This is a genomic window from Pseudidiomarina aestuarii (assembly GCF_003987355.1).
Classification (GTDB): Bacteria; Pseudomonadota; Gammaproteobacteria; order Enterobacterales; family Alteromonadaceae; genus Pseudidiomarina; species Pseudidiomarina aestuarii.
The window spans coordinates 57672-113435 of the sequence record NZ_PIPR01000002.1 but is presented as its reverse complement, the minus strand read 5'-3'; the positions used below and the strand labels follow the sequence as shown (position 1 = coordinate 113435).

60 protein-coding genes (2 of these 60 running past the window's edge) are annotated in these 55764 nt (G+C 49.3%); 31 read left to right on the top strand and 29 right to left on the bottom strand.

The features are described 5' to 3' along the window. Positions 1–441 carry the 5' portion of a guanylate kinase gene (gmk, locus tag CWE22_RS09385; protein ID WP_169931170.1) on the bottom strand. Its footprint begins 207 nt before the window's first position, so the window shows 441 of its 648 coding nt (coding positions 1–441); its start codon is at positions 439–441; the stop codon falls past the left edge of the window. Between the two features lie 78 nt (positions 442–519). On the opposite strand from gmk, the gene CWE22_RS09380 reads away from it, so the two are divergent. The 5 genes from CWE22_RS09380 (at position 520) to CWE22_RS09360 (ending at position 6831) form a co-directional block, all read left to right on the top strand. Then, positions 520–1113, top strand: a complete 594-nt coding sequence (locus CWE22_RS09380) for a LemA family protein (protein WP_169931169.1) — start codon at positions 520–522, stop codon at positions 1111–1113. 27 nt (positions 1114–1140) lie between these two features. Further along, positions 1141–2790, top strand: a complete 1650-nt coding sequence (locus CWE22_RS09375; RefSeq protein WP_169931168.1) for a M48 family metallopeptidase — start codon at positions 1141–1143, stop codon at positions 2788–2790. An 88-nt stretch (positions 2791–2878) separates the two neighbouring features. After that, on the top strand, positions 2879–3997 hold the full coding sequence (locus CWE22_RS09370) for an NADH:flavin oxidoreductase (protein ID WP_169931167.1): 1119 nt from the start codon (positions 2879–2881) through the stop codon (positions 3995–3997). Positions 3998–4009: 12 nt separating this feature from the next. Beyond that, positions 4010–5353 carry a DASH family cryptochrome gene (locus tag CWE22_RS09365; RefSeq protein WP_169931166.1) on the top strand — a complete coding sequence of 448 codons (1344 nt, stop codon included), beginning with the start codon at positions 4010–4012 and terminating at the stop codon, positions 5351–5353. 8 nt (positions 5354–5361) lie between these two features. Beyond that, the gene (locus CWE22_RS09360; protein WP_169931165.1) at positions 5362–6831 is read left to right on the top strand and encodes an FAD-binding domain-containing protein; all 1470 of its coding nucleotides are present in this window, start codon (positions 5362–5364) and stop codon (positions 6829–6831) included. A 6-nt stretch (positions 6832–6837) separates the two neighbouring features. Here the strand turns inward: CWE22_RS09360 and CWE22_RS09355 are convergent, their stop codons facing one another. The 4 genes from CWE22_RS09355 to CWE22_RS09340 all read right to left on the bottom strand — a co-directional run bounded on the left by CWE22_RS09355 (position 6838) and on the right by CWE22_RS09340 (position 11242). After that, positions 6838–7827, bottom strand: a complete 990-nt coding sequence (locus tag CWE22_RS09355) for an alpha/beta hydrolase (RefSeq protein WP_169931164.1) — start codon at positions 7825–7827, stop codon at positions 6838–6840. 62 nt (positions 7828–7889) lie between these two features. Then, on the bottom strand, positions 7890–9170 hold the full coding sequence (locus tag CWE22_RS09350) for an O-acetylhomoserine aminocarboxypropyltransferase/cysteine synthase family protein (protein WP_169931163.1): 1281 nt from the start codon (positions 9168–9170) through the stop codon (positions 7890–7892). Positions 9171–9245: 75 nt separating this feature from the next. After that, complete coding sequence (locus tag CWE22_RS09345) at positions 9246–10322, bottom strand: hypothetical protein (RefSeq protein WP_169931162.1); 1077 nt, start codon at positions 10320–10322, stop codon at positions 9246–9248. After that, positions 10319–11242: an alpha/beta fold hydrolase gene (locus CWE22_RS09340; RefSeq protein WP_169931161.1), complete on the bottom strand. Its 924-nt coding sequence runs from the start codon at positions 11240–11242 to the stop codon at positions 10319–10321. Before CWE22_RS09340 ends, CWE22_RS09345 begins: the two co-directional genes overlap by 4 nt. A 185-nt stretch (positions 11243–11427) precedes the next feature. On the opposite strand from CWE22_RS09340, the gene CWE22_RS09335 reads away from it, so the two are divergent. Then, on the top strand, positions 11428–12825 hold the full coding sequence (locus tag CWE22_RS09335) for an amidohydrolase family protein (RefSeq protein ID WP_169931160.1): 1398 nt from the start codon (positions 11428–11430) through the stop codon (positions 12823–12825). Between the two features lie 2 nt (positions 12826–12827). Here CWE22_RS09335 and CWE22_RS09330 read toward each other — a convergent pair whose 3' ends face one another. Continuing rightward, complete coding sequence (locus CWE22_RS09330; protein ID WP_169931159.1) at positions 12828–14888, bottom strand: sensor domain-containing diguanylate cyclase; 2061 nt, start codon at positions 14886–14888, stop codon at positions 12828–12830. Positions 14889–14973: 85 nt separating this feature from the next. On the opposite strand from CWE22_RS09330, the gene CWE22_RS09325 reads away from it, so the two are divergent. The 4 genes from CWE22_RS09325 to CWE22_RS09310 are packed head-to-tail and all read left to right on the top strand — an operon-like array spanning position 14974 to position 18798. Beyond that, on the top strand, positions 14974–15459 hold the full coding sequence (locus CWE22_RS09325; RefSeq protein ID WP_169931158.1) for a YajQ family cyclic di-GMP-binding protein: 486 nt from the start codon (positions 14974–14976) through the stop codon (positions 15457–15459). A gap of 39 nt (positions 15460–15498) precedes the next feature. Beyond that, entirely contained in the window at positions 15499–16797 is a 1299-nt protein-coding gene (locus CWE22_RS09320; protein ID WP_169931157.1) for a sensor domain-containing diguanylate cyclase, read from the top strand. Next, a complete protein-coding gene (locus CWE22_RS09315; RefSeq protein WP_169931156.1) occupies positions 16797–17471 on the top strand; it encodes a class I SAM-dependent methyltransferase in 675 nt (224 codons plus the stop codon). Before CWE22_RS09320 ends, CWE22_RS09315 begins: the two co-directional genes overlap by 1 nt. A gap of 37 nt (positions 17472–17508) precedes the next feature. Then, positions 17509–18798 (top strand): anti-phage deoxyguanosine triphosphatase, encoded by a 1290-nt coding sequence (locus CWE22_RS09310; protein WP_169931155.1) that lies wholly within the window; start codon positions 17509–17511, stop codon positions 18796–18798. A gap of 19 nt (positions 18799–18817) precedes the next feature. Here the strand turns inward: CWE22_RS09310 and CWE22_RS09305 are convergent, their stop codons facing one another. From CWE22_RS09305 to CWE22_RS09295, 3 genes are read right to left on the bottom strand one after another with little or no spacing between them, the layout of a single operon-like run. Further along, positions 18818–19330, bottom strand: coding sequence for a DUF1543 domain-containing protein (locus CWE22_RS09305; protein ID WP_169931154.1), 513 nt, complete (start codon positions 19328–19330; stop codon positions 18818–18820). A 3-nt stretch (positions 19331–19333) separates the two neighbouring features. Further along, positions 19334–20602 carry an APC family permease gene (locus tag CWE22_RS09300; RefSeq protein WP_244596041.1) on the bottom strand — a complete coding sequence of 423 codons (1269 nt, stop codon included), beginning with the start codon at positions 20600–20602 and terminating at the stop codon, positions 19334–19336. Continuing rightward, positions 20599–21528, bottom strand: coding sequence for a LysR family transcriptional regulator (locus CWE22_RS09295; RefSeq protein WP_169931153.1), 930 nt, complete (start codon positions 21526–21528; stop codon positions 20599–20601). Before CWE22_RS09295 ends, CWE22_RS09300 begins: the two co-directional genes overlap by 4 nt. Positions 21529–21647: 119 nt before the next feature. On the opposite strand from CWE22_RS09295, the gene CWE22_RS09290 reads away from it, so the two are divergent. Next, positions 21648–22586, top strand: coding sequence for a sodium-dependent bicarbonate transport family permease (locus CWE22_RS09290; protein ID WP_169931152.1), 939 nt, complete (start codon positions 21648–21650; stop codon positions 22584–22586). A 6-nt stretch (positions 22587–22592) separates the two neighbouring features. On the opposite strand, the gene CWE22_RS09285 is transcribed toward CWE22_RS09290, so the two are convergent. After that, positions 22593–23015, bottom strand: coding sequence for an organic hydroperoxide resistance protein (locus tag CWE22_RS09285; RefSeq protein WP_169931151.1), 423 nt, complete (start codon positions 23013–23015; stop codon positions 22593–22595). A 164-nt stretch (positions 23016–23179) separates the two neighbouring features. Between CWE22_RS09285 and CWE22_RS09280 the strand changes: the two genes are divergently transcribed. From CWE22_RS09280 to CWE22_RS09270, 3 genes are all read left to right on the top strand, one after another. After that, a complete protein-coding gene (locus tag CWE22_RS09280; RefSeq protein ID WP_169931150.1) occupies positions 23180–23644 on the top strand; it encodes a MarR family winged helix-turn-helix transcriptional regulator in 465 nt (154 codons plus the stop codon). Between the two features lie 62 nt (positions 23645–23706). Then, the gene (locus CWE22_RS09275) at positions 23707–25119 is read left to right on the top strand and encodes a sensor histidine kinase (RefSeq protein ID WP_169931149.1); all 1413 of its coding nucleotides are present in this window, start codon (positions 23707–23709) and stop codon (positions 25117–25119) included. After that, the gene (locus CWE22_RS09270; protein WP_169931148.1) at positions 25116–25790 is read left to right on the top strand and encodes a response regulator transcription factor; all 675 of its coding nucleotides are present in this window, start codon (positions 25116–25118) and stop codon (positions 25788–25790) included. The genes CWE22_RS09275 and CWE22_RS09270 overlap by 4 nt, the downstream gene beginning before the upstream one ends. A 145-nt stretch (positions 25791–25935) precedes the next feature. On the opposite strand, the gene CWE22_RS09265 is transcribed toward CWE22_RS09270, so the two are convergent. Then, positions 25936–26424, bottom strand: a complete 489-nt coding sequence (locus tag CWE22_RS09265; RefSeq protein WP_169931147.1) for a TspO/MBR family protein — start codon at positions 26422–26424, stop codon at positions 25936–25938. Between the two features lie 119 nt (positions 26425–26543). On the opposite strand from CWE22_RS09265, the gene CWE22_RS09260 reads away from it, so the two are divergent. Then, a complete protein-coding gene (locus CWE22_RS09260) occupies positions 26544–27005 on the top strand; it encodes an EVE domain-containing protein (protein ID WP_169931146.1) in 462 nt (153 codons plus the stop codon). Here the strand turns inward: CWE22_RS09260 and CWE22_RS09255 are convergent. Further along, on the bottom strand, positions 26992–28119 hold the full coding sequence (locus CWE22_RS09255; protein ID WP_169931145.1) for an alanine racemase: 1128 nt from the start codon (positions 28117–28119) through the stop codon (positions 26992–26994). The two genes, CWE22_RS09260 and CWE22_RS09255, sit on opposite strands and share 14 nt — an antisense overlap. 146 nt (positions 28120–28265) lie before the next feature. On the opposite strand from CWE22_RS09255, the gene CWE22_RS09250 reads away from it, so the two are divergent. Continuing rightward, positions 28266–28505: a helix-turn-helix domain-containing protein gene (locus CWE22_RS09250; RefSeq protein WP_169931144.1), complete on the top strand. Its 240-nt coding sequence runs from the start codon at positions 28266–28268 to the stop codon at positions 28503–28505. On the opposite strand, the gene CWE22_RS09245 is transcribed toward CWE22_RS09250, so the two are convergent. Further along, positions 28495–29058 carry a DUF924 family protein gene (locus CWE22_RS09245; protein WP_244596040.1) on the bottom strand — a complete coding sequence of 188 codons (564 nt, stop codon included), beginning with the start codon at positions 29056–29058 and terminating at the stop codon, positions 28495–28497. The genes CWE22_RS09250 and CWE22_RS09245 overlap by 11 nt on opposite strands. Positions 29059–29133: 75 nt before the next feature. Here CWE22_RS09245 and CWE22_RS09240 point away from each other — a divergent pair, with 75 nt between their 5' ends. Beyond that, a complete protein-coding gene (locus tag CWE22_RS09240; protein WP_169931143.1) occupies positions 29134–29610 on the top strand; it encodes a nuclear transport factor 2 family protein in 477 nt (158 codons plus the stop codon). A 3-nt stretch (positions 29611–29613) separates the two neighbouring features. On the opposite strand, the gene CWE22_RS09235 is transcribed toward CWE22_RS09240, so the two are convergent. From CWE22_RS09235 to CWE22_RS09210, 6 genes are all read right to left on the bottom strand, one after another. Then, the gene (locus CWE22_RS09235; protein ID WP_244596039.1) at positions 29614–31080 is read right to left on the bottom strand and encodes a flavin-containing monooxygenase; all 1467 of its coding nucleotides are present in this window, start codon (positions 31078–31080) and stop codon (positions 29614–29616) included. A gap of 48 nt (positions 31081–31128) precedes the next feature. Beyond that, a complete protein-coding gene (locus tag CWE22_RS09230; RefSeq protein ID WP_169931142.1) occupies positions 31129–32256 on the bottom strand; it encodes a PepSY-associated TM helix domain-containing protein in 1128 nt (375 codons plus the stop codon). A gap of 12 nt (positions 32257–32268) precedes the next feature. Then, positions 32269–34413, bottom strand: coding sequence for a TonB-dependent siderophore receptor (locus CWE22_RS09225; protein ID WP_244596038.1), 2145 nt, complete (start codon positions 34411–34413; stop codon positions 32269–32271). A gap of 150 nt (positions 34414–34563) precedes the next feature. Beyond that, positions 34564–35193 (bottom strand): YiaD family glycine zipper/OmpA-like lipoprotein, encoded by a 630-nt coding sequence (locus CWE22_RS09220; protein ID WP_169931141.1) that lies wholly within the window; start codon positions 35191–35193, stop codon positions 34564–34566. 127 nt (positions 35194–35320) lie between these two features. Further along, complete coding sequence (locus CWE22_RS09215) at positions 35321–36109, bottom strand: DODA-type extradiol aromatic ring-opening family dioxygenase (RefSeq protein WP_169931140.1); 789 nt, start codon at positions 36107–36109, stop codon at positions 35321–35323. A 2-nt stretch (positions 36110–36111) separates the two neighbouring features. Next, positions 36112–36552 (bottom strand): DoxX family protein, encoded by a 441-nt coding sequence (locus CWE22_RS09210; RefSeq protein WP_169931139.1) that lies wholly within the window; start codon positions 36550–36552, stop codon positions 36112–36114. 151 nt (positions 36553–36703) lie between these two features. Here CWE22_RS09210 and CWE22_RS09205 point away from each other — a divergent pair, with 151 nt between their 5' ends. Then, on the top strand, positions 36704–37594 hold the full coding sequence (locus CWE22_RS09205; protein ID WP_338052912.1) for a LysR family transcriptional regulator: 891 nt from the start codon (positions 36704–36706) through the stop codon (positions 37592–37594). Next, positions 37591–38349 carry an SDR family oxidoreductase gene (locus tag CWE22_RS09200; protein WP_169931138.1) on the top strand — a complete coding sequence of 253 codons (759 nt, stop codon included), beginning with the start codon at positions 37591–37593 and terminating at the stop codon, positions 38347–38349. The genes CWE22_RS09205 and CWE22_RS09200 overlap by 4 nt, the downstream gene beginning before the upstream one ends. Here the strand turns inward: CWE22_RS09200 and murI are convergent. Then, positions 38346–39092 (bottom strand): glutamate racemase, encoded by a 747-nt coding sequence (gene murI / locus CWE22_RS09195; RefSeq protein WP_169931137.1) that lies wholly within the window; start codon positions 39090–39092, stop codon positions 38346–38348. The genes CWE22_RS09200 and murI overlap by 4 nt on opposite strands. Positions 39093–39181: 89 nt before the next feature. On the opposite strand from murI, the gene upp reads away from it, so the two are divergent. Further along, a complete protein-coding gene (gene upp / locus CWE22_RS09190; RefSeq protein ID WP_169931136.1) occupies positions 39182–39811 on the top strand; it encodes a uracil phosphoribosyltransferase in 630 nt (209 codons plus the stop codon). Positions 39812–39817: 6 nt separating this feature from the next. Here the strand turns inward: upp and CWE22_RS09185 are convergent, their stop codons facing one another. Beyond that, a complete protein-coding gene (locus CWE22_RS09185) occupies positions 39818–40657 on the bottom strand; it encodes a delta-class carbonic anhydrase (protein ID WP_169931135.1) in 840 nt (279 codons plus the stop codon). A gap of 142 nt (positions 40658–40799) precedes the next feature. On the opposite strand from CWE22_RS09185, the gene CWE22_RS09180 reads away from it, so the two are divergent. Next, a complete protein-coding gene (locus CWE22_RS09180; RefSeq protein WP_169931134.1) occupies positions 40800–41495 on the top strand; it encodes an aspartate/glutamate racemase family protein in 696 nt (231 codons plus the stop codon). Between the two features lie 123 nt (positions 41496–41618). Beyond that, complete coding sequence (locus tag CWE22_RS09175; RefSeq protein ID WP_169931133.1) at positions 41619–42104, top strand: DUF2165 family protein; 486 nt, start codon at positions 41619–41621, stop codon at positions 42102–42104. A 13-nt stretch (positions 42105–42117) separates the two neighbouring features. On the opposite strand, the gene CWE22_RS09170 is transcribed toward CWE22_RS09175, so the two are convergent. The 3 genes from CWE22_RS09170 to CWE22_RS12165 are packed head-to-tail and all read right to left on the bottom strand — an operon-like array spanning position 42118 to position 44201. After that, positions 42118–42339 (bottom strand): DUF1653 domain-containing protein, encoded by a 222-nt coding sequence (locus tag CWE22_RS09170; protein WP_211618690.1) that lies wholly within the window; start codon positions 42337–42339, stop codon positions 42118–42120. Further along, positions 42333–43148 (bottom strand): type I methionyl aminopeptidase, encoded by an 816-nt coding sequence (map, locus tag CWE22_RS09165; protein ID WP_169931132.1) that lies wholly within the window; start codon positions 43146–43148, stop codon positions 42333–42335. Before map ends, CWE22_RS09170 begins: the two co-directional genes overlap by 7 nt. 60 nt (positions 43149–43208) lie before the next feature. Beyond that, positions 43209–44201 (bottom strand): M23 family metallopeptidase, encoded by a 993-nt coding sequence (locus CWE22_RS12165; protein WP_211618684.1) that lies wholly within the window; start codon positions 44199–44201, stop codon positions 43209–43211. Between the two features lie 174 nt (positions 44202–44375). On the opposite strand from CWE22_RS12165, the gene CWE22_RS09155 reads away from it, so the two are divergent. After that, a complete protein-coding gene (locus CWE22_RS09155) occupies positions 44376–45110 on the top strand; it encodes a helix-turn-helix domain-containing protein (RefSeq protein WP_169931131.1) in 735 nt (244 codons plus the stop codon). Here CWE22_RS09155 and CWE22_RS09150 read toward each other — a convergent pair. Then, positions 45107–45313 carry a helix-turn-helix domain-containing protein gene (locus CWE22_RS09150; RefSeq protein WP_169931130.1) on the bottom strand — a complete coding sequence of 69 codons (207 nt, stop codon included), beginning with the start codon at positions 45311–45313 and terminating at the stop codon, positions 45107–45109. The genes CWE22_RS09155 and CWE22_RS09150 overlap by 4 nt on opposite strands. Positions 45314–45334: 21 nt before the next feature. Beyond that, positions 45335–45940, bottom strand: coding sequence for a hypothetical protein (locus CWE22_RS09145; protein ID WP_169931129.1), 606 nt, complete (start codon positions 45938–45940; stop codon positions 45335–45337). Between the two features lie 261 nt (positions 45941–46201). Here CWE22_RS09145 and CWE22_RS09140 point away from each other — a divergent pair, with 261 nt between their 5' ends. Further along, entirely contained in the window at positions 46202–46621 is a 420-nt protein-coding gene (locus CWE22_RS09140) for a secondary thiamine-phosphate synthase enzyme YjbQ (protein ID WP_169931352.1), read from the top strand. Positions 46622–46656: 35 nt separating this feature from the next. On the opposite strand, the gene CWE22_RS09135 is transcribed toward CWE22_RS09140, so the two are convergent. After that, the gene (locus CWE22_RS09135) at positions 46657–47499 is read right to left on the bottom strand and encodes a restriction endonuclease (protein WP_169931351.1); all 843 of its coding nucleotides are present in this window, start codon (positions 47497–47499) and stop codon (positions 46657–46659) included. A gap of 125 nt (positions 47500–47624) precedes the next feature. On the opposite strand from CWE22_RS09135, the gene CWE22_RS09130 reads away from it, so the two are divergent. From CWE22_RS09130 to CWE22_RS09110, 5 genes are all read left to right on the top strand, one after another. Next, on the top strand, positions 47625–47822 hold the full coding sequence (locus tag CWE22_RS09130; RefSeq protein ID WP_169931128.1) for a glycine zipper domain-containing protein: 198 nt from the start codon (positions 47625–47627) through the stop codon (positions 47820–47822). Positions 47823–47965: 143 nt separating this feature from the next. Continuing rightward, positions 47966–48544 (top strand): helix-turn-helix domain-containing protein, encoded by a 579-nt coding sequence (locus CWE22_RS09125; protein WP_169931127.1) that lies wholly within the window; start codon positions 47966–47968, stop codon positions 48542–48544. Positions 48545–48572: 28 nt separating this feature from the next. Continuing rightward, complete coding sequence (locus CWE22_RS09120; protein WP_169931126.1) at positions 48573–49697, top strand: serine hydrolase domain-containing protein; 1125 nt, start codon at positions 48573–48575, stop codon at positions 49695–49697. An 11-nt stretch (positions 49698–49708) separates the two neighbouring features. Then, positions 49709–49885 (top strand): hypothetical protein, encoded by a 177-nt coding sequence (locus CWE22_RS09115; RefSeq protein ID WP_169931125.1) that lies wholly within the window; start codon positions 49709–49711, stop codon positions 49883–49885. A gap of 22 nt (positions 49886–49907) precedes the next feature. After that, entirely contained in the window at positions 49908–50537 is a 630-nt protein-coding gene (locus tag CWE22_RS09110; protein ID WP_169931124.1) for a hypothetical protein, read from the top strand. Between the two features lie 40 nt (positions 50538–50577). On the opposite strand, the gene CWE22_RS09105 is transcribed toward CWE22_RS09110, so the two are convergent. Next, positions 50578–51717: a DUF819 family protein gene (locus tag CWE22_RS09105; RefSeq protein ID WP_169931123.1), complete on the bottom strand. Its 1140-nt coding sequence runs from the start codon at positions 51715–51717 to the stop codon at positions 50578–50580. Between the two features lie 8 nt (positions 51718–51725). Further along, positions 51726–52889 carry a mandelate racemase/muconate lactonizing enzyme family protein gene (locus CWE22_RS09100; protein WP_169931122.1) on the bottom strand — a complete coding sequence of 388 codons (1164 nt, stop codon included), beginning with the start codon at positions 52887–52889 and terminating at the stop codon, positions 51726–51728. Positions 52890–53039: 150 nt separating this feature from the next. Between CWE22_RS09100 and CWE22_RS09095 the strand changes: the two genes are divergently transcribed. Both CWE22_RS09095 and CWE22_RS09090 read left to right on the top strand, forming a co-directional pair. Further along, complete coding sequence (locus CWE22_RS09095) at positions 53040–55301, top strand: TonB-dependent receptor (protein WP_169931121.1); 2262 nt, start codon at positions 53040–53042, stop codon at positions 55299–55301. A 16-nt stretch (positions 55302–55317) separates the two neighbouring features. Then, positions 55318–55764 carry the beginning of an N-acetyltransferase DgcN family protein gene (locus CWE22_RS09090; RefSeq protein WP_169931120.1) on the top strand. It continues 606 nt past the right edge of the window, so 447 of the gene's 1053 nt are visible here — the first part of the coding sequence; it begins with the start codon at positions 55318–55320; its stop codon lies off the right edge, out of view.

Genomic DNA, 55764 nt, shown 5'->3' with positions numbered 1-55764 from the left:
ATCCTGACCTCGTGTGCGTAAACGCTGTTCTAATTCGGCCAGACTTGGCGGCACAATAAAAATTGACTGTGCTGCCGGATAAGCGTCACGTACTTGTCGCGCGCCCTGCCAATCGATATCGAGAAATACATCGATGCCCTGCTGCAAAGTCTCTTCGATGACGGTCCGCGACGTTCCATAGTAGTTATCGAAGACCTTCGCCCACTCATAAAATTCATGGTTGTCGATTTTAGCTTGAAAGCGTTCAACGGAGAGAAAATGATAATGCACACCGTCCTGCTCGCCGGGTCGTGGCGCGCGGGTCGTGCAGGACACCGAGACTTGCATGGAGCCATCATTGTGGCGTTCCAGCAAAGCACGGATTAAACTGGATTTACCGGCGCCGCTTGGAGCGGCTACGATAAACAAATTTCCTGGGGCAGTGGCGGTCGGTGCTGTCATTAAATATTACAATTATGTCGCTTGCTAATGACGTTAAAGCATAGCATGGTGAGTGTCTGAGACAGAAGGAGTTTTGTGATGGGTACTGGCTGGATTATTTTAATCGTTGTCGTTGTGTTGCTGGTCTATTTAATCGGCATTTACAACAAATTGGTTCGTTTACGTAATCAATTCGAAAACGCTTTTGCACAAATTGAAGTGCAATTAAAACGTCGCTATGACTTGATTCCCAACTTAGTCGAAACCGCAAAAGCTTATTTAAAGCATGAACGCGAGACGCTTGAGTCAGTAATCGCGGCTCGTAATCAAGCTGCAGCAGCCTTGCCGAAAGCGGCGAAAAACCCTAGTGATGGTGCGGCGATGGCTCAATTGGGTGGCGCTGAAGGCGCGTTAGGATCAGCTTTAGGTCGCTTAAATGTGGTGATGGAAGCTTATCCTGATTTGAAAGCTAACCAAAACATGATGCAGGTTTCTGAAGAACTGACCAGCACTGAAAACCGTGTCGCATTTGCTCGGCAAGCGTTTAACGACGCAGTCATGACCTATAACACCTATCGGCAATCATTCCCGCCGGTCGCGGTTGCGAGTTTCTTTGGTCACAGTAAGGATGCTAGCTTGCTGGAATTTGCCGATAGCGCTGAAATTCAAGCAGCTCCGAAAGTACAGTTTTAGTTCTGAAGCAACTGCATAAGAGCCATTATGGTTAACTTCTTTGAACACCAACAACAAGCGCGCCGTAACACGCTATTGTTGGTGTTTTTGTTCGTCCTCGCGTTTTTCCTCATCATCGGCCTTGTCGTTGCTCTTGCCGCAGTGACTATGGGCGGACTAACGCAAACTCCCGGTACCACCGAGTATGTTGTGCAGTGGAAACCACTCGGTATTATCGCCGCGGCTGTCGGTGGAGCCATATTGCTCATCATGATGGCGAAGTGGGTCACCTTGAAACCAGGCGGCCATGTGGTGGCCGAGCAGCTCGGCGGTGTTCGGATTGCACCTGACTCCCAAGATCCGGTTCATCGGCGTGTCCTCAATGTAGTCGAAGAAATGGCGATCGCAGCCAATATGCCAGTGCCGGCCGTTTATATTCTTCCCAACGAAGCTGGAATCAATGCTTTCGCAGCGGGTTACGAGACCAAAGACGCCGCTATCGGACTCACACAGGGCTCTATCGAAACCTTTTCGCGGGAAGAACTGCAGGCAGTCGTAGCGCACGAATTTAGTCATATTCTCAATGGCGATATGCGCCTCAATATTCGCCTGATTGCTGCACTTGCCGGTATTCTGGCGCTCGCCCATTTTGGGCGGATAATGTTACATTCAGCTCGCTTCCGAACACGTGGTCGCAATAACAACAATATTCTGCCGCTGGTGGGTATCGCACTGATGATTATTGGCGGTGTGGGTGTGTTCTTTGGCAACATCATCAAAGCGGCCGTCAGTCGTCAACGCGAATATTTGGCTGATGCTGCGGCGGTTCAATTCACACGCAACCCAGAAGGTTTAGCGGGTGCACTGCAACAAATCGGCGCGCGCCAGCATGGTAGTCGTGTCCAGCATCAAAATGCTGACGAAGTGGCGCACTTATTTTTCGGACAGGCATTGTCGAAGTGGTTTAGCTTGATGGCCACACACCCACCACTCGATAAACGAATCAAGCGAATTCAACCGCGCTGGAATGGCCATTATCCAGAGCCACGGCAAGCTTTTGTCGAGAGCAAAGCAGAACAAGTAGCAAAGCAGCCCAAACCATCTGCACTAGACCATTTAGCTCTATTAGCCCTCCCGGCATTAATGTTAGAGAGGGTCCGTTCACCGCAGCATGCACCAGAACTGGTACGGTCATTAATTTCTAATTCGATGGATCCCGCTCAAAGCGATTTGGTGAACGAACTTGCCGCATTGGGTCCAGCTCAACAATTAGCACTGATTGAGTTAGCTGTCCCTGCGTTGCGGCTTGCACCAGAGTCCAAAAGAATTGCATTAATTCACGACTTACAGTTGCTCGAACACAGTACCGACCTATTCCATTGGTGTCTGTATCAACTATTAGCTCGGCAACTCCTTCCCAAAGGCGCCTTCAAAGAAACTCTCGAAAACAAGCTAGCGTTGGATACGACCTGTTCGGCATTACAACAGGCCGAAGCGGGAGACTCCATTGATTATGCGCAGCTCAGTGCCGCAATCACCACTATCAAACGTTGGTCTCCGCAGCAAAAGCAACGCGTTGTCGAGCATTGGACTGCCATTTGTACCCACGACGAAGTAATTTCGACCACCGAAAAGAAATTAGTCGCGACTTTGTGCGCATGCATTGAATCTCCGCTACCAGACACCATGTTTGAATAGTCCTTTTATCTTCGCAACGAGTTATCGCTATAGAGATCTATAGCGATACTCCGTGCGTATTAATCTCAAATATTACGTAGGAGTTTTTATGGCCAACTCGATTCCGAGCGAGCTAGCACCTTTGTTTCAGCCGTTTCAATGCAAAAGCTTACAGTTACGCAATCGCGTTGCGATGGCGCCAATGACGCGCAGCTTCTCGCCTGGCAATATCCCCAACCCGAAGAATGTTGCTTACTATCAGCGCCGTGCTGAAGGCCAAATCGGCCTCATTATTACTGAGGGAACCGAAATCATGCATGAAGGCGCCAGTGGCTACCCGAATGTTCCTCACATCTACGGTGACGAAGCGATGGCCGGTTGGCGACAAGTGGTTGAAGCCGTGCATGCGGCGGGTGGGCAAATCATCCCACAATTGTGGCATGTCGGCTCGGTGCGTAAGCCGGAGTCAGCCGATGCTGCACCTGCCTATAGCCCATCCGGTTTGTTCGCACCGGGCAAAGCGAATGGCAAAGCGATGACGAAAGCTGACATTGATGCCGTCATTCACGGTTTTGCAGAGTCTGCGCGATTAGCCAAAGAAGTTGGTTTTGACGGCGTCGAAATTCATGGTGCGCATGGCTATCTCATTGACCAATTTCTATGGGCGGGCACGAATGAACGGACCGATGAGTACGGTGGTTCGTTCGAGAATCGCGCACGGTTTGCGGTTGAGGTCGTGCGCGCTGTCCGTGCAGCGGTCGGCGAAGATTTCGCGATTGTGTTCCGATTCTCGCAATGGAAACAACAAGATTACACTGCACGTCTGTGTGAAACACCCGCTGAACTAGAGCAGCTACTCAAGTGGCTGGCAGATGCAGGCGTGGATATTTTCCATGCTTCGCAACGCCGCTTCTGGGAACCAGAATTTGAAGGCTCTGACCTGAACTTGGCCGGCTGGACTCAAAAACTTAGTGGCAAACCAGCAATCTCCGTTGGTAGCGTTGGACTCACTGAGGACTTTATCAGTGGCACCTTCGCTTCTGACAAGCCCGCTGTTGAAAAATCAGGCATTGAAGAACTCACGAAACGAATGAGTGCTGGTGAATTTGACCTCATCGCCGTCGGACGTGCATTGCTCCAAGATCCAAATTGGTTGCTGAAAATGCGTGATGGCCGCGATGACGAAATTGAAGCATTCAGCAAAAAATCATTGACCGAACTGGTCTAAGGTACCCCTAACATGCGACACCGCGTTGGTCTTATTTGGTTTCAAAACGACTTACGAGTTGATGACCACCGCGTGTTGTCGCAAGCGGCATCAGAATGTGACCAACTGATCTGCTGGTTTCCGGTCAACCCGCAATGGTTTATCCCCAACCGTTACGGGATGCGAAGCATGGGTTCAGCACGGTGGCTATTTTTACATGAATCCTTACGGCAGCTCGACTTGGCATTACGTCAACGCGGCAATCGCCTTCTCATTACGTACGAGCCACCGCTGCAAGCATTAGCAGAATTGATCAGCCGTGGCCACGTTGATGTGGTGTATCGTTCGCGTCATGCTGGCTACTATGAAAATCGATATTGGCAACTCGCACAACAACGGTATCCCTATTTAACGTTCATTGAGGATGATACCCATACCTTGTTCGACCAAGCCCAGCTGCCATTCCAACTGAAACAGCTCCCTGAGTCCTTCTCGAAATTCCGTCGCTTAGTTGAGCGGCCCGATCTGCGCGTGGCAATACGCCCGCCTTTAGACGCTCCAAAGCAACTACCGACGGCGCCGTTACGAGCGAGCGATTGGCGTTACTATGATGGGAAACCTTTAGCACCATTGCTGCCCGTTGAGCAGCCCCTTGTGCAAGGTGGGTGCGAAGCGGCTCTAAGCCACGTCAGCACCTATTTTAGACATCGTCATGCCAGTACCTACAAAGAAACGCGTAACGCACTGGACGACTGGACTTCTTCTACCAAGTTTTCGCCATGGCTAGCGAATGGCTCGCTGTCGGTACGCAGACTTAATCAGCGTTTACACACCTATGAACGCGAGCATGGAGCCAACGACAGCACTTACTGGATTTACTTCGAGTTGCTCTGGCGCGAATACTTCCAATGGTATGCACATACTCACAAACAACAGTTATATCGCTTTCAAGGTATTAAAGCGCAGCGTCCAACCACCAGTTTCTATGGCGGACGCCTGCAAAAATGGTGTCAGGGCAACACCCCTTATCCCATTGTTAATGCATGTATGAAGCAGCTCAATGCCACTGGTTATATGTCGAACCGCGGACGGCAACTGGTCGCGAGTTGCTTTGTACATGAACTACAGCTCGATTGGCGTTACGGCGCGGCCTACTTTGAGCAGCAATTGGTGGACTACGATGTCGGCGCTAATTGGGGTAACTGGCAATATCTCGCCGGCGTTGGTGCAGACCCGCGTGGCCATCGCCAATTTGATTTGGCCAAGCAAACCCGCCAATACGATCCAGATGGCAGCTTTATTGAGCGCTGGCAGGGTACTGTGAGTGACGGACCGCTCGACCATATTGATGCTGCCGACTGGCCGATTAAAGACTAGGATTTCAAGTGAGTGTTGCGGTAGTTTGGCTGAAACGTGATTTACGCCTAACCGATCATGAACCTCTGCGACGTGCTATTGCCTCTGAGCGCCCCCTCATTCTGTTTTACTGCGTTGAACCAGACGTTGTCAAAGCGCCTCACTATGATGTCCGTCATTGGCGCTTTGTCTGGCAATGCTTGGATGATATGGCCGCTGAGCTTAAAGCCTACCAACTGCCCATCTACCGCCTCCATGGCAACGTCCATCAATTACTCCAAGCATTGAATGACACAGTCGGCATTGATGCCCTGTACAGCCATCAGGAAATTGGTTTGGAGGTCACCTACGCCCGCGATCGTGCGGTGAAAAGCTGGTGTCAGGAACAGTGCATCCCTTGGCATGAAAGCCAAACTGGCGCCGTAATTCGCGGTGCCAAAGACAGACGTGAATGGGATGCTCGTTGGAAGCAGACGATGCGTCAGCGCATTCAACCCACTCCGCTTGCAGACGCTCAGCCATTCAACGGTGCATTACCCGAAAGCTGGCAAACCTATGAACCACCTGCATCTTGGTTAACGCCTGACGACAACTTTCAATTTGGCGGCAGCAAGCAAGCGTGGGCGACACTCGAGGACTTTTTTGCCGGGCGCGGCAAGAACTATCCGTATCACATCTCAAAACCAGAAGGCAGTCGGCTGAGCTGCTCGCGAATGTCGCCTTATCTCGCATGGGGTGCTATCAGCTTACGCGAAATGTACCAACAACTATTACGCCAATGGCAGGTTCCCGGATGGCGGAAAGCGCTGGTCGCACTTGCTTCTCGCGTACATTGGCATTGTCATTTTATGCAGAAATTTGAAAGTGAATCGGACATGGAATTCCGTCCAGTAAACCGAGCTTATGAAGCCTTTCCTTATCGTGATGACGAACAAGTTGGTGAGCACTTACTGGCTTGGCAAGAGGGGCGAACTGGATTCCCCATGGTTGACGCTTGCATGCGTTGTTTGCATAAGACGGGCTACATCAACTTTCGCATGCGTGCCATGTTGGTGAGCTTTCTCTGTCATCATTTGCTCATCGATTGGCGCCGCGGCAGCTACCACTTAGCGCGGATGTTTCTTGATTTTGAACCTGGCATTCACTACCCGCAGTTTCAAATGCAAGCCGGTGTCACAGGCACCAATACCATTCGCATTTACAATCCAGTCAAACAGAGCCAAGAACACGACCCGGAGGGCTCTTTCTTGCGACAGTGGCTACCGGAATTAGAACAGGTTCCGGACGAACTTATTCACACGCCATGGCAACTGACCCAAATGGAGCAAGCGCTCTACAATTGCCGGCTCGGAAAAGATTATCCAGAGCCGATTATCGATTTAACCGAGCGCGCTAAAATTGCCCGTGACCTACTCTGGGGCTACCGTAAACAATCATCCGTAAAAGAGGAAGGCAAACGCATCGTGCAAACTCATGTCAGACAGTCATCAACCCGATAGTCATTCCTAGTTGATGGTTTGTAGCCATTTAAACAGCGATTCGTGCATTGCTTCATCGAGCTTCAAGATCTCGACGTGGTGCCTACCGAGCACGGGCTGCACTTGAATGTGAGGACGTGACTCTGCAAGCTGCTGGTACACCTCAAATGGTGCGACAGGGTCGACATCACTCACATAAATAAGCGTCGGCACATCGAGTTGGGGAATATAAGTGAGAGTATCGGCGCCGCCTTCCGGTACCTCTGCAGCCACTAACGCATCTGCGACCGCTTCGCGAACCGAATCCTCCGGCAGGAGTTTACTGAACCTTGGCATCATCATCTTGATCACGCTGAGTGTTGCATCATCAAACTTAGCCATGGGTGCGAACAATATCGACGCATCGACGTCGTCCCGCATAATAGCTAAACGCGAAGCCGTCACACCACCCATCGACACACCCGCTGCAATCAGCGGCTGCGGTAATTCGCGTTCCGGTAGTGAATCTAACAACGCAGAGATAAACTCCGCATCATGATAACCAAAACTCGGTTGATCAATACTCGAACCACCGTGGCCCTGCAAATCCGGTACGATGACGTTGTAGCCCATAAAGCGCAGGTACATGGCTTGAAACAACCAAATCGACTTATCACCACCATACCCATGCGCCAAAACAACTGAGCCGCGGCGCTCATATGGAAAGTCTTCGCGTAGAAACTTCACTTCATCAGATGTCTCCACACCATTGATTTCCAGTGAATAGGTAAACCGCAACTTCTCATTTGTTTCATCGTCAAGTGATTCAATAAACCAGTAATCAGTGCAACCTCCCAAATGAGGTAGACAGAAAGTGCGCTGGTTAATGTTCATCTCCTCGTAGAAGTTCGGCTCTAGTTCGAAAATATCGGCTGGCGGTACACGTTTAAGCATATTCCGCTCAACAATGGTGGCGCACCCCGATAGGAGAGCGATAGCAATAAGAAAGAGCGGCGCTCGCAGGTGGTTAAAATCCATGCACTATTCCGTTAATTTATTGTGTTTGACTGGAATAGTGCATGGTACTGGATAACTGGGGGTTAAACTAGTGCTTGTTCGAGATCGGCGATGATGTCGTCAATATGCTCGATGCCCACACACAAACGGATGGCTTCGGGACGCACACCAACTTTGAATTGCTCGTCTGCTGAGAGCTGACGATGAGTGGTTGATGCGGGATGGCAAGCAAGTGATTTAGCATCACCAATGTTGACTAGTCGCTTAAATAATTCGAGCTTGTCATAGAACTTCACACCGGCCTTATAGCCGCCTTTGAGACCAAAGGTCAGTAGTGATGCTGGTAAGCCGCCGCGAATGTACTTTTGTGCGAGAGCATAGTGACTGTGCTCGGGAGAGCCTGCATAGCTGACCCACTCAACTGCCGGATGTTCACGTAAATACGCGACTACTTTAGCCGCGTTATGACAGTGTCGTTCAATTCGCAGCTCGAGTGTCTCAAGTCCTTGGAGAATCAAGAAGGCATTGAACGGCGACAGGGCTGCGCCGGTATTTCTCAGCGCAACCGTTCGCACTCTTGCAATGAATGCGGCAGCCTCAAAGGCAACGTTGTAAACGACACCATGATAAGCCGGCTCCGGCTCATTAAATTGTGGGAACTTGCCAGCATGTTTAACCCAGTCAAAGTTACCGCCGTCTACGACAATTCCACCCACGCTGGTGCCATGACCACCAATGTATTTGGTCAGTGAATGCACCACAATGTGCGCACCGAGTTCTATAGGCTTGCATAAAATTGGGGTTGCGACGGTATTATCTACAACGAGTGGAATACCCGCTTTCTCGGCGACTTGGGCGAGGCCAGGTATATCTGCCACTATCCCTGCTGGATTCCCAATACTTTCACAGAATAAAGCTTTGGTATTGGCATCAATCAACGCTGCCAAATCTTCCGGATTATCGGATTCGGCAAACCGAACTTCAATGCCAAATGACGGCAACATGTGCGCAAATAGGGTATAGGTACCGCCGTAGATTTGCGGCGTGGTGATAATGTTATCGCCTTGCTTAGCGAGCGTAATGATTGCGTACTGAATAGCCGCCATACCTGATGCAACCGCCAGCCCAGCAATACCGCCCTCCAACGCTGCCACACGTTGCTCCAACACATCATTGGTAGGATTCATAATGCGACTATAAATATTGCCGGGTACCGCCAAATCAAACAAGTCGGCACCATGCTGCGCGTTATCAAACTCAAAGGCGACACTTTGGTAGATAGGAGTGGCAACCGCTTTGGTTACTGGGTCAGTAGTGTAACCATGATGGATTGCCAGCGTTGCGGGACGATAAGTCGAACTCATAACCATTTCCTAATTAGATGTTTATACGTTTAGACGTCCATAATAATCAAATTAAGACTCGGTGCAAGTCGTTTTTTAAAGTTGCTGCAAGATGTCGAGTAAATCGGTGTGAATGCCAGCAGCTGTGACTTCAGGTCCAGCCCCCGGTCCTTGAATAAGCAACGGGTTGGTATTGTACAGCTCGCTACGAATCACAAAGTTGGCGTTTCCCGGTGGTAAACTGGCATAGGGTGATGACGGAGAAATGGGCTCGAGACGCGCCCATGCATGTGGTTTTGCATCGACGTCCCGTTCAACGGCACCGATATAGCAGAATTTCTGTGCGGTTGGATGTGTACGTTGGCGCCAGCGCTCGAATTCAGCATCAAAGTGTTCAAGGTGCTGCCAGAATTCTTCGCTCGAAAGCTGTGCCAAAGAATCGGGCACTAAGCTCTGCACTTGAATTTCGTCGAGCTCGAGTGACCAACCCGCTTCGCGAGCTAAAATAAGCAACTTACGCGCGACATCTAGCCCACCCAAATCACTGCGCGGATCAGGTTCGGTAAGGCCTTGATCTGCCGCTGCGCGCAGCCATTTTGACAGCTGGTCACCCGGCTGATATTGCTGAAAAATCCACGATAGCGAACCAGAGAAATTACCTTCAATGCCGCGGATAGGGTCGGCCGAATGCAGCCGCTCTCGAATGGCTGATTGAATCGGTAGACCCGCACCCACTGTAGTGTTGTATCGCCAATGCCGTTGGTATTGGCGACTAATACGGCGTATTTGCTCATAGTAAGTGCTTGAGCTGGCACCCGCATATTTGTTGGCGCAGACAATGTGCGCACCCGCTCGAAGCCAATCCGCATAACGCTGACCCACGGCAGATGAGGCGGTCAAATCGAGCACAATCACTTGTTCATGACGGTGACTATAGTCAAAAATATCTTGGTCAAGCTGGGTCAGAACATCATTGCTATACTGCCAACCAGCAGCGGTGAGCCCATGAGAGGGCACACTGTTGTTATCCAGATGAATATATTGCTGCGAGCGATAAAGACCACGCACGGTTGCCTGAAACTGTAACGGAATGGTATCTGCATAGCGAGTAAGCCAGGCTTGTCCAATAGTGCCAGTGCCCACTACCAGAATTGATGTCGGTTGCAAGCTCATGACCGCTCCACCGCTAACTCCAGAATGAAATTATGGCAAATACTTGCGTAACTTGCGGTGTTTTTAATAAATCCATCATGACCATAGCTCGACGGCAACAGATGCAAACCCGCGCAGCGCGGCAATTTCTCAGCAAGTTCATTCAGTACTTGTGCGGAAACCAATTGATCACTGTCAAAACCGACTAACAATGTTGGCACACTGATTTCAGTTGGATTGATGCGATACTGATCGAGAGCAGGCCCAAACGCCGTAAAAAAATTTCGGGCTCGGCTCGGTGCTTTAGCCACGGTTTGTGCGGATCGAGACAAGATGTAGTCGACTGCCGAAGTTCCTTGTGGGTGATAGGTATCCATGCCATCAGCACTGCGATAACTCAACATGGCCAAAGCTCGCGCTAATTGAACGCCGCGCTCAGTCTGCCCAGCCTGTTCGGCTAGGGCAATGTATTCACGCTGAAGCGCACGCAACATAAGCGCCTGCGCCGTCGGTCGATGCGCAGCACCGATAATGGCTAAGCCACCTATTTCTAGCTTCCCCCTGCGCGCCAGCTCCAGTGCGATCACTCCACCGAATGAGCCGCCGACAATGGCGCGTAAGTGCTGAATGCCGAGCCGCTGCAAGGCTTGTTCAATAAGAATGGCATGTCCTTCAACGCGCTGTGGAACTGGCGTAACTGTGCTGTCACCGCTGCCTCCGGCATAGTCCAATGAAATCACATTCAATTCAGCTGGAATCGCTTCAGCAAGCCCTTGCCACCAACCAGAGCCGTTACTCGTAAAAATATCGCGCCCACCAGAAATGCCGCCGAGCACCAGCACAGGGGGTCCTGAATTGGAACCATAGCTGCGCAACAGCAACTGACCCTCTGTGAGTTGAATCGAATGATCTTGATGATGAAACGGAACATTTTCAGACACGGTGGAGCGACCTTCAAAGCAGTGCTGGCGGATGCTGCACTGTAACGAGGTTTCCCCTACCATGTCAATATGGACGTTTAGATGTCCATATGAGGTGCCGTTTATCTGCGGTGAGTCACATTGCGTTTGTCACCGGACAGGCATAGTTTAGAAGTACATTATCTGAACTGCATAGGACGTTAGGTATGAAGAAGTTAGTTTCTGCTCTTGCCATCAGTACTGCGCTACTGAGTGTGGGGCTCACTGCAACGGCCAGCGCTGAAAAAATTGCGCTTGTCGGTGGCCGTTTGATCGATGGCACCGCCGAAGTCCCCATTCAAAACAGCGTTATTTTAGTCGAAGACGGCATTATTCAAAAAGTTGGTAATCAAGATTCGTTACCCGTTCCTGAGGGCTACCGAATTGTCTCCACTGAAGGTCATGATGTTCTCCCCGGCTTATGGGAAAGCCATGCCCACATTCAATTGGTTGGGCATTCAAACTACAGACATTGGCAGGCCAATTATCGCGACCGCCAAGTGACGGAAATTATGCCCGCCGCGTTGGTTCAATTACTGCTCGCTGGGGTAACTAGCGCTCGAGATTTGGGTGCACCCCTTGAAGATACGGTTGCAATTAAAAAACGCCTGGCCGACGGTGAAATTCCGGGACCCACATTATATACCTCAGGCCCTTTCTTACAGGCGGAAGTCGATGACTGGCAGAGTCATTACCGCTGGGAAGTAAAAAGTGTCAGCGATGCTCGTGCCAAGGTGAAGCGGCTTGACGAAGCAGGAATGGAAATCATCAAGCTGATTGATCAAGACGATATGGATCGCGATGTAGCACTTGCCATCGTCGATGAGGCTCACAAGCGCGGCATGAAAGTAGTAGCGCACGCGCACAAACCCGATGAAATTCGGATTGGCGTTGAAATCGGCATCGACAACTTTGAGCATACCGGCCTGACTACCGCGCCCGGATATCCGCAAGATGTATTGGATACCCTCGTAGAACGCACCGCGACGGGCATTTTTGATGGGCTTTTATTCTGGACTCCAACCATGGAAGGGTTATTCACCTACCCTGATTTGGTCAAGAACCCGGAGCAACTGGATGACGCTTGCTGGAAACGCGGTCTGAAGCCAGACACCATAGCTGATATCGCGCAGTCAATCGAGAAACCCGGACACTTGGAATACTCGCAGCTGACACCGGTGCGTACACCAACCATTAAAAATAAAATTCGACAGTTAAAAGAAACCGGTGTGATGATGCTGATTGGTACCGACGTCGGTATTCCAATGAAATTCCACTGCCAAACCACGTGGCATGAAATGGCCGTGTGGGTTCATGACCTTGGCTTCGATCCAATGGACACCATTCGTGCAGCGACCTACTGGCCAGCGGTTATGATGGGTGTACAAGACAAATACGGCTCCGTAACCCCAGGTAAGGTTGCTGACATTATCGCCGTTCGTGGTGACGTATTGAAGTATATGAATATTATTCGTGACGTTGATATGGTCATGAAAGATGGAGTGGTCTACAAGCAAAATGGTGTGGTCGACGAGGAACTGCTAGCCAACTTTGGTAAAGATTAGGATTAGTCAATTCGCACGACGCGATTGCGGCCGGCCTGTTTGCCCTGATATAGGGCACGGTCGGCCCGTCCTAGCAAGTCTTGATACGTTTCATCATCCGGATGAATCTGGGTGACGCCACATGTCACGGTAACCTGCAGTTCCTCATCACCTATTTGAAATAGTTCAGCGGCCATAGCTCGACGCAGTCGCTCTGCCAAAAGCTCCGCATCATCCAACGATGTATTGGGCAGCATGACTGCAAACTCCTCACCGCCCGTTCGCGCTGGAACATCAGTATCGCGAATCGAGTCTTTTACAACACGGCCTGCTCGCTTCAATACATCATCTCCCATCATGTGACCATAAACGTCATTCACTTGTTTGAAGTGGTCAAAGTCAAAGGTAATAATGCTGCAAACCGCAGTATCTTGACGTCGGCGTTGCCGAAACCGGTTCTCAATGGTGTCGGTAAAATAGCGGCGATTAAATAGGCCAGTTAACGAGTCCCGTATCGATTGCTCACGGAGTAGGATCTCCAGTTCTTTACGCTCGGTAATATCCTGTACCGTGCCACCGAGCAACTGATGCCCATCTTTCGATGTTTTTGAGTAGGCCCATTCACGCACCCAACGCACTTGCCCGTCGGGACGGATGATTCGATGGTCAATGTCATGGATACCCGTTTTCTGCGCGCGCTCCTGGCTCTTGTCCAACAGAGCCAGATCGTCTGGGTGCACGAGTTCCCGGAATACTTTGACGCAGGGAGAAACCGTATCCGGATCTAAACCAAAAATTTCGTAAACCATTGCAGACCACATTAACTCCCCGGTTTCTAAATTGGCCTCCCAATAACCGAGGTTAGCAATGCGCTGCGCCGCTTCCAACTGCGCCTGACTGCGCTCTAGGTCTATTTCAAGCCGCTTTCTATCGGTCACATCAATAATGAGCCCATGCCATAGCGTCGTACCATCGTCGAGGCGCTCGGGTATGGAGTGTCCGTAAACCCAGGACTCCTCGCCATCTGGCACCACACGATACTCACATTCCCACGGCAACAAAGTGTCGCGGGATTCCTCTACAGCAGCAAGTACCCGTTCAAAATCATCTGGGTGGATGACCGTAAAAACCGAGCTTGCATCCGCAATGACTTGCTCTGGTTTTACCCCATACACCAGTTCGATTCCCGCTGAGGCATATGGAAAACTCATAGTGCCTTCGGAATCCATCTGAAATTGATACAACACGCCGTGAACATTATCTGCAATTTTTGTCAGTCGCTGTTCCGCTTCATGTTGCGCTGTTACATCGGTCAGCGAACCAATAAATTCAATGAGCTCTCCTGACTCGTCGCGAACCGCTCGCAGTAAATCGTCCAGGACCACTAGATGCCCCTCTGCATGCCGAAACCGATAGCGTTGCAGCAACGTATTTGGGTAGCCTTGCTGTTGCCATTGTTTGACGGCACGGCGGACCCGGTCCACATCATCCGGATGCATACGTTGCCAAAATAATTCGTTATTGGGTGAATGCCACTCATCGACCATGTAACCCAAAATTTTCTGCACATTTGCAGAAACAAATACATTAGTCCATGGCTCGCGACTGCTTTGCGAATAAACAATCGAAGGGAGGGATTCGAGAATAAACCGCTGTCGTTCTTGCGCTTGCCTGAGATCTTCCTCGATACGTTTTGCTTCGGTAATGTCAATATGAGCGCCGCAAATCCACTCTGGTTCACCCGATTCGGTATAAGTTGCCACTTTGCCGCTATCGCGAATCCAAACCCAGTGGCCCTGCTTGTGCCGTACACGAACTTCCAGTTCGTAAAACTGAGTATCGCCCGCAAAATGTTGTTGTAATGCTTCGTCGGAGCGTTTTAAGTCATCGGGGTGAGCAAGGTTAATCCAAGTCTGAATAGAGATAGGTTCTAACTCAGCGAGGGTATAGCCAAACATTTCTGCCCAACGCTCATTGAATCGGGTCTCGCCAGTTTGCTTATTCCACTCCCAAGTACCCACCTGAACACCAGTCAAGATGGCTTGTAATCGAGCAGCTTCAGAACCGAGATAGTCGTTTGACATGAATGTCTTCGCTTCTACTTATCATTCGAGAGATACTTAACTAAACTATATTCCTCAAATGTAAGCAACAATAGCGAGTTTTACCATGCCTAGTTTTGATGTTGTGTCGGAAATCGACAAAGTAGAACTGAAGAATGCTGTCGATAACGCCAATCGTGAACTCACTACACGATTTGATTTTCGCGGTGTCGAAGCAACTTTTGAGCTCAATGATTTTACGGTCACGATGACCTCAGAATCTGATTTTCAGGTTCGTCAGCTACAAGATATCTTTAATAATCATTGTGCCAAGCGGAATATTAGCTTAGCGGGCAGTGATATTGATGACGAACCCACGCACAGCGGCAAGCTTTATAGCCTGAAAATTGTGTTTAAAAATGGGATTGAGCAACCACTCGGCAAAGAAATCATTAAACTATTAAAAGAGCACAAACTGAAAGTTCAAGGTTCTATTCAAGGAGACAAAGTTCGAGTGACTGGTAAAAAGCGCGACGATTTGCAACAAGCTATCGCCATGCTCCGACAATCAAAGATTGAATTACCTTTGCAATTCGAGAACTTTCGCGATTAAAATAACTTAACATAAGTTATAGAGCGGGCAATACGGAACATGGATTGGCGTACCTTTATTGAAGCGATGCCTGGGGTGGTGTATCGCCTCAGAAAAAGCCCCGATGGCTACTATAGCTTTCCTTATATTAGCCCTTTGGTAGCCGACTGGTTTGGTGTTTCTGCGACGACGTTGAAGGATAATGCAGCGCCACTTTTAACGATGATTCATCCGAATGATGTTGATCCTCTTATCGCTGCCAGTGACCGCGCCGCTATTGACAACACTGACTGGAGCTACGAATTCCGAATGCTCAAACCGAGCGGAGAAACGGTGTGGCTCGAGGCCTATAATCACAGTCGCGCTCGTGCTGATGGAAGTCTTGAGTGGACTGGCTACCTTAATGATATTTCGGAACGCAAGAGGCTTGAGCGAGAGCTTGCGGTCAGTGAGTTACGTTTCCGTACTTTTGTCGAGAATGCTAACGATATTATTTATACTGTCTCGGCCGAAGGCGAACTGACCTATCTGTCACCGAACTGGGAGAAGTTGTTGGGGTATTCGGTTAGTGCGTCGCTGTCAAAACCGTTCACTGATTTTGTTCATCCCGACGATGTGGGTCGATGCTATCGGTTTCTCGAATCCGTCCTAGCAGAAGATCACAAGTACGAGTCAGTCGAATATCGTGTTCGCCACCGAGCGGGTCATTGGCAATGGCACACGAGCACTGCATCAATGGTTACCGAGGCAGATGGCAGTACTAAATATTATCTGGGTATTGCTCGCGACGTCACCACGCAGAAAAAGCAAATGGAAAAGATTGCCAAAATGGCACAGCATGACATGCTGACAGAGCTACCCAACCGAACCTATTTTGGTGAGATTCTCGAACATAATATTAGCCGTGCAACACGTAAAAATCGTGCCCTAGCAGTTTTATTTATCGATCTCGACAAGTTTAAGCCGGTGAATGATAGTCACGGTCATGCTATCGGCGACGAACTTCTGATTGCTGTGGCAGGGCGCTTACGGAAATGTTTACGCGCAGGCGATGTTGCCTGTCGTGCCGGCGGTGACGAGTTTATTGCGCTACTGAATGACTTAGATCCCCAGGACCAAACTCTGAATTTTGCCAGCATGATTGCCGAACGTATTCGTGCAGAATTGGCTGATCCTTTCGATATCGAAGATCTTCATTTGTCTGTTACGGCAAGTATCGGCATCGCTTCCTTTCCGCACCATGCGCAGCAATTGGGTGATTTGTTAAGGGCGGCTGACCAAGCTATGTATGTTGCAAAAAATGAAGGTCGCAACTGCGTCCGCATGGCGCAAACAGAAGCTAACGATAGCTCAGCTTGATGTTGTGTCCATTGTGTAAACACCACCCTCTAGAACTCGTCCATACCGAGACTAAAGGAACCTTAATAGGTCGTGAATTTTGGCGCTGCGAGGAATGCCAACTCATCTCTGTTCCACCCGCCTTTCAGATAGATGATGCGGCCGAACAAGCTATCTATGATTTGCATCAGAATGATCCACAGGATCCGCATTATCGGCAATTTTTGAGTCGAATTGCGGTGCCTTTACTCAACTTGCTCCCGGCATCTGCACAAGGGCTCGATTTCGGTAGCGGACCGGGTCCAACGCTATCGCTAATGCTCGAGGATGCCGGTCATTCTTGTGCTGTCTATGACAAATTTTATGCCGCCGATGAGTCCGTTTGGGACCATCACTACGACTTTATTACTGCCACCGAAGTGTTCGAGCATCTGACCGATCCCGCCATCGTTTTAGACCGATTGCTGTCGTGTTTGAAGCCAAGTGGCTACCTTGCCCTCATGACACAGCGTTGGATCTCTTTGGCGCGGTTTCAAAACTGGCAGTATCGTAATGACGCAACGCATATTATTTTTATGCATGAATACACGTGTGATTGGCTCGCGCGGACTTATTCATTGACCATCGAGTACATGGCACATGGTGTGGTTATCTTTCGCAAGACTGGTGAGCCCGTTGAAAAGCCAGTAGTATAAACCGTCAACTTTTCATTGAATTATAAGGTAAGTTCGCATGACCGAGCACTGGCAAGCACGTCGTTCCAACGCCCCGCTACAACGCCCCGGTGATTTACGTAATGCGTGGCAGCGTGATCGTGCTCGAGTGTTGCACTCTGCAGCGTTTCGTCGCTTACAATCCAAAACGCAGATCATGAATGTCGGTGAAAATGACTTTTATCGAACTCGCCTCACCCATTCATTAGAAGCCTCGCAAATTGGTTCGTCATTGATTAATCAACTACAGCATGTGTGCAGTGCTGAGGAGCGCGCGCTGCTACCTGATTTGAATTTGATGGAAACCTTGTGCCTCGCTCACGACATCGGCCATCCACCTTTTGGCCATGGTGGCGAAACCGCGCTGAATTACAAGATGCTGGCCTCCGGTGGTTTCGAAGGTAACGGGCAAACCTTTCGGATTGTTGGCAAGCTGGAAGCTTATCATCCTGAACATGGCATGGATTTGACTCGTCGCTCGCTGCTGGGCCTGTTGAAATATCCAGTATTGATGCCTGAGCTACCGCAATCGCCTGAGCACGATAAGCCAGGTAGCTTGTCACAATGGAAACCAGCGAAAGCGCTATTTGCCTGTGATGCCGACCTGCTGGATTGGGTATTAGAGCCGTTGTCGGAGGCAGACCGGAAATTATTTCAGCAAGTGGATGTGCTCGCGGCCTCCCCATGGCAGAGATCACGACACAAATCGCTCGATGCGTCGATGATGGAACTTGCCGACGATATCGCTTACGGGGTTCACGATTTAGAAGATGCAGTCGTTACCGGCACTCTGAATGAAAAGCAATGGCACCAGCATATGGATGCTGTGGTCGATCACCTCGAACCCGAACTAACAACGCTGATGCATAAACTGGGGCGACAGCTCTTCGCCAACGAGCACCATGAGCGCAAGAATGCAATTGGTGCCTTAGTGAATATCTTTGTAACTAAGGTTCGTTTGGAAGTGGTCTTGCCTGAAGCTGACGAGCCATTAATCCGCTTCAATGCAACCTTACCAGAAAGTGAGCGCTTACTATTGAACAGCCTTAAGGCGGTCGTATTCGAACATGTGATTAATCAGCCATCGATTCAACAGCTGCGCTGGCGGAGTCAAAATATGCTGCTCGATTTATTCGCAGCGTTTCATACCGAACCTGAGCGCTTACTACCTCGTAATACTCGTGCTCGCTGGCGGGCAGCAATGGATAACCAAGGTGCTGCAGCCGCGGATCGAATCCTCTGTGACTATATTGCAGGTATGACCGACGATTATGCTGAGCGAATGTATCGCAACTTGTTCCTCACGTAGATCATCTGCACGGCAATGATTAGGGGAGCGGTCGATAGCCCATCCAATCGGGCTCTAACTGCTGCGAGCCGCCATCATGTACCAGTCGAATGTACCAACCATCGAGTAGATCGATTTGTAGACAGTCATCGACCTCTAATAGGTCATCTTTATGGAACTCCAGTGCCTTCGCTAAGCCTTGCTTTTGCACACTGGCTTTACCCAATTGTTTAGCTTCATCAGCAGACTGAGCAACTACTAAAGTAAAGTCGTGAAACTCGGCAATGCGGCCCGGATAGTAACCACCATAATTGACGAAATAGAGCTTCTTCGATTGCTGCACAGGCTCGCGGCTAAGCTCCACTCGGTACCCGTCAATATGGTGGATCTGCATAAAGCTATCCATGTGAATACCCTGCTGACTGCCAAACCATTGCTGTCGCAACTGCGGGAACGTCGCCTCAATCGATTCACCCACGACAAAGCGTACATCGTGCAATTCGATATTTGCCTTCGGCGCGGTACCGCCAACATAAACCAAGTACACTTGCATTATTTAGTCCTCAGAGGTTGCGGCTGCGCTGTAGCGAACACGATGCCAAATCAGTCCAATAACAATCAAGCCGATCCCATAACCCAACACGCTCAAGTCAACAAATGCGGCGAGTGATAAACAGGCCAAAAGACCAAGAATTGAAATCCAACGCGGGACAAAGCGTAGGTCGGGACTCACCTGCAGAGCTGCTAAGTTGGTCAAACTATAATAGACCAATACAGTGAAAGCACTGAATGACCAAGCGAGTTCCAAGTCACCGATGAGTACCAGCGCTAGCATTACCCCTGCAGTAAATAATATCGCCGCTGGTGCCGACGTGCGCTGCGGATTCAGCGCTGCCAAAGCAGGTGGTAGATCTTTTCTTCGCGCCATCGCCAAAACTACGCGCGATACCCCAAGTAGTAAATTTAAAGCGACGCCCGCCATGGCTATAACGGCGCCAATCGCTAAAGCAAAATAGACCCACCTAGGTGCGTGCTCTGCCAGCACCAAATCAGCTAATACTAAGCTCTGCGCTGTACCTAAAGGAAAGTTAAGTAAGGCCACCCCGATAAAGATATACAGAATAGTGACCACCAAGACAGTCGTCACAATAGCGCGTGGTATGGTATGCCGCGGCTCAGTGACTTCCTCACCCATAGTCGCAATACGTCCATAACCGGTGTAGGCGACAAACAGCAGTGCCGCTGCTGCAAGTATATCGCTCCAGTGCTTCGGCTCTTGTGCCGCATCTAAAACGGATGGCACAGGGTCCAGAGTGAAGCTGTAGCCAATAAACAAAACAAGGGCAGCTATGGCGATAGCGACCAGCACTGCATTTGCGCGATTCGAGCGTTTCAGACCTCCCATCACCAACCCGGTCAAAAGCGCAAGCACTGCGATACTGATTCCGACTTCTGCATAGCCTGACCAACCGATAGCATGTGCCACTGTCTTACCGATAGCCAAAGAGGCTGTAGCCGCCGATGCACTTTTTGCCAGTACAAATAGCCACCCGGCAGTGAAACCCAGGTCATGATTCAAGAATCGGTAGCCATACTCATAGGTACCGCCGCTAACTGGGTGAATGGCTGCCAGTTGCGCACTTGATAAACCATTGCAGGCTGCCACCACTGCAGCCAGAGCGATAGCCCAAACCAAATAGCTACCAGCGAGTTCGGCACCAAAACCTATACTCACAAAGGCGCCAGTACCGATAATTGAGCCAAGTCCAAGGAGAACCGCACCGGGTAGTCCTGTCGTTCGTTTTAGTTGTGACTGTTCCATCATGCCTCCGTGGTTGGCACTAGCCAGCGTGACTCGATAATTTGCGGCAAGCGCTCGCGTACATGACTGACGAAGGTATGTGCAGCATAGCTTTCATAACGCTGTCGGTGACGTACTAAGTACCAATAGCTTTGTAAGGGAAATCCCTTGATTTTCAACGTGGCAACTTGCTCTGCTCCGTGTGCTAGTGGATGTTCCGAAATCACAGCGAGTCCAAGTCCGCTCGCTACACCAAGTCGAATAGCTTCATTACTTTCAATCTGCATAGTTTGCCGTAACCCGAAGCCTTGACCACTCAACCAAGCCTCAAACAGCATTCGCGTCGCAGAACCTGGTTCACGAATTAAGAAGCGTTCCTCGTGGAGCTGCGAAAAAGTAATCGTCTGACCTGCGGCCCAATGATTCGGCGGAGCAATCAGCTGTAGCGGATTTCGCACCAAAGGTTCTGCATCTACATCCGTACCTGTCGGCGGATGACTGAACCAATACAAGTCGTCAGCTTGATCACGAAATCGTTCCAGTATGGTACCGCGATTGGCAATATTCAGGATCACTTCAATATCTGGAAACTGCTCGGCAAAACTACTGAGTAATTGGGCCACAAGATACTTGGCGGTGGTGACAAGTCCAATCGTCAACTTCCCGACCTCGCCACCGCGGAAACGCTGTAACTGCTGACCCAGATCGTCAAATCGACCCAGCACATCACCCGCAGCTTGATAAAAATATTCTCCCGCAGGAGTCAACGTAATGCCTTCGCGATGGGTCTCGAGCAAGGGCTCCCCGACAATATCACGCAACGATTTCAACTGAAGTGACACGGTAGGTTGAGTGAGGTGCAACTGGCGGGCGGCCTGAGAAATCGAACCTGCTTGTACTACAGCACGAAACACTTGCAGTAACCGAAAATTGATACGGCGACTATCCATGGCAAAACACCTATATAGATAATTACCTATAGTAAAGCATAATAATATTAATTATTAAACATGCTCGAGTTCGCGCATAATCGCTCCGCTTCATTCTTTACTGTCTCAAGGACCGATATATGCCAGATATAGTGATAGCTTTTTTTGCATTAGGATTGATTGCCGGTGTACTCAAATCCGATCTTAAAGTCCCGACCTCTGTGTACGATATTCTCACCATACTGCTTATGCTAAGTATCGGTGTTAAAGGTGGTCTCTCACTGCATGGCAGTGGCGATTCGATTCATCTTGGTCACCTTGGACTCATTGCTCTGCTCGGTATCATCATCCCGCTTATTGTCTATCCGATACTCAGTAAAATAGTACAACTCAATATGGAAAATGCCGCCAGCATTGCCGCTCACTATGGCTCGGTCAGTGCAGGTACTTTCGCTGTCGCCTGGTCGTTAGCCGAGAGCGCTGGACTGCCTCTGGCGGGCGATACTACGCTGTATCTTGTGATTCTTGAGCTGCCGGCGATTATCTTGATGCTCGCCTACTATCAGCATCGGCAACAGCAGCAAAGCACCGAACCTACATCTCTATGGTCGGTATGGGTAGAAGCCTTAACCAGTCGTGGAGTGATTTTATTACTCGGTGGTGTCATTATCGGTGCGCTATACGGCCCGAAAGGGCTGGCTCCTATCGAAGGCATGGTGATTGACGGGTTTAAAGTATTGCTTGCACTGTTCCTGTTAGAAATGGGTCTATGTACAGCACGCATTTGCACCCCGCTGCCCCTACAGCACTGGCGCCTCGTGCTGTTTGCGGCACTTACACCATTTGCACTGAGTTGGCTGGGTCTCGGACTTGGTTTGTGGCTGCAACTCCCGCTCGGTAGCGTGCTCGTTTTGGGTGCATTAACTGCAAGTGCATCCTATATTGCGGCGCCAGCAGCCATTCGTGCGGCCATAAAAAAAGCCGACATAGGCATGGCTATGTTGGCTTCTTTAGGGGTCACGTTCCCGGTCAATGTGCTCATACAACTGCCACTATTGACCAAGTGGCTGAGCGGTTAATACCGCTCAGTCTTCGGTATGGACATGACGATTAACGTCAATATTACCCTTAGTGGCGTGGCTGTATGGGCACACTTCGTTGGCTTTCTCTACCAAAGTCTGCGCTTGATCATCAGCCATGCCGGGTAGGTAAACATGCAGGTCAACGGCGATTTGGAAACCACCCTCGCGTTTGCCAATGCCGACATTCGCAGTGAGTTTCAAACCGTCCGGCAGCTTGGTTTTTTCTTGCCCAGCAACGTGCTTCAACGCACCTAGAAAGCAAGCTGAATAACCCGCAGCAAATAGTTGTTCCGGATTCGTTGCACCACCAGGTCCGCCGAGCTCTTTCGGAGGTGCTAGTTTTACATCAAGTAAACCGTCATCCGATTGCGCGCGGCCGTCTCGGCCACCCGTTGAAGTGACTGTGGCAGTATAAAGTGCTTCCATTTGTTGACTCCTTAACAAAGACGAAGTGAAAATTAAAAACTGACTTAACCATAGCAGATAATTACTTGCATGCAAGGTAATCAGGCTATTTAATAGTCAAAAGGTCTTTACGTTTGCTTGCAGTTTAGTGAATACTAAAATAAGACAGTAGGAAAGGAATGCATATGACTTCTCGAGTGACATTGCCGCTTAACGAACAACTCTGTTTCGCGATGTATTGCGCGGCAAACTCTATAACCCGTATGTATCGTCCCATACTCGAACCTTTCGGACTAACCTATGCACAATACGTAGTCATGCTCGCATTATGGCATGGCGGTAAAATGCGCATGGGAAATTTGTCCGCGGAAACTCAATTTGACTCAGGTACGCTCACACCCTTAGTTCGAAAATTAGAGGACAAAGGATTACTTCAGCGTAGTGCGTGTCAGAATGATGATCGCGTCAAATTTGTCGAACTGACTCAAGCTGGTGCAGACCTTGAACGGCGAATGAGTGGTGTCGCCCAGCAAATGCGCTGCCAAATGGCACTCACTGATGAACAAATGGCATCCATGCGTGAGCTTTCTCACCGATTGAAGCTCGGTTTCAGCGATGCGGAATATCAAGCGCGACGTTCAGCTCGGTAGTGATCCTAATAGCAGAATGAGCGTTAATTGAAGCAGTATTATGACCGCGAGCGTTGATTCACATGTTCAAAAAAAAGCTGCTTCGCTTTGCCATTGTTAGCTTGTTGATTGTCGTTTTAGCGGCAGTGATGGTGCTGTGGTCATCACGCGTGACCTTAAATCAAATCGGGCAAATGAACACCGCAAATGCCCTTCTTAATGAACATTTGCAGCTTTCCAGCACCTCCTATCGATTGTTTAAACAACTCACTGATGAAATTTTATTTGGTCAGTTTGCCAATCAATCTGCCGTGCGCAACAAGCGCGCCATTATTGCGGAGTCATTGGGTAAGATTCGATTGCTGGAGATACAACAGCGCGAAGCACTCGGGATCGAATTTACGGCAGGTAGTATCGAAGACACTGACGCACTCGAAGCTCTGATTGATAGCATCATTGCTGACTTCGAGCAGATTGTTGAGAACAGCGACCCTGTCGATTACGACGACCGCATTCGTTTCATCCTTGAAGAACGAATAGATATCGGTTTTCGCGAAGCTATAAACGCTGCCGTTACGCGACAACAAAACGTAGTTGATGCACTCAATAGCCGCATTGATGGTATCCACGTCATCATACTTTGGACCGCTATTAGCCTTGCTATTTTAGCTATCGTAATCACCCTAGCGGGTGTTTCGTCATTGCTTCGAGCAGTCGAACGCACACGTGAAGAATTGGAATATCAAGTTGCTCAGCGAACTGCAGAGCTAACGTCCGCCAATACCGCGTTAGAACGCAGTGACTCTATTCGTCGTAATTTCCTTGCCGATATCAGCCATGAGCTGCGAACGCCACTGACGATTATTCGTGGTGAAGCTCAGGTCGCATTGCGGCGAGAACAGCGTGACCACGAAGAATATAGAACCGCTTTGCGATGTGTCCTGGAGCAGTCGGTTGCACTGTCACGCTTGGTAGATGATTTATTATTTATAGCCCGAGCTGACTCCAACAGCCTTAGACTCAATCGGCAACCCGTCGATGTCGTGCGCTTGCTGCATAGCGTTGTCGAAGATACACGAGCGCTATCTGAGCACCATCAAATTCAAATCGAATGCGCTGAAGACTCGGTAGCAAGTGCCGTGATCGACGCTGAGCGCATACGTCAATTACTCGTCATTCTCATTGAGAATGCAATTCGCTATTCACCAGCGAATACGCAAATTATCTTGCGCGCAAAGATTTCGGAAGCCGACTTAATTATTGTCGTTGAAGATTTTGGGTATGGCATCGAAGCCAACGAACTACCGTTTATTTTTGAACGCTTTTATCGCGGCGCACAAACCAGCAAACATGAGCAAGGTATGGGATTAGGGCTCGCTGTGGCCAAGGCAATTGCGACGGCGCATGGCGGTCGGCTGACGGCCAGCAGCACGGTGGGTGAAGGTACTCAGATGACCGTGGTGTTACCGAGAGAATTACAGAGAGAGATGGCATGAACCTACTCATTGTGGAAGATGAACAGCGACTTGCCCAATTCCTTCTCAAAGGATTGACAGCTGAGGGCTACCGCTGTGACCATGCGGGCGACGGCAAAACCGGCTTGCAGCTGGCTCTCGCGGGTGACTACGATGTGATTATTCTAGACCGAATGCTACCGCAGAAAGATGGATTGGCTGTACTGCATGAACTGCGACAACAAGGAAATTCGACACGAGTATTGATGCTCACCGCACTCAATGAAACCGACGATAAAATTCTTGGCTTGCGCGCGGGAGCTGATGACTACTTAGGAAAACCGTTCGACTTTGATGAGTTGGTTGCTCGCTTGGAGGCACTGGCACGACGTGCAACAACTCCGACCGCAACCTTGCTGCAAAACGGCTCGGTTGTGCTGGATACCGATAAACATCTAGCCTTTTTGGACGGTTCTACGCTCGATTTAACCAGCAAAGAGTTTGACCTACTGAAATTCTTCCTGAAACACCCGAATACGGCACTGTCGCGAGAGCGTATTCTCAATAAAGTATGGGGAACGCACGAAGACCCGCTTACCAACGTTGTGGATGTCTATATTCGGCGATTGCGTCTCAAGCTCAACGATACCGACAACACGTTGATCGAAACGGTGCGAGGGGTCGGCTACCGCCTTATTCACCGCAATTCGTAATTTTCATGTTCTGTTCATGTACCACTCAATCTAGGTTCATGGTTTGTCGCTATACTCTAGTCTCTCTTTTGTGAGTCTGCGCAGTCGCCTTCCGACGACTGTGTTGAGCCGGCCTAGTGGGCGCCATCCCTAGGCCGGTATTTTTTTATAAAACACCTGGATTAAGTTGCCAGATGCTGTAGTTCAATGCCGCCGCAAAGGTCACCCACATTAAATACGGAATCAATAGAATCGCAGCCGCGCGGTTCACCCGCCAATAAGCCGCAATAGTAATGAGTATCGCACCCCAGAGAATGATGATTTCAATGTAGCTGATAGCGCCTAAGTACCATGCAAAAAACAACCAGCTCCAAAGTGCATTCAGTGCCAACTGAATAAAGTTAATTTGTAGTGCACGTTTTGCATCGCCGGTAAAACCGTACTCGCGCCAAATTAACCAAGCGGCTATACCCATTAGCGTGTAAAGCGCTGTCCAAACTGGACCGAACAACCATGCAGCGGGCGCCCAGTCAGGCAACATCAGCTCACGGTAAAACACTGGGGCATTGGCTGAACCGATACCGCCGACAAAGGCAACTAAATACGACAGCGCGAGCCATCCAAACAAACCACCTACTTGCTTCGCTAACGACATGCTTTACTCCAAGAGATAGTGAACAGTGAATAGTAAACAGATAACGGTAAAACCTACCGAGATAGTCTAGCCTAGGTTAATATGTTTGCTACTCACTATTCACTATTCACTGTGTTTTTATGAATCATTGGTTAATGAAAACTGAGCCAGATGAGTTGGGCATCGATGATTTTGCGCACGAACCACAACGCGATTTCATGTGGGACGGTGTGCGCAATTACCAAGCGCGTAACTTTATGCGCAGCATGCAACCGGGTGACCATGTGGTGCTCTATCACTCATCCTGCAAGCACATTGGCACAGCTGGCATCGTCAAGGTAACCCGTGCTGCTTATGCGGACCCCGAGCAATTCAATCCGGACTCAGCATACTACGATCCAAAAAGTTCAGCTACAGAGCCACGTTGGGATGCCGTAGACTTGTGCTTTGTCGACAAATTTCCCCGCATTATTCCGCTATCAGAGTTGAAAACCTTGTCCGCACTGGCAGACTGCGCATTGGTGCGCAAAGGTAATCGACTCAGTGTCATGCCGTTATCTGCAAATGAGTATAAAGCAATCCTTGCCACTACCAACCGTTGATTCGTGACCAGCGCGTCGCTTGCGTATGGCGGTCATCACTCACCACATACTCTTCAAATTGGCTCGCGGTGGCACAGGCATGATTTGGCAACACACAGATTTTAGTGCCAATCGGTAAGTCTGGTAATACAGCCTCGCTGCCTTCGCGTAACATCATTACACCATGCTCTTGACTGGTATTGGCGACGATTAAATCGGGATAAACCTCGCCATCGAGGGTAGTGACGACGCCGTAGCCTTGGTCGACCGCTTGTTTGGCTGTGCCGCGGTCACGTGATAGTGCCATCCAGCCCGCATCGCAAAGAATCCAACCCTTATCGGGGCGATGACCAATAACCGTTGCCACCACACCAATCGCAATATCTTCCAGTGCACAGACGTGAATGCCTGCCATTACTAGGTCTTGAAAAACATAAACGCCTGCTCTGACTTCGGTCACACCCTCAAGATTCTCAGCATAGTGCGCTGTTGGCGTCGAACCCACACTCACCATAGACACCTGCATACCTTCAGCACGAATGGATTCAGCAGTGCTGACCGCAGCTTGTCGCTCGGCTTCGGCAGCTGCAGCCTTTTCGGCATCCGTTTCGCAGTGATAAGAGCCACCTGCATGCAATAAAACGCCTGCTAGGGCATTTCCTTCGTGCAATTGACGCGCAATCACCAGAATATCTGGATCACCGGGCACCAGACCCGCACGATGGCCATCACAATCCAGTTCTATTGCTGCCCGAATACCAGTATTCCATTTCTGATTTGCTGCCAACACAGCTTCAGCCTGAGCAGCGCTATCTAACAACACGGTTATCTTCACACCCTTGTGCATGAGAGCAGCCAACGGCTCTAACTTATCTGGGCTGATTCCCACCGCATATAAGATGTCGCGATAGCCATACTCCGCGAAATACTCGGCCTCTTTGATAGTCGACACAGTTATCGGACCCAACGGATGCTTGCACATCAGCTCTGCTATAGGCGCTGACTTCGCTGTTTTAACATGCGGTCGCAACACGACTCCGAGAGCATCCATACGAGCTTGCAACCGATGGATGTTACGCAACATCCGCGGACGGTCGAGTAGTAAATAAGGAGTACGAATCGCTGTCAGTTCCATGGGATCCTCAAAACAGAGTAATGGCTATTGGCTACTAGCTATTGGCTACTCGCCATGTTTTTTTCGAGTAACTAGTAACCAGTAACCACTAGCGCTTTAAAGTCTTTTAGTGTTTACTATATTTATTTGCATATATTGGGGGCGCTATGCGTCTTGAAACAACCGCCGAAATTTCAGCTGCAATCAAAACTGCTCGCAACGCACTGGGCTGGTCTCAAACTGAGCTCGCCGAGCGAGTCGATACCACCCAAGCCGTCATCTCAAAAATTGAGAATAAAGGCGACGGGCGCGTCAGTACCTTGTTACGAGTGCTAGCGGCGCTGGAGTTGCAGATGATAGTGCTACAACAGCGCGACAGCTGCCTTTGGGCAAAGGTTAAAAGCTAGAGCCTGGCTGCTGTAAAAACTCGATCTCCGCCGGCGTCGATTCACGCCCAAGTACTTGGTTCCGATGCGGATAGCGCCCGAATTCCTCAATAATCACTTTATGTTTGTGCTCAAACTCAAGGTTGTATTCAAGCCCAGGCTGATCAAATAGCCGCACAGCTTCTTCATGAATGGCCAGTGATTCACTGTGCATGTAAGGCATATACATAAATGCACGTTGCAGCGTCGGCAACTGCTTATCATGTCCGCCTGCCACAGCCTCTTGAGCAAGCGCCAGTGCCAATGCATCGGCAGCGAATGCGCGGGCGGAATCGCGAAACAAATTACGCGCGAATTGGTCAAGCACAATAATTTCCGCTAAACGTCCACGTGAACTCTCTCGCCACACCCACAACTCAGCTGCGGCCGCTTTTTCATAGGTCGCCGCAAAGCGTTTATGAATGATCGCATCGACTTCAGCGTCCTTTTTAAACCATTGTTGCTGAGTGAGCTCTTTGAACCAAAAATTCAGTACTTCTGTTGCTGTAACCGCCATGCTTGCTGAGCTTGCCATGGGTAATCCTCGCTCTTGCATTTCTTTCCTCGTATTCTTTGTCATACTAGCATGAAAAATAACAAGGAGAATTCCATGCGTTTCATCTCAATGACTTTGTTTTGTGCTCTGCTTTTCGCACTACAAGGGGTCAGCAGTACTGCTCTCGCTGCAGAGGCGACTCACTCCAATCGCACAGATTCGGTCGCTAAAACTATTGATCATTTCCTCTATGGCGCCAGCGTCAATGACAAGGTTATTCATGGCTCTTTTTGGGCAGAAGATCTCACCTATACCAGTTCCAGTGGTATTCGCTTTGGTCGCGAACAGCTGATGTCAGGCATGCAAGACGCCGTGCGAATTCCAGATGATGAGGTGAACTCTTGGTACAGCGCCGAAAACCTAGAAGTGAAGTGGGCGGGCGATGCAGCCATTGTCAACTTTACCCTAGTCGCTACCGCCATAGACGGAACGCGTCAGGAATATCTGAACAGCGGCGTTTTAGTTGAGCGCGATGGCCGTTGGCAGGCCATGAATTGGAATGCCACGCACAAAGCTAATCCGACCGAGTAAGCATTAACGCAGTTGGTGGTGATGCCGCTTAAAGCGGCTCGCCAACCAGCGGTAGACAAAGCTAAACCCCGGATACATGGCAATCACACGTCCGCTTTTGCTCTTGTACCAACTGTTGCAGCCGCCAACTTGCCACACCGTGTTACGCATTTCGCGATGAATCATGTCAGTGTACTTTTCTTCCGCAGCAGGCTTCACTTCAATACTCAATGCAGGTGAATTTTGCAGTTCTTGCAAGCAGCGCAGGATGTACTTCATTTGCGATTCGATAATAAACAAAGCGGAGGTGTGGCCAATGCCCGTATTGGGTCCAGTGACCAAATACAAATTCGGAAACCCTGGCATGCTCGTACCCAAATAGGCGCGCGGAAACTCTTCCCAAAATTGCTCTAACGTTTTGCCGTCGCGCCCCGTCACGCGAAAAGGAATCGAGCCATCGGTGGCTTGGTAACCGGTCGCATAAACAATCGCATCGAGCTTGAGTTGTATGCCCTGGGCGGTTTCGATGCCGCTCTCAGTGATTCGCGCAATACTGTCGTTCCGGTCATGCAAGCTTACGTTGTCGCGCTGCAACGCTGGATATAACGTGCTTGATACCAATATACGTTTGCACCCAATCAGATAATCGGGCGTCAGCTTCTGACGCAGTTCGGGATCTTTGATCGTTTTTCGCATAAAGCGTTCGGCTTCCGATTGACCAATGAAACGCATCAGCCGCTTTGAGTATTTAAACGCAATGACCCGATATTCCAGTGCCCAATAAATAGTTTTGCGGAGCAAATGATACATCGGCTTCCACTTCAGCAGCGTGCGCGCCACTTTGCCAAATTTCCAATCGTGTCGCGGTAACACCCAATGCGGAGAGCGTTGAAAAACGTGCAGCGCCTCAACCTCAGAGGCAATAGCAGGAATGACCTGAGCGGCACTAGCACCACTTCCAATAATAGCTACCCGTTTCCCCTTGTGATCGAAGTCATGGTTCCATGCATTGGTATGGAATTGCTCACCTTGAAAGGTGTCATGCCCCGGAAACTCGGGTGTCAGTGGTTGACTGAGCGGCCCTGATGCACTGATGACACTGCGCGAACGGAAAATGTCACCCGCTTTGGTTTGAATTTGCCAATGGTCATCACACCAATCTAATTGCTGGACATCCTGCCCGGTGCGCGTTTGCTCACGCAGACCATACTTTTCAATAATTTTATTCGTGTAGTCCTCGAGCTCAGGTTGCTCGGCGTACATCTGCGTCCATGGGTAGGGTTCAAACGACAGTGAATAAAGCGGGGATTGCACGTCAACAGCGGCACCGGGATATTTATTTTGTACCCAAGTGCCGCCCATGAAATCACGGCGTTCTAATATGAGAAAGTTATTCAGTCCGCGTTTACGTAAGTTAATAGCAGCAATTTGGCCACCAAAACCACTTCCAATAATGACCACGTCGTACACGGAAAATCCCTGCTCAATCAACTCAAGTGAACCTCATAGTAGCAGGGATTTTCGCCAGTTCGAAGTGCTTTAGTAAGTGCGCCGGCGCTGTCGTTTATTGCGACGTTGCCACCAAATATAGCCACCGGTAATGGCCAGCAACAACGGCAATAAACCGACAAAACTATACAGTGCTTTGACCCCTAAACCGCCCCAACTGCCAAAGTGCAGACGCCGAAATGCATCCAGCGTTTTCATGCCTGCTCCTTGTTCATTTAAGTTGTAAGTACTCAAATAGTCGCCAGACCAAGCATCGTAGTTGGAAACACTGCCATAATTACTCAGCAGCGGGTTTGCTGTCGGGGCGCGCCCAAATACTGTGAACGGCAACTCTGGTTCGAATGGAAACAGTACGTATGTCGGTTTGAAACCCTCTATCCGTGTCTGACTGTCGGCTACCAGCTCATCAATATTGACCGATTCGGCATACAGGCGCTCGGTCATGATGTGGTGCTCTTGGCCACCGCCATGTTCGGTCCATTCTTCGTAGAAAATTAACCCGTTGTAGTACACGCCGGTAATACCCAACACCAGCAACACTGGCGAGGCAAAGGTACCCGCCATTTTGTGCAAATCACTGAATACGACTAGCAATCGGTGATCCCAGCGCAAGGTGAAAAAGCGTGCCCAAAACCGCCGATACATGATCAGCCCAGAGATCCCCATAAAGAGCAAAAACAGCCCTAACACTAGGGTAATCAATAGACCGAAGTGTTCAGTCGCGAAGTTAAAGTCTAAGGTTTCTAAGTCATTCAACAACAGCGTGTAATGCAGTTCCAATAACCAATCCGTTAAGTAGTGACCCGGCTCTGTTGGCAAGCTTCGCAGTTCACCCGTATACGGGTTTAAATGCACTTTGTGCCAAGCATCCGTGCCCTCTTTAATCACAAATACACGGTCCGCTTCATCATGACCTGCCGGAAAGATTTCCCAGCTCCCAATTTCATAGTCAGGTAACTGCTGATTCACTCGCTGCTTCAGTGTATTGAGGGGTAATCGTGGTTCGTTGCTTGGTGCCAAAGCCGCGACATCGGGCAGTAACCAACCATCAATTTCTTTCTTAAAAACCAGAATACTTCCGGTTAGGCAAATAAGCAGAAAGGGGACCATAAAAATGATCCCCAGCCAGCCATGCCATTTATGCAAGCTTTTACGCATGGTCAATAACTCTTAGAACAAGTAGGTGAGTGTCGCGGAGTAATTGCGGGGCGCACCGTAATAGCCTTGTGCCCAGAGCAAACTATTGATGTATTTTTCATCCGTTGCGTTCTGTACGTTCAAGGTTAGGCTGAGCGCTTCACTAAACTGATAGTTCGCCATCAAGTTTAAGCGCCCGTATGCCTCTTGTGTGGTCACAATATCCGCGCCAGCGTTGGCGTAGGACTCTCCCACCACACCTTGGAAACGTGAAATGGTGTCTTGCCACAAATAGGTCGCGCCAAACTTCAGGTTTTCTATCGTCGCCGGCCGATAGGTCAATGACGTACGGAATAAATTTTCCGGCGTGTAGTCTTTGACTAGTTGATCACCATCAATATCGAAAGCCGATGCCGAAATGGTGCCTTGCAAACCCTGCATGATTTGACCGGTGAGCTCCACCTCAAAGCCTTTGCTCGTGATGCCATCTGCCGCGCGATAGACTTGCTCCGGCGCGCCCGTATTTGGGTTGGTCACAGTGCCATCGCTGACACCCAGATTCACCTGTTCAACGTTGAAGTACGCTGCCGACAATAATGCCGCACCTTCAAACAACTCCGTTTTGAAACCAACTTCTGAACTCTCACCTGTCAGCGGCGGTAAACGACGGAAGTCACGGTCACGCAAGTTCTGCGCTTGGAAGGTTTCGGTGTAGGATGCATAGACAGTCGTTGCTGGTGTCAGTGCATAAGTAGCACCGAAATACGGAATAAATTCATCCGCTGCACTCGACTGGTCCACGCCATAGCCAATTCCGTTGCGCTCAAAGTCGTTCCAACGACCTCCGAGAAGTACCTTAAAGTTGTCGGTAATGGCTAGTCGGGTTTGCGCGTAAAACGCTTTCTGTGTGTTCTCAATTGTGCTGCCATCTTGGCCATCAGTAAATTCTGGGAATGGCGTATTACCATTCCAATTCTCCAGCGCAGGCATCACTGGGAAGCCATTGCCGGTATGGAAGTCATACAGCGAAACATCGACATAATCGAGACGTGAGTAGTTTGCACCCACGACAACTTCATGTTCACGTCCCCAGGCAGAGAACGAACCACTTACGTATGCATCGAAAGTGTCTTGTTCGTCATCTAAGTCATACTCACTGCCGTAACCAATCAGTCCTAAACCAGTGTCAGGATCGAGCCCGACCGCAGGGTCCGCCAAATAGGTATAAAACAAGAAACTGTCTTCGTCGGTACGTACTCGGTTGTAGGCGAAACGCAGTGTCCACATATCCGAGAGCGCTGTTTCGACGTCAATAAAGCTGCGACTTTCGCGCACATCCCACTGCGACCAGTCAGCTGCAATATTGGTCGACACATCAAAATTAGTCGGCGTACCATCACCGTAATAGAGGGTCAATGCTCCCCAGAGGTTGCCATCCGTTTCGCTGTTGTGCTCGCTATGACCGAATGTGATTAAAGTATTGGTCGTAGGTGCATAATCAGCAACCAAGTAAACCATTTGCGTTTGGTTGGCATAGCGATCGAGGTATGATTCGCGATCATCGCCAACCACGACAATACGGCCGCGGAATGAGTCATTGAACGCACCTGAAAAGTCACCCTCGAGCCGCTTACCACTCCATGAGCTCAAGCTACCACTGACCGAACCACGAAATTCTGAGGTAGGTTTCTTACGCACTAAATTAACGGTGGCCGATGGGCTTCCGACTCCAGTCATGACCCCGTTAGCGCCATGCACAATTTCAATTCGCTCGTACATTGCTGTATCAAAACGTCCATGAGAATTGCTATTGATCAGTGGCAAACCCAATCCATCCACTTGAAAATTGTTCAGCTCAAAGCCGCGTGATGTGTAGTAAGTACGATCAGACTCCACTTGCTCAACATTCACGGTGGCCGAGTTTTCGAGGGCTGAATTTAGATCCGTCAACGCGAAGTCTCGCAGCTTTTCAGCAGTGATCACGGTGACCGTTTGCGGGGTTTCTTTGATGCTGAGGTCCAGCTTGCTTGCCGATTGTTGATCCTCGGCCAAGTAGCCACTTTGCTTGTGACCTAATATTTGCAGACGTTCCATTGCTTCGTAAGTTTGTGGATCAGCATGAGCTTGCGCAGCTAGAACTGCAGAGATGGCGATTGCTACACGAGATACGGCTTTCACAGAAATTTCCTTTAATGGTGACAACGATGGCGGAAATGATAATGCAAATGCGAACGATTCGCAATACCGTTATTCGTTTTCTGTCAGCCATAAAAAAGCGCTAGCAGCTCAAGGCAACTAGCGCTTTCTATTTGAAGTATCTGTTTAGCTTTAAGTATTCGGTACGATGCGCAGCTCAACACGACGGTTCTGGGTACGACCCGCTGCCGTTTCATTACTGGCAATCGGCTGCGATTCGCCAAAACCTAAGGTCGTAAGGCGACGGCTGTCGACCCCATTACCATTCAGTTGGTTACGTACGGCCAGTGCGCGATTTTCTGACAAGCGCTGGTTGTACTCAGCTGAACCCGTGCTGTCGGTATGGCCTTCGATCACCAACGTGGTTTTTTCATAACGCTGGAGTACTTTGCCGACGTCCGTTAACACAGGCGCGAAGCTTTGCGAGATCACTGCACTGTTGGTATCAAACGTAATGTTACTGGGTAACTGCAGGCGAATGTTGTCGCCATCACGGATAACCTGAACGCCACTACCGGCCAACTCTTGGCGGAATTCCTCTTCCTGTTGGTCCATATAGTTACCAACAGCCGCCCCTGCGAGTGCGCCTACAGCAGCACCCCAAACATATCGGCTTTTATCATGGTCGCCCGTGCCTTTACCAATCAATGCTCCAGCAACGGCTCCAATGGTGGCGCCTTTCTGAGTATTGCTCCAACCACTATTCGCACACCCAGTGAGGGCGAGCGATGCGGTAACAGTCGCTATAATTAGTTTGTTCATGCGTAGCTCCTTACTTGCGTCCATTCACTTGCAATCAATGCATAGGACTTCACAAAGTAAAGATAAAACTAGCACAGCAACTGCTTTCGCAACGGGTCTTTACTCCAGATTTACTTGTTCCGCTCAATTAAGCTGCAAGCCACAAGAACATACCGCAACGCTTGTTCAAAACTTGAGGACGGTAAAATTGATCGGGGGCTCGTTGAGTCAGTCCGAAACACACGTGCAATGGCAATAGATGCTCTTCTCGCGGATGACAGAAACGTGCATATGGAGCTTGCTCCCAGTTTTTGAGCCGCTGCCACCGTTGCAAATGACTGTACTGCGGAGCCGTCAAACTATCGACTAACCAATCCTCAAAAGCTAAGTTCTTGGCGTCACTTTCTACGGAATCGGCATTGAAAAACGCTCGCATATTGTGAAAGGAAAAGCCTGAGCCCAATACCAAAATATTGCGATGTCGCAGTAACGCTAAAGCCTCACCGAGTTGCAAATGCAGGTCCGGGTCTAATGAGCGCATCAGTGACACTTGAACAACCGGTATATCCGCCTCTGGATACATCAGTTTTAACGGCACAAACACGCCGTGATCCAAACCGCGCTCAGCATCGAGTTGTGGCTCAAATCCCGCCAGTGCCGCCTGAAGTTCCAATGCCAACTCTGGTGCACCCGGGCTTGGATACTGAATGGCATAGGATTCCGGCGGAAAGCCCGTATAGTCGTAAAGTAGGCTTGGCGACTGCGCCGCGGTAATGGTCGGTTGTTGTGCCTCCCAATGTGCACTAATCACGATAATGGCTTCAGGTTGTCGGAGCTGGCGGCGCATGTCCGCCAGCACCTCCCGCATTTCACGATGACGCGCATCACCTAATAAAGGCAAAGGACCACCGCCGTGTGAAATGAACGCTACATCCATGATTACTTCTCGCTCAGCGCTTTATCTACAGAAAGATTACCGGCGCCTTGAATTGCTAGCGCTACACTCACCACGAATAAGACAAGCGCATACTCGTAGCCGTTATTGGCCATAAAGAGGCCATTTTCAAAGTGCACTGCAAAAACGGCAACCAGCATGGTGAACGCCGTGACGATAGCAGCTGGACGAGTCAACAAACCAACCGCCAATGCTAGACCTCCGAAAAACTCAGCTGAGCCAGCTAACAATGCCATGATGTAGCCTGGCTCTAAACCAATGCTACCCATCCATTGTCCGGTGCCCTCTAAACCATAACCGCCGAACCATCCAAACAGCTTCTGCGCGCCGTGTGCAGCTAGCACTAAACCCACTGGAACCCGCAACACAAACGCTGCCCAACCGGCATTGGTACTCAATACTTTCTGAATAAATTGGTTGTTCATAACTATGTCCTCTTAATAATCGATGAAATGCTGATACCACAAGCATGGACAACACTTTACTATCAACACATGCTGTTATTAATATGGTATTTATTTTATAATTAGCAACGTTCTATTGATAATTGAGATTCATGTGGACCGACTCGATGCTATGCGAACGTTTATCACTGTCGCGCGCGAAGGCAGCTTCACGCGTGCAGCTGAGCGTTTAGGAATGTCACCGCAGTTAGTGAGCAAATACGTGGGGCAACTCGAGGCGCATTTAAGTGTTAGGCTGCTCAATCGCACCACGCGTCGTGTGCATTTAACTGAAGCCGGTATGCGCTATGAGTTGAGCGCACGGCAGGTACTCCAAGAAATCGACGATATTGAAAATGATCTCGGGAGCTTACAATCCAGCGCCACTGGTCAAATACGGATTAGTGCCCCCGTATCTTTTGCCATTGCTCATTTAGCTCCGCTTCTCCATGACTTCCAAGAACAGTACCCCGCAGTAACCTTTGATGTGCAGTTGAATGACCGTAAAGTCGACATCGTAGATGAGGGCTTTGACTTAGCACTGCGTATTGGCCAACTCAAAAGCTCCTCGCTCATTGCGAAACGTCTGGCTCCAGTACGATTAGTCATTTGCGCGGCACCAGATTATTTAGCTAAACAGGGCACGCCTCACAAGCTAGATGACCTTAAAAACCATAAGCTGCTCCACTATAGCTTGATGGAAGATGATACCAGTCCGCTGCTGAAAACATGGTTACAAAGTCGCCATACCATGGTGTCCAATAATGGTGACGTGCTCACTCGTGCTGCTATCGCTGGCGCTGGATTAGTCATTCAACCGACCTTCATAGTCAGTGAGGCGATAACCTCGGGCGCACTGTTACCGGTACTGAACCAACATGTGCCGGAGCCTCTGGCACTCTATGCGGTCTATGCACACCGAACTCTGCTCGCGAGTAAAGTGCGTGCATTTCTGGATTTTAGCGCCGATTATTATGGTGAAACGCCTCCTTGGGACCAGGGTTTAACAGGAACTCCAACATGACACGATCGATATTTATTTCAGGCGCAGCAGCAGGTATCGGCCGCGCCACCGCTCTCTATTTTGCGGCACGAGGCTGGCGAGTCGGTGCCTTTGATATCGACGAACAAGCAGTGGCCGCTCTATCCGTGGCGTTCCCCGAACAGATTATGACAGGACACCTCGATGTTCGCTCCGCTGAGTCTTGGCACCGCGCACTTGGACAATTCTGTAGCGACGGTACTCTCGATGTCTTATTCAATAACGCAGGAATTTTAGTGTCTGGAGACTTCACGGCCACCGCCGCTGCTGACCACGCACGCTTAATTGATGTGAATTGCAGTGGCGTGATGCATGGTTGCCATGCAGCTTTTCAGTATTTGTGCCGCGGGCGCGAGGCTCGCGTCATTACTATGTGTTCGGCAAGTGCCCTGTTTGGTCAACCTCAACTAGCGAGTTATTCGGCGAGTAAGTTTTTTGTCAAAGGCATGACCGAAGCCTTGAGTCTCGAGTGGGAACCGCAGGGTATTCAAGTCATGGATGCGGCACCACTGTTCGTCAAGACCGCCATGGTTGAGGGTCCGGAAACACCAGCGATGCGCAAGCTCGGTGTTCGATTAGAGCCGGCTGACATTGCCTTAGCCATATGGCGAATGGCGCACTACAAAGGCAATAAAATGCATTGGCACATTGGCATACAAACTAAGCTAGCAGCGCTGGCTGCTAAACTATCGCCGCATTCGCTCAATCGTTGGGTCAATGCCCGTATAACTCGTTAGAGATTCAGGCCCCAGCGCAGCGCAGTGCGTTTTACTGCCTCGACGTTCTCGGTGGCTAGGATCTGAATGGGTGTTTTGTCGAACCGAGCCTCGAGATCAAGGTGCTGCTTCAGCCATGCTACCATCGCCTCACCGGAATGAATCGTTTTAGCGCCGCCATAATAGGTCGAAATACTGTCTGCTAAGAGCGGAAAATGTGTGCAACCGAGCAACACAATATCTGGCGTTTCAAGCATACGAAAGTAATGCTTGAAGGCTTCGTCAAGAATTGGCCCTGCGTAAATTTCTTCTTCTACCATAGGCACAAACAGGGGTGTGGCCATGGCGGTAACATGTTGGAAACCGAGGTCAGCGATACGTTGCTGATAGGCATTCGACTTGATGGTTGAGCGCGTGGCGATTACGAGTACTCGCGCTGAAGAGGGTTCGGCTGCAAGCTGCTGTAGCGCCATCACTCCAGGTTCAAGTACACCATAAACAGGCTTATTGGAGAACTTCTGCATTGCCTCTAACGCAGTCACACTGACGGTGTTACAGGCAACAACAAGGGCATCGACGTCGGCGCCATTGAAAAACTCAACGGCCTCCAACGCGTACCGCGTGACCGTATTACTGTCTTTGTTCCCGTACGGCACACGCGCGGTGTCACCGTAGTACAGAAGCTCACTGAAGCAGCCACTTTGCTGCAATGACCGAGCTACCGTTAGACCACCGACACCACTATCAAACACACCCACTTTCATTGCTAACGTCGCTCCATAACATGACTTTTGCCTCGGCTAGTATATGATAAATAACGTCCGACAGCCCAGAGCAAACCGCAGAGATACCTATGAATGTAGAATTGATTCAACACCCCCTGGTAAAACATAAACTTGGCCTCATGCGTGAAGCAGGGATTTCCACCAAGAGTTTCCGCGAACTCGCGAACGAGCTGGGAAACCTTTTAACCTATGAGGCGACCTCGGACTTTGCGCTAGAGCCACACACTATTCAGGGTTGGAATAGCACGCCTATTGAAGTGGAGAAACTGAAAGGCAAGAAAGTGACCGTGGTACCGATTCTGCGCGCTGGCTTAGGTATGTTAGACGGTGTTCTGGGTATGATCCCGGGGGCAAAGGTCAGTGTCGTTGGTTTGTATCGTGACGAAGAAACGTTGCAGCCGGTGCCTTATTTCGAAAAACTGGTGGCGGATATCGATCAACGCACGGCGTTGGTCATCGACCCTATGTTAGCCACAGGAGGCACGATGAATGCCACCCTCACCATGCTTAAAAACAAAGGCTGTCGCGATATTCGTGTGTTGGTATTGGTGGCCGCGCCAGAAGGCGTCCGAGCAGTCAATGCGGAGCATCCAGATGTCCGCATTTTCACCGCAGCCGTTGACTCGCACCTTAATGAGCACGGTTATATCATGCCCGGGCTTGGCGATGCGGGCGACAAAATTTTTGGCACCCGCTAAGCCCTACTAGTCATCAATGTCCGAAATCAGATCGGGGTTGATTACTAAGTTACGGACGCCGTGAGCGGCACGCTCTTCAAATGGGTTGCTGTCACACCAAGCGCCGACACTGTCGATGTTCACGTAAGCCACTTCAGGACGAACACTCCAAGAGACCTGCAGTGGTGAGCCTTGAGTATTGTAAGCGGGTCCGGTAGTTGATCCTGCGTACTCAATTGGATCGCCAGTGTTGGTTGGAATATTGAGTGCTTGGTGATAACCGTTTTCGGTACCGACCGCCGCTAACTGCTGAAAATCAGCCGCATTTTCATCATTGACCAATACCAATACCTGACCTTCAACGCGAAGTTGCGGGTTCATGGTGCCGTCGGCGAGACACGAGCCAAGCGTAGCACCAGGCTGAACTTGGGCACTCGAGAATACATAATGCACTTCAATAGTATCGCCAGACTGCAACGAACCTTTGGAGCCCGGACAAATAGCACGACTTGGCGGTGCTAATAATTCTTGCGCCAACGTTCCGTTGTAGACATAGCCAGTGTTGTAGCCTTCACCATCACCGTTACCGGCATAAGTGGTGAATTCGCCACCTTTGTGCTCCGCCGCAGCATGAAAATGAATATTACAAAGATTCATTTGGGTATGGCTTGGTGCTTTACTAAACAGGCGTAAATTGTTGCCATCTTCTTGGTCCAAGTCACGTGGTGATTGCGGACCAAAACCTTTACCTTCTGTATTTGCAGCTAATTGTGCCCGCTGCTCAGCAATCACTGAGTCAGCAACTTGTGCTAGTGCAGAACTGCTCAAAGCGAACGCTACAGCGGTGACTAATAATTTTGTCTTCATCACTCAACTCCTCTTTATTTGGGATGTTGAGCTTAATGATGCGGCCTGAACACGTCCTGAACCTAAGATGAAAACAAGATGAACAACGCCTTTGGTTGTGATGATAGGATGTGTTTACTGGCGTTGGTAATGGAGCAATAGCGTGAAAACGATTGGTTTGATTGGCGGTATGAGTTGGGAATCCACTCAGGTTTACTATCGTTTGCTGAATCAGCAGGTACAAGCGGCGCTTGGTGGGCATGCCTCGGCAAAGCTGGTGCTCTATAGTGTCGATTTTGCGGAAATTGAGCGCTTACAACATAGTGGCGATTGGGCAGCGACTACAGTGATTCTGGCGGATGCCGCGCGAGCACTCGAACGAGCGGGCGCTGAATTCCTGGTGATTTGTACCAACACCATGCATAAAGTAGCCGACGAAGTTGCTGCAGCGGTTCGTATTCCATTGCTCCATATTGTTGATGTGGTGGCAGAACGACTCAAACAGGACGGCATTGAATCCGTTGGCCTACTCGGTACCCAGTTTACTATGGAACAAGACTTCTATCGGGAGCGCTTAGAGCAACAGGGTATTCGTGTTCTCGTACCAGAACTCGCAGAGCGCCAACAAATTCATCGGATTATCTTCGACGAACTTTGCCATGGCCAATGTCATCCAGAATCCAAGTCGGTCTATCTTAAAGTTGTTGATGAACTTGCCAGCGCAGGTGCTCAAGGTGTCATCCTCGGCTGCACTGAAATCGGTATGCTCATCAATAATTCAGATACGAAAGTCCCACTCTACGACACTACTCACATTCATGTTAAAGCCATAGTTACCGAATCGCTTACCGCTGACTAAGCGCTTCGACAAAATATCTGCTGCATATCAGTTTTATGGACTAGACTTGCGGTTAAGAACGCATTCTTCCCCTTCTCGCCACGTTGTATCGGCTTCCAGCGTTCACAACGGGAGAGCCAACTCATGATTAGAACTCTAAAATGCGTGTTTGTGTTATTGCTCGCGTTAATGTGCCTGCTTTATGCCCTACAAAATATCGCCAATATTGATGCTTGCTATGGCGCTATTGCTTACGTTTTATCCCTGCAAGATCATATTGTTTATCCAAACTCAATTATTCCGTCCATTACCAATGGCACCATCGTTTGGTTAGCTGTCGTTGTCATTATTGCAACTGAGATACTGGCTGGAATTATTCTCGCGAAAGGTGCTTTTGACCTATGGTCTGCGCGCCGAGCAGATGCCGCAACATTCAATCGCGCTAAGCGGTTTGCATTGTTGGGTGCTGGTATTGGCATCATCGTCTGGTTTGGATATTTTGGCGTATTCGGTGGCAGCTTGATGCAAATGTGGCAAACACAAGCAGGCGCGATGTCGCTAAACGGAGCCTTCCAATATTTCGCAAGCTGTGTTTTTGTTTGGTTACTGCTAGCCAGTCGCGATGACTAGCTAAGCATCACTCTTACGTCTCAACAAAGCGGAAGCGTGGTATTGATTTGCCGTCTACGGTGATCTGTTCGACAAACATGTCGAACGGACGCACCCAGAGCGCTCGTTCGCCATAAAGAGGTCGGTACAGCACGAGCCACTCTTCGGTTTCTGAGTGCCGCACTACATCGATGACCTCGTAGTGGTTACCTTTGTAGTGCTTATACTTTCCGCGTTGAATCTCGGGCTTCAAGATGCGTCCTTAGCGTTCAAATACCGGGGTAATCCGGCGGTCTCTTCTTCTTCGCGCAATGTGAGGACCTCACAACCATCCTCCGTCACTAAAATAGTATGTTCCGTTTGTGCGGATAGTTTTTTGTCGCGGGTTATCACGGTCCAACCATCTTTCTTTGTTTTTATTTTGGCAGAACCCTGATTGATCATCGGCTCGATAGTAAAGGTCATCCCCTCGCGCAATTGCACACCCGTATTCGGCAGGCCGTAATGGGTCACCTCTGGCGCTTCATGCATTTCCTGGCCGATGCCGTGTCCGCAATACTCGCGCACCACACTATAACCATGCGACTCCACATAGGTTTGAATAGCACTACCAATGTCACCCAAGTGAGCACCCGGGCGCACCTGTTCGATGCCTTTCCACATGGCTTGTGTGGTCACTTTGACAAGCTTCCGCGCCAGCGGCATCGCCTCTGGTAACACATACATCTTGCTTGAATCTGCAATGTAGCCGTCTTTCTCGAGCGTGATATCAATATTCACAATATCACTGCTTTTCAGCGGCTGATTCGCTTTCGGAACTCCGTGACACACCACCTCATTCACCGACGAATTCAGCACATATTGATAACCATACTGTCCCTTGCTCGCCGGACGCGCCTGCAGGTCATTCACAATATAGTCCTCAACTAAATCGTTGATTTCCATGGTCGTGATACCCGGCCGAATCTCCGCATCCAGCATTTTGAATACTTGCGCCAGTAACTGACCTGCATGGCGCATCTTCTCTTGCGCCGCAGCATCTTTAATGGTGATCTCTGGTTTCATCGAATTCCTGACGTCGCGGTTTTGGTCGTTAGGTTCAATTATACATAAATTCGATTGAGTTTATTGATGCCTCACACGCTGGCCGCGAGTGATTTCACCGACGTGCTCGAAACGGATGGGGAGCCCCATAGCGGTAAATAAATTGGGTCCATCTTGCAGGTGGAAGTGCAGATGTGGTTCGGTTGAATGACCAGTGTGGCCGCAGTTGCCGATGCGCTGACCTTGCTGCACGCGATCGCCAACTTTCAACGGTATCGAACCTTTGACGAGATGTGCATAGAAACCGTATTCACCTTCAGCATGTTTAATAATGACATGATTGCCAGCAAAATGACGGCACAAAAAATCCATCACAGCAAAGCCCACCAATGGGGCGGGGCCAATGTTGTCGACCATCGCAACCACTTCGCCATCAGCGGCGGCAAGAATTGGCTGGTTGTAGCAAAAATAATGTTGAAGCCGAGCTCCGCTGTGTTGATGCCTCCGGAACTCCGCATCTGCTTGCACAAAGTCATAGGCATAGCGCTGGGTCAACACGTCCCACGAGTGTGAGGTTGCTTGCGTTAAGCCGCCATTAAACACGAGCCATTCGCCGTCGAACGGTAAGCGGTAGCTAACCTTGGTTTGATACTCAGCAAACTCCTCTTCACGTCCTTTTATGCGCTTAGCAATGCGCGCCTGGCCACCGAGTTGCTTGAACTGCTGAATCAATTGCCATGGGTTTAGTGACGACAACAGCAGCGATGGATAAAACGTGACGATCATTACGTACCGAGAAACATGACGAATAGGACCAGACGTTGGCCAGTTTTCTGCCGGATGCGATTTTCGTTCTGTTTTAGGGACGCGAATGGTGTTCAACCAACCCGCAATCGCGAAGTACAGTCCAAGGTAGATCACCATCGTCCAAACGCGTGCGAGCTTGTAATCAAATAAGCCGCGCACGCTATAGTCAATCACGAACATGATGAGCAATGCAGCAATCATTGGGTAATACCAGTTGCTGAAGCGGTCAGTCCATTGCTTCTTTTTAGGTTGGGTGTCGGTGGTCATAGCTGGCTCTGTTTCTGGAAAGTGAACGGTTGCTGGAAAGTGAACGGTGAATAGTGAACAGATATAGAGACTGTAAGTAGGTTCCGGTTTGAGAGCAATAGAGTGGGAAGAGTTGATTAAAGAGCATCAAATATTGATACTATGATTATCATTATTTGATACTTCTGAGGCGTTATGTCTGGAACTTCCTTTCACCCTCTGGTCATTGATCGCTGTTTAGAGCTCATTAAAGCGAAGCTCAAAGACAACGGAGTGACGTACCAAGACATCGCGGCGCTTATGGACGTGTCAGAGAATACCGTCAAGCGCATGCTAAATCAGGACGACATCAGTCTACAACGATTGCTGTTATTAGCTGATTACTGTCGAATTGATGTCACCGACCTACTGCAAGCGGCGCAACGAGAACATGGCCAGCACCATTACTTTACGCCGCGACAAGATCAGGCGTTCGCCGACGATTCAGTACTCTACGAACTGTTCGTGCAACTATTTTTCTTGCGTAAGACTGCAACGCAAGCGGCCGAGCAATTGGGACTAAACCAAGTCATTTTGTATCAGAAGTTACGGCTGCTGGAAGATGTCGAATTAATAGAACTCGGCGTTGATAATCACATTCGTTTCTCGGTTGACCCACCCCTCGGCTTCGCGCCCGATAGTTTGGTGCTGCGTCGCAGCATTGCAGAGCATGTTCAACGTGCAAGTGAACACTTACTACAACCCGAGCGCGATGCCCGCGAATTGTTGCTGCTCAAACCTCTTCATCTCCCACCGAAAGCCCATCAACAGCTGTGCGAAGACATCATTGCTCTGGTCGACAAATACGCCGAGTTCTCCGAGCTCTATCATCATGGTACCGATACCGAGCACACTTACGAACTCGCACTCGCGCTGCTCCCCAATCGCTAGTCGGGCAAGTAGGCCATCAGGTCGCCGGGCTGACAATTCAGCGCACGGCAAATAGCTTCCAGCGTACTGAAGCGGATGGCTTTGACCTTGCCGGTTTTCAGCAGCGACAAGTTGGTCATCGACACGCCCACCCGCTCCGAAAGCTCGGTTAGTGACATTTTGTTCTTAGCGAGCTCAACGTCGAGATTGATTTGAATGCTCATTTCACGGTACCTCTGCGCACGCTAAACCACCTCAACAATTTGCTCACCACGCCAGAAATGCACTGCGAGCAGCAGCATCAATACTGGGAACAAGAAGATATTGGCGATACCTAGAATCACTGTGAACTGGAACACTGCCATGATCAACACACCACATGCGAACACTTTCATTAGCATGCTGAGCTCAGCGAACTTCAGTAGTAGTGCAATGGCAAACACAAAGGCCACTGCCGCGTACAAGAAGAGAATGACCAAGCTGGCAATCAATACGAACTCGATGAGTCCTTCGCTATAGTTGGCTAATAGCCCCATCGACAATGAGATATCCACTACTACCGTCAGATGAAACAACGCTACCAATGCTGCCATAACGAGCAGCGCCACGGCTGCTAACCCGCCTTCGATTTGATGTTTAAACGACCCACGCAGCGCCAAGTAAACAAAAACTTCAAGCGCGCCAATAATCACGAACAACACATCCCAAGCATCAAGCGTGGTGATGTTATCCACAAAGCCGCTCTCGTAATTGTCGATAGCGAGACCAAACACACCGAGCCAATAAATTGGGAACAAGATAGCCAACGCCAATGCTGCCATACTCGCCCACTGATAGAAATTCGATTTCATTGTCTGACTCCAAATTGGAAGTGCCAGCGCTCATTGCGCCATGCGAACACCCACAAGATAGATCCAGATTCAATGATATGCAACGAATATTTTATGTTTATCGTAAAATTTAATTCAGAACACTTTAGCTCGTGCGGATATAGCGGCTTAAATGAAACGCGAATAAATGGACATCGGCTTCCCGATACGCTGCCTGTGCGAGGATTGATGCAAGCGCTAATAGTTGATAGCTTCAGCTTAACCACGTTAGCGAGAACTGTCATGCCGATTTTTCAAACCGAACTCAGATTACGTCCCTATCCACGCGGATTTCACATCATTACCGATGATATTGAACGAGGGTTGCCTAACTTGCATGAGGTAAAAGCAGGATTGCTACATGTGTTTATCAAGCACACCTCAGCATCGCTGACCATCAATGAGAATGCTGATCCCACCGTACGCACCGACTTCGAAAGTCACTTCAATACTATGGTTCCGGAAAACGCGCCCTACTATCGTCACACTTGCGAAGGTCCAGACGACATGCCGGCGCATCTAAAATCTAGTTTGCTGGGTAGCTCAGTCACTGTTCCGGTAACCGATGGTCTTTTAAACATGGGAACCTGGCAGGGTATTTACTTGTGCGAGCATCGAGACCACGGCGGCGCGCGCACGCTGGTGCTCACGCTTACTAGTTAGCACCAAAACTTTTATTGTAACTGCTACAAGTCGTTTTATAAGTTCACAATTCCTCGGCAGTTAGGATATTTGAGGCAACCAAGAAACTTCTGTCCTGCTCTCGGCCCTCGCTTTGCGACACGCTCTGTCATTTCCCCTCCGCAGATTGGGCACGAGTGCTTTTCTCTGGTTTCGACTGACGTTGGGACGAATCGATATCGCTCTTTTGACTGCTGTTGTTGTTCAAAAAACTGTCGTAGCTTTTTGCCGTCGATCACCTCAATTCGTTTGCCTTGTGCGAACTCTTTGGCATCCTTGGTCATGCTACCGGAAGCAACGATGAACACGCCATCTGCATTTTCAGATATCATTACACCAAATAGCTCTCGGACAACGTTTACCGGGACACGTAATTGTTGCCAGTGCTTGCATTGAACCAGATATAACTGGCCATCTTTGATAACCCTGAGGTCAACGCCACCATCTTTACCCTTGCCGGTATCGTAGACGATGTAACCGTCGCGACGAAAGAACTCACCAACGAGTACTTCGAAATTTCGCCATGATAGTTTGGAAATGGATTCATCGTATTGAGCTGACTTAATGCCATCATAGACCCGAGCCTGACGCTTTGAGCGCATAAAGGATCCAAACGCTGCAATAATAAGAAGGAAAGGAAGAGCCCACTTCGATAGCAGCAACACAATATTACCGAACATATTGCTGATTACACTGCTTGCCAATTGGGGACTGGCTTTCAACTCAGTATCAGGCGCAGACATTGAAACGTAAACATCAACTCCAAAATGTAGAGCTAAAGCAAGTATCAAACAGATGTACCATGGCATTAAGCTGAATAGCTCGAGCAGCTCTTCGCCCGTTGATTTCCTTCTCGCCATAAAAATTTCCTTGTCTTTAACTAGTTTGTTGATACTTTTATAAACAAGTACGCAGCATTATCGAAACAATATACGATAGCCTCTCAATAAAATAGAGATAAAATATTGCTAATTAAGGCACGAATATGAGTGAAAAAGATTCAGAACATGAAGCTGAGGCTGAGAAATCAAATCAGGCAGCGGGGAGTCGTATCGGCTTTGGCTTAATTATTGGTGTTACCTTCGGAATTATCTTTGACAATCTAGCGACCGGTATCGCTCTAGGTCTAATTTTCGGGGTAGCAGTTGATGCTTCAGCGAAAAAGCGCGCCCCTAAAGAATAGTCCTCTCATCCACTCTCAAACTACAAAATTCCAGTATTCATCGGCAATTGACAGGAACATGACATTACAATGTCGTAAACGTGTCAGGTAGTATTGGCTATGATGTCTCCATCAAATGCACCGCAATAGAGCCGAATTAAATCATGAACCAAGCAGCATTCGCAGAACGGTTGTTATATCAACGCAAGTTAAAGGGCCTATCCCAAGAGCAGCTTGCTGAGAATACGGGTGTGACCGTGCGTACCATTCAGCGCTTAGAGAAAAGCGAAGTGAGTCCGCATCTGCGTACTGTTAAATTGTTAGCCGCCGCGTTGGATATCGAAGTTGATGATCTGTTGGAGCTCGAAAATCCGCGTGACGACAATGTCCAGACAAAGTGGTTACTGTTAATTCATGCTGCGCCATTTATTGGTTTCATGGTGCCATTTCTGAGTATTTTGATTCCTTTATTTTTATGGATTCACAAACGCGACGATCATCCTTTGTATGACGCGCATGGTCGTGCGGTGGTGAATTTCCACATCACCATGAGCATTCTATTTGTGCTTGCATTTGTTGCGCTACTCAGTGTTCAAGGCTACGGCTTTTTGTTCTTTATCGCAGTCATGCCTTTCACCGCTTTGGTTATGTTGATTAACGTCATTGCGGTCGTTAAATCTAAAAAATGCTTTTACCCCAGCATTCCATTTCTTCGATCTAAAAAAGTCACTAAACCAAGTTAAATCCTGAAATTTGGTCAAGGAGAACATCATGAATGGCATAGTATCTACTTTGCTTACGCTTTCGCTTGCGCTCGTTTCTAATGTTGAAGCTTCACCACGCTCACCGAGTATGAGCCACGAAATAAGTGAGTTTCAGTCTTATCTGAGAGAAATTCGTGTTCAAAACAAGATTCCAAGCCTGTCGGTTGCTGTCGTGAAAGACGGTGAAATTATTATGCTGGAGACCATTGGTTTTCAGGATCACGACGCCGAGGAGGCGACGACCGAGGACACAAGTTATCTTGCCGCTTCCATAACTAAAACGTTTACGGCTGTAACGTTGCTGGCCATGGAAGCGGATGGACATATCGACCTCGACGCCGACTTCACCACCTTGAGTGATTGGGATGGCCGCTGCCAGTGGATCGCCACCAGTGGCTTTATATTTGGCGGCGGTGAGCTTGAGAATGGCGACCAGATTCCGCCCATCAACTGTGGCCAGCCTATTTCATTGCGTCACGTACTTCAGCACCAAGTGAATGGTGAACCGGGAACGAGCTTTTTCTATAACCCAATTGTGTTCGGCCGTCTTTCTAACTGGGTCGAAGAAAACACGGACCACAGCTGGCGGTATTGGATGAAAAAATACGTGCTGGACGCAGCCGAACTCAGGAACATCGCAGCGGGCTGGCGCGACCCTGATGGCGGCTCGGTGTTGACCCATTTTGCACCACCTTTTCGACACGCCCCTGAAGAAGGTGATGGACTTGCAAACTCAATACTGCCCAACACCGAGTTGAACGCTAGCTCCGGCATTATTGCGAGCGCCAAAGCAATCGCACAGTACTCGGTTGCTTTGGATGAAGGACGAATTCTGTCCGCGGAATTGCTTGAGAGAATGTGGACACCAGCAATGGATAGTGACGGACAACCTATGCCCTATGCTTACGGTTGGTTTGTCCAGAATTGGCAAGGTCATCGTTTGGTGTGGCACAGTGGTTGGTGGCCCGATGCCTACGCAGGAATGCTCGTCAAAGCGCCAGACGATAATCTGACATTGGTCGCACTCGGCAATACGGATGGTCTGCGTTATGATATCAATACTCTTACCGAGGCCAAAGTTCACGAAAACCCCATAGTATTGAAGTTCCTCGAGTTATTTTTAGAAGAATGAGAATCAGAACAATGACAGAGAAAAAGCAAGAGAACCCGATTTGGAAGTACCTATTTGTCGGTCTGATCATCGGCGCACTGTTTTCCTTTGCCTTCGACCAATTTCCAACGTTAATGATTTTGGGCATCGCTGCGGGTTTAACCTACGGTGTCATTGAGAAAAGTCGTAATAGCTCGAATAAAGAATAAGACCACAACACAAGGACGTGCCATGAAATCGCTACTCACACTGATATTGGCAACCCTGCTTCTCGCGGGGTGTGCTAGTGCGCCACCACAAGTTAATGATGAGGAGCTCACAAAAAGTGAAGCCGAAGCGTTAGTCGCAGGCTTACTAGCGGAAGATTCTGATGAATCCGAAAAATACATTTATCAATTTCAGCATCGAATTCTGCCAGAATGGACGCATCATTCTAATGGTCAGTTCTATGATGAACTGAGAGCTGGCGATGACTCATATTTTCGCGAGGTTGCCACTGAAATTTTGGGTGAAAACTACGCCAATTCAATTGAGATTCGAGCTATCGAGAACGAAGAAGCGGTGCTCATAAACTTTCCTGAGCCCAAGTCGTTTACTCATTGCTACTCGATCCTGATCCTCAAGAATCCGAGCGTAGAAGGTGCTGTTGATACGTTCCAATTCATCACTCTCGAGAAGACGCTTCCACATGACGATCATCCGAGACTGGCAGTACTTGGAAGCTGGAGTGCAGAAGGTAGTCATGGCAATTTCGGCGCCCGCACTTACACCGACGCAAAAACATTCCTTGAAGACGTGCTGGATGGCAATCGTGAAATGTATATGAGCTCGACACCAGCAAGCGCTGCCGAGAATAACTAAACATTCTCATTAGAGGATAGTTTTAGAGTTTTTACAGTAGTTAACCCAGCAGGGCGGAGAGGCTGATGCCGATGAAGGTGGCGATGGCATAGCCGAGTACGCCAGCAAGCATGCCTGGGGTGACCAAGTGGCGCCAGCCACGACTGGCAGCTAGGGCTGCAGCGGCCGCTGGGCCGAGAATACAGGCGCTCGAGGCTATCATCATTTCTGGTAGGCTGAATTTAAAGCGCGCGCCGAGCCACACCAACAACACAATATGTACCACCACCAAAATCACCAGAAAAGCGACAATCGGCAGGGCAACATCGACGACTGCACTGACGTCTGCGCCTAAGCCAATGGTGGCGAAAAACACATACATAAAGATGGTGCCGATGTTGTAGTCAAACTGAATGTACGCTTTGAAACGCGCCGGGGCAAAGTTGGCGATCAGTAGCGACAACACGGTAATGGCGATAATAAAGGTGCCACTTAGCGGAAACAGTGAGGCGACCCACAAACCAATGGTGCAGACCACTGCACTCAATAGTAGCGAGAAAACCAATCCGCTTTCAGAAACTGACTCCGAATCGCTGGACTGTTCGATGTCTTTTCCAACAGGCGTTTCCAGCTCTATTGCGCGCTCTCGCGCAGCAAAACGTGCAGACACAAACTTCACCGCAGGCAATGCCATCAGCAGGGTCAAAAATACAATCGCGCCCATGGCATCGGCGGTCAATGCCGCGGTATATAGAGAAGAATCGGCAAAGTTCACGGCCTCGGCGGTCGCCACAAAGTTGGCGCTGCCACCAATGTAACTGGCGACCAGCACGCCAACGATTTGATTCTCGGCTGGTCCCATATCAATAAAAAAGGCGCCGATAAAGGCGCCAACCAGGGTCAAACAAACGGCTAATAAAAACGCGAGTACCATAAAGCGGCTTTCACGAAAGGCTAAGCGCAGGTCAGCTCCGAACAGCAATAAAGGAATCGCAAGCGGCACCAGCAACGATTGAATCACACCATATATGGGTGCTTGAATAGGCAACACACCCAGGTTACCGACAATAAAGCTGATCAATAGGATGATCAGCGGCGCCGAGATGGCCTTACCGACTTTCGTTTTTTCACTTTGATAGCCAACAAAAACAATCAAGAGTAAACAGGCGAGCAATGCCATGGTATTCTGCGAATCAATCATGTTTATTCCTACGCCGTGATGCAGGTGATGTGATCGAGTTCAGCCTCATCAAGCTCTGCACCATGACCAATACCAGCAGGAATGATCATTTTGCCACCGCTATTTTCTATAATTTCGATACCACCAGTAACTGGGTCATGGCAAAAGTGCAACGCGGAATCAAGGTCAATAAAGTGGATATTTGGATATGCGGAGGCAAGATGCGCTGCTGCTGACAAGCCCAATCGGCTCTCGCCAAAACAGCCAATCATGCAACGAATGCCTGCGGCTTCGGCAATGCTACTTATCTTCAACGCGGTATTGATGCCGCCCGACTTCACCAATTTAATATTTAAGAAATCAACCGCATCAGCCTTTACTAAGCGCAATGCATCCACGTGAGTAAATACACTTTCATCCGCACAAATAGGTAGTGCTGAGTTTGCACGTAAGCGAGCAAAGCCATCGACATCCCACGCCGCCAGTGGTTGCTCTACATACTCAATATTGAGTTCTTTCAGTAAACGAATGTTTGCTACAGCGGTTGGATAGTCCCAACCTTGGTTACAATCAATGCGCAGCTTCACCGTCTCGCCTACGGCCGCCCGAACCGCCTCAATATGTTCAATATCTTCCTGCCCTGGACGCCCAGTTTTCAGTTTGATGGTATTGAAACCTTGTTTGACTAGATCTTTAGCTCGCGCGACCGTACCAAGCACACTCGACTGATGCCCAATGGTATGGTCAGTTTCAAGCTCACGCAGCGAACCACCTAAGAACTGATACAGCGGCATATTGGCTTGCTTCGCCGCTAGATCATATAGAGCTATATCAAAGGCACATAAAATACTGGTGGCTTGTGAGCAATAACGGCGCAGTAATCTCAGGTTTGTCTCAATGGCTAGCGGGTCTTGTCCGATCAGGAGTTTTGCCATATCCAGACCCATTGCATAAGCACTGGCTTGCGAGTCACCGGTAATGGCCGCCATTGGGCTCGTCTCGCCCCAACCGAACACGCCGGCGTCGGTCTCAATTTTGACCACCACATTGCGTGCCGCTGAAATATCTCCAATGGGCGTCTTAATCGCGTGATGCATCTCGACATTCAACTCTGCCACTTTTACTGCGCTGATCTTCATAGGTTTACCTTCAACTGAGGGATAAGCGTCATCGCGAACGATTAAGCACGCCATAAACATTCTTGTTTCACTATAAAGCTGTCTTTTTTAAAAATAAAGCTGTACAACCACTTTTCTGTTGATTATTGTTTAACCAACACAACAAGAAGATTCGCCTCAGAATCTCGCGTAAACAATCAAACAACTAGTGACAGTGGGTATACTATGAACCATAAAATCAATTACTTAACCCGTAGTATTCGAATGCTCGTCTATGGAATGTCCGTCGTATCCTTAAGCGCAATGGCGCAGCAAGCTGAAGAACCAGAATCACAACAAAACGACGTCGAAGACGTTGAAGTCATTGAAGTAACCTCCTCCCGCCGTGTGCAAACTATCCAAGATGTGCCTGCTGCAGTTGTCGCTGTCGATCCCGATGATTTCTTAGAACGCGGCCTGACTTCTATCTCTGATGTGATTGCCGAAGCGCCAGGTTTTAGCTTTAACAGCACCATTGGCCACCAAGGCCGCGGGAATATCAGTGCGCGTGGTGTTAGCCAACGCAATGACTCAGCGGTTACAGCTATTTACTTAGATGACGTACCACTGACGAGTAGTACAGGTTATGCCGCTGGTGGCCGCTTATATTTTGACGGTCTGCTCGGTGACGTGGCTCGAGTCGAGCTCGTGAAAGGACCGCAAGGTACTTTATATGGTGCGACCGCAATTGCCGGAGCCATTCGCTACATTAGTAACGAACCTGAGCTGTTTGAAGCGCGTGGTAATTTCGGCGTCGATTTCTCGCAAATCAATGGTGGTGACTTTTCACAAACGTATCGCGGCTTCTATAGCTTCCCAATTATTGAGGGCAAGTTAGGACTTACTCTCGCGGCATTTACCTCTGATAAAGGTGGCTTTGTTGACCAAGTCGACCCTGCTACGGGTAATGTAAGGCTCGAGAATGCTAATGACTCAGAGGATTACGGCTACTCAGCAGATCTCTATTTCAATGCCAGTGATCGTCTTGATATTCGCCTGAAGCTTTTAAAGCAAGAGTCTGAGTATAACTACAGCTCTGCTGTACGCATCGCTTCTGTGAATAAGGATGAAGCTTACGGTGAATTCAAATCAGATAATTCATTTGAAATTGATGAGCTGACTCAGGATCTTGCTTCAGCAAGTTTTAGTTATGAATTAGATGGTATGGTCCTCGACTTCACCACTAGCAAAGCCAAGTATGAAGGCTACAATGCTCAGGATGTTCGCTCTTTGTACGGTCCACTTATTGAGCAGCTCGGTGGCTTTGCCGCAGGCAGTGTGACTGAAGCGCCATTATCACGCGAAGTTGAATCTGATAAAACCGTACACGAATTGCGCTTAACCTCAACCGAGGAAGGCGACATTGAATGGCTGGCAGGCTTGTTTTATACCGACGAGTCGACTGACAATGCACAACGCTTGATTGGTATGCCGCAAGATTTCCTCGCGTTGGTTGCGCGATTCCCCAGCGACTATAACGAGTTAGCCGCATTCGGTAACGTCACCTATTACCTGAACGATAACTTTGATGTAACCGCTGGCTTACGAGTTTCACAAACCGAGTTGGCATTAATCTTCGAACAAGATGGCCCATTCCTCGGTGGCTCCTCGGTCGATATCATGGATCCAGTAGAAGAGACCGTCGAAACCTACTTATTTACTGCACGCTATCGACCTTCCAACGAAATGTCATTTTATGGACGTATCGCCAGCGGCTATCGTCCTGCATCAGCAAACCTCAGCGTCAGCGATCCCTTCACGGGCGAGCAATTGTCTCAAACCGTCGTTGAGCAAGATGACTTGTGGAGCTACGAAGTAGGTATTAAAGGCACCGCCGATAACGACAAACTTCGCTATGAATCCTCTTTGTATTACATCAACTGGGACAACTTCCAGACGATTGTAACCTTCTTCGGTATTTCAACCGATGGTAACGCCCGCGATGGTATAACCGTGAATGGTTGGGAAGGTAGCCTGGACTATCAACTGACGGATAACTTTGGAGTTCGTGCCAACGCTGCATTTAGCGACAGTACGTTGAACGAAGATGAGCCAGAGTTGTTCGGATTGAAAGGCCAAAGCGTCCCAAATATTCCAAAGTGGACCGCCAATGCTGCCGCATTCTATGACTATCAGTTAAGCGACAACATTCCTGGTTGGGTCACAGCTAGCGTACGTTACAAAGACGGCTCTCGGTCATCATTTGAAAATGGCGACCCGCTGAACCCAACCGTCAATGTTCCTAGCGACGACATCACCACAGTTAGCCTCACCACAGGCGCTGAATGGGGTAATTGGACGGCAACCTTGTACGTAAACAACTTGTTCAATGAAAAGGCTTATACCTTCTTTAATGCCAGCGCGATTCCAGGTACAGACCAAGCCAGCATTACAGGTATTCCGCTCGAGCCACGCAAAATTGGTGTATCCGTTTCGTACAAGTTCTAAGAGGCTGATGTAACACATGAATACGCTTCAAATGAAGTCTCCCTATGTCATCTTTCTAGGTGACATAGAGGATAAAACCTTAGCCAAAACCGGTGCTGGGTTGGCGAAGTGGTGTGGCGATAGTGTTCTGGGACAACTGCGATTACCCGGTTGTGGCGTCGACCTCGGTTTAGCGGATATCGACCTTGAGCAAGCGATTGCTCAAGGAGCTCGCAGTCTTGTGATTGGCGTAGCAACCGTCGGTGGTAGCATCAAACCGAACTGGATGCCTACGTTTGTCGCGGCGCTCGAGCAAGGCTTGGATATCGTTAATGGGTTACATACTGATCTCGCATTAATTCCTGAGTTAATGGCTGCACAGCAGCGTGGTTCGGGGCAAATAGTGAACGTACGTCAAGTGCGTAGCGAACTGCCCATTGCTACAGGCCGCAAACGCACTGGCATGCGCTTGCTCACAGTCGGA

What these genes read in the sequence shown, in the direction of transcription:
- CWE22_RS09205 (WP_338052912.1), top strand. Translation starts at nt 36,704, where the DNA reads ATGCGAACGTTTATCACTGTCGCGCGCGAAGGCAGCTTCACGCGTGCA.
- CWE22_RS12165 (WP_211618684.1), bottom strand. Translation starts at nt 44,201, where the DNA reads ATGACCACCGACACCCAACCTAAAAAGAAGCAATGGACTGACCGCTTC.
- CWE22_RS09305 (WP_169931154.1), bottom strand. Translation starts at nt 19,330, where the DNA reads ATGCAAGTGTACTTGGTTTATGTTGGCGGTACCGCGCCGAAGGCAAAT.
- CWE22_RS09285 (WP_169931151.1), bottom strand. Translation starts at nt 23,015, where the DNA reads ATGGAAGCACTTTATACTGCCACAGTCACTTCAACGGGTGGCCGAGAC.
- murI (WP_169931137.1), bottom strand. Translation starts at nt 39,092, where the DNA reads ATGAAAGTGGGTGTGTTTGATAGTGGTGTCGGTGGTCTAACGGTAGCT.
- CWE22_RS09300 (WP_244596041.1), bottom strand. Translation starts at nt 20,602, where the DNA reads ATGATGGAACAGTCACAACTAAAACGAACGACAGGACTACCCGGTGCG.
- CWE22_RS09295 (WP_169931153.1), bottom strand. Translation starts at nt 21,528, where the DNA reads ATGGATAGTCGCCGTATCAATTTTCGGTTACTGCAAGTGTTTCGTGCT.
- CWE22_RS09100 (WP_169931122.1), bottom strand. Translation starts at nt 52,889, where the DNA reads ATGGCGTGCTTAATCGTTCGCGATGACGCTTATCCCTCAGTTGAAGGT.
- CWE22_RS09145 (WP_169931129.1), bottom strand. Translation starts at nt 45,940, where the DNA reads ATGAAATCGAATTTCTATCAGTGGGCGAGTATGGCAGCATTGGCGTTG.
- CWE22_RS09200 (WP_169931138.1), top strand. Translation starts at nt 37,591, where the DNA reads ATGACACGATCGATATTTATTTCAGGCGCAGCAGCAGGTATCGGCCGC.
- CWE22_RS09255 (WP_169931145.1), bottom strand. Translation starts at nt 28,119, where the DNA reads ATGGAACTGACAGCGATTCGTACTCCTTATTTACTACTCGACCGTCCG.
- CWE22_RS09265 (WP_169931147.1), bottom strand. Translation starts at nt 26,424, where the DNA reads ATGTCGTTAGCGAAGCAAGTAGGTGGTTTGTTTGGATGGCTCGCGCTG.
- CWE22_RS09370 (WP_169931167.1), top strand. Translation starts at nt 2,879, where the DNA reads ATGGCCAACTCGATTCCGAGCGAGCTAGCACCTTTGTTTCAGCCGTTT.
- CWE22_RS09280 (WP_169931150.1), top strand. Translation starts at nt 23,180, where the DNA reads ATGACTTCTCGAGTGACATTGCCGCTTAACGAACAACTCTGTTTCGCG.
- CWE22_RS09125 (WP_169931127.1), top strand. Translation starts at nt 47,966, where the DNA reads ATGAACCAAGCAGCATTCGCAGAACGGTTGTTATATCAACGCAAGTTA.
- CWE22_RS09330 (WP_169931159.1), bottom strand. Translation starts at nt 14,888, where the DNA reads ATGTCAAACGACTATCTCGGTTCTGAAGCTGCTCGATTACAAGCCATC.
- CWE22_RS09380 (WP_169931169.1), top strand. Translation starts at nt 520, where the DNA reads ATGGGTACTGGCTGGATTATTTTAATCGTTGTCGTTGTGTTGCTGGTC.
- CWE22_RS09135 (WP_169931351.1), bottom strand. Translation starts at nt 47,499, where the DNA reads ATGGCGAGAAGGAAATCAACGGGCGAAGAGCTGCTCGAGCTATTCAGC.
- CWE22_RS09140 (WP_169931352.1), top strand. Translation starts at nt 46,202, where the DNA reads ATGCCGATTTTTCAAACCGAACTCAGATTACGTCCCTATCCACGCGGA.
- upp (WP_169931136.1), top strand. Translation starts at nt 39,182, where the DNA reads ATGAATGTAGAATTGATTCAACACCCCCTGGTAAAACATAAACTTGGC.
- CWE22_RS09130 (WP_169931128.1), top strand. Translation starts at nt 47,625, where the DNA reads ATGAGTGAAAAAGATTCAGAACATGAAGCTGAGGCTGAGAAATCAAAT.
- CWE22_RS09175 (WP_169931133.1), top strand. Translation starts at nt 41,619, where the DNA reads ATGATTAGAACTCTAAAATGCGTGTTTGTGTTATTGCTCGCGTTAATG.
- map (WP_169931132.1), bottom strand. Translation starts at nt 43,148, where the DNA reads ATGAAACCAGAGATCACCATTAAAGATGCTGCGGCGCAAGAGAAGATG.
- CWE22_RS09365 (WP_169931166.1), top strand. Translation starts at nt 4,010, where the DNA reads ATGCGACACCGCGTTGGTCTTATTTGGTTTCAAAACGACTTACGAGTT.
- CWE22_RS09355 (WP_169931164.1), bottom strand. Translation starts at nt 7,827, where the DNA reads ATGGATTTTAACCACCTGCGAGCGCCGCTCTTTCTTATTGCTATCGCT.
- CWE22_RS09325 (WP_169931158.1), top strand. Translation starts at nt 14,974, where the DNA reads ATGCCTAGTTTTGATGTTGTGTCGGAAATCGACAAAGTAGAACTGAAG.
- CWE22_RS09240 (WP_169931143.1), top strand. Translation starts at nt 29,134, where the DNA reads ATGCGTTTCATCTCAATGACTTTGTTTTGTGCTCTGCTTTTCGCACTA.
- CWE22_RS09245 (WP_244596040.1), bottom strand. Translation starts at nt 29,058, where the DNA reads ATGGCAAGCTCAGCAAGCATGGCGGTTACAGCAACAGAAGTACTGAAT.
- CWE22_RS09375 (WP_169931168.1), top strand. Translation starts at nt 1,141, where the DNA reads ATGGTTAACTTCTTTGAACACCAACAACAAGCGCGCCGTAACACGCTA.
- CWE22_RS09260 (WP_169931146.1), top strand. Translation starts at nt 26,544, where the DNA reads ATGAATCATTGGTTAATGAAAACTGAGCCAGATGAGTTGGGCATCGAT.
- CWE22_RS09150 (WP_169931130.1), bottom strand. Translation starts at nt 45,313, where the DNA reads ATGAGCATTCAAATCAATCTCGACGTTGAGCTCGCTAAGAACAAAATG.
- CWE22_RS09250 (WP_169931144.1), top strand. Translation starts at nt 28,266, where the DNA reads ATGCGTCTTGAAACAACCGCCGAAATTTCAGCTGCAATCAAAACTGCT.
- CWE22_RS09345 (WP_169931162.1), bottom strand. Translation starts at nt 10,322, where the DNA reads ATGAGCTTGCAACCGACATCAATTCTGGTAGTGGGCACTGGCACTATT.
- CWE22_RS09155 (WP_169931131.1), top strand. Translation starts at nt 44,376, where the DNA reads ATGTCTGGAACTTCCTTTCACCCTCTGGTCATTGATCGCTGTTTAGAG.
- CWE22_RS09290 (WP_169931152.1), top strand. Translation starts at nt 21,648, where the DNA reads ATGCCAGATATAGTGATAGCTTTTTTTGCATTAGGATTGATTGCCGGT.
- CWE22_RS09105 (WP_169931123.1), bottom strand. Translation starts at nt 51,717, where the DNA reads ATGATTGATTCGCAGAATACCATGGCATTGCTCGCCTGTTTACTCTTG.
- CWE22_RS09095 (WP_169931121.1), top strand. Translation starts at nt 53,040, where the DNA reads ATGAACCATAAAATCAATTACTTAACCCGTAGTATTCGAATGCTCGTC.
- CWE22_RS09120 (WP_169931126.1), top strand. Translation starts at nt 48,573, where the DNA reads ATGAATGGCATAGTATCTACTTTGCTTACGCTTTCGCTTGCGCTCGTT.
- CWE22_RS09230 (WP_169931142.1), bottom strand. Translation starts at nt 32,256, where the DNA reads ATGCGTAAAAGCTTGCATAAATGGCATGGCTGGCTGGGGATCATTTTT.
- CWE22_RS09275 (WP_169931149.1), top strand. Translation starts at nt 23,707, where the DNA reads ATGTTCAAAAAAAAGCTGCTTCGCTTTGCCATTGTTAGCTTGTTGATT.
- CWE22_RS09320 (WP_169931157.1), top strand. Translation starts at nt 15,499, where the DNA reads ATGGATTGGCGTACCTTTATTGAAGCGATGCCTGGGGTGGTGTATCGC.
- CWE22_RS09220 (WP_169931141.1), bottom strand. Translation starts at nt 35,193, where the DNA reads ATGAACAAACTAATTATAGCGACTGTTACCGCATCGCTCGCCCTCACT.
- CWE22_RS09310 (WP_169931155.1), top strand. Translation starts at nt 17,509, where the DNA reads ATGACCGAGCACTGGCAAGCACGTCGTTCCAACGCCCCGCTACAACGC.
- CWE22_RS09335 (WP_169931160.1), top strand. Translation starts at nt 11,428, where the DNA reads ATGAAGAAGTTAGTTTCTGCTCTTGCCATCAGTACTGCGCTACTGAGT.
- CWE22_RS09270 (WP_169931148.1), top strand. Translation starts at nt 25,116, where the DNA reads ATGAACCTACTCATTGTGGAAGATGAACAGCGACTTGCCCAATTCCTT.
- CWE22_RS09185 (WP_169931135.1), bottom strand. Translation starts at nt 40,657, where the DNA reads ATGAAGACAAAATTATTAGTCACCGCTGTAGCGTTCGCTTTGAGCAGT.
- CWE22_RS09315 (WP_169931156.1), top strand. Translation starts at nt 16,797, where the DNA reads ATGTTGTGTCCATTGTGTAAACACCACCCTCTAGAACTCGTCCATACC.
- CWE22_RS09210 (WP_169931139.1), bottom strand. Translation starts at nt 36,552, where the DNA reads ATGAACAACCAATTTATTCAGAAAGTATTGAGTACCAATGCCGGTTGG.
- CWE22_RS09115 (WP_169931125.1), top strand. Translation starts at nt 49,709, where the DNA reads ATGACAGAGAAAAAGCAAGAGAACCCGATTTGGAAGTACCTATTTGTC.
- CWE22_RS09215 (WP_169931140.1), bottom strand. Translation starts at nt 36,109, where the DNA reads ATGGATGTAGCGTTCATTTCACACGGCGGTGGTCCTTTGCCTTTATTA.
- CWE22_RS09350 (WP_169931163.1), bottom strand. Translation starts at nt 9,170, where the DNA reads ATGAGTTCGACTTATCGTCCCGCAACGCTGGCAATCCATCATGGTTAC.
- CWE22_RS09110 (WP_169931124.1), top strand. Translation starts at nt 49,908, where the DNA reads ATGAAATCGCTACTCACACTGATATTGGCAACCCTGCTTCTCGCGGGG.